This window comes from Bacillus sp. R86525 (assembly GCF_042466195.1).
GTDB classification, from domain to species: domain Bacteria; phylum Bacillota; class Bacilli; order Bacillales; family Bacillaceae_G; genus Bacillus_A; species Bacillus_A nitratireducens.
In genome coordinates, this window is the sequence record NZ_JAXHPX010000006.1 from 1 (window position 1) to 57,671 (window position 57,671).

The following is a 57,671-nucleotide window of genomic DNA, read 5'->3' on the forward strand; positions in this document are numbered from 1 at the left end:
TTAACTATACTAAAATGATAATAGGATAGGATGTTCAATATAGAACATCCTATCCTATTTTTTATACAAAACAGACGGAATAATCAGATATTCAAAATATTGTCTACTATGTATATAATGTCATTAATGAAATGTGTTTTTATTAGTTAGGGGACAAAGCCCACAGCGGGAGGCGTAGCGTGGTCGATAGACCGAGTGTAAATAGGATTTAGGAGGTAAAGGTCTATGCGTGTACAAGAGGTGATCCTAGAGAATGGAAAGAGATACATATTAGTAGATAATGAAGGCATTCCTGTGATTCCTGTGCTCAAGTACCTCAAGTATTTGGATGTTACAGGAAAAAGCAACAATACACAGAAGACGTATTGTTATGCACTAAAACAGTATTTCCTGTACTTACAAGAAACAGAGAAAGATTACAAGGGTATAAGATTAGAGGATTTGGTGGAGTTTGTGGGGTGGCTTCGGAATCCGTATGAGAGCACTAAAGTAACGTCCCTCCGACCTGTGCAGGCAAAGAAAACAGAGAGAACGGTAAATCTTACGATCACCGCTGTCACAAACTTCTATGACTATTTGTACCGAAATGAAGGGTTACCGCGTGATATGGAAGAGAAATTGATGCGTCAGGTCTTTACAGGCGGGAGGACACGGTATAAGAGTTTCCTTCATCACGTCAATAAGGACAAGCCATCTATGCAAAATGTGTTGAAGATAAAAGAACCTCGCAAGAGGGTACAAACGCTCACAAAGGAACAGGTGCATCAGGTCTTGGCGGCTACCACAAATATACGGGACACCTTCCTGGTTCAACTCCTGTTCGAGACGGGATTGCGGATCGGAGAGGCTCTTTCTTTATTCTTGGAAGATTTCCAATTCGATCACGGAAAAGGTCATCGCATTCGTCTAACAGACCGTGGGGAATTGGAGAACGGTGCAAAACTGAAAACAGGCGAACGAGAGATTTTTGTGTCGCAAGCTCTCATGGATTTGTACGATGACTACCTGTATGAAGTGATCGATGAATTGGACGTCGAAACCAACTTTGTGTTCATCAAGCTGCGCGGTGGGAGCGCGGGTAAACCCATGACATACAGCAATGTGGAAGCCTTGTTCAAGCGGTTGCGGCAGAAAACAGGGATAGAGGTTCATCCTCATCTGTTTCGTCATACACACGCGACCATGTACTACCAGGAGACAAAGGACATCAAACAGGTGCAGGAACGCTTGGGTCATTCCCAAATCCAAACGACGATGAACCTTTACCTTCATCCTTCGGACGAAGAGATCCGTAAGGATTGGGAAAAGGCGCAGGGTGCATTCCAGATACGAAAATAGTACTGAAAGGTGGGAGAGAATGAAACAGAAACAACAAGTGTATACAGAAGAATTAGGGTTTCACGAACAATTGCAGCGCGAGCTGTTGAGTTATCCTGTGAAGAACATACATGAAGACGGCGTTGTTACCATCCAGCATATGAAGGACTCCTACTTCTTGGTCAACGACATTTGGAATGTTGACTTTTTCGAGGACATTCCGCAATTTAGGGAAATGGTGGAGAATTACACAGGCACTAATCGGAATGTGTATTTTCAAATCAACAGCCCGACTGTCAACCTGGAAGTGAAATATGTGTGGTATCAGAAACTGTTCAACGACGAATGGGCGCTGAGCAGCGCTTTTGTTCCAAAGATAACACACTTGCGCAGGTTGACAACTTTCCTTAACGAAAAACACCCTGCCCTCTCCACTCTCCTTGAACTAGACATCGAGAAGGCGGAACAGGAATGGTTGTTTTGGTTACAGCAGCAAGGAATTTCCACACAGCGAACAACGCAGCACATAATGTACGGCGAACACAAGTTTAAAACGAACACAGCAACCTTTCTACGGCACATCCATTCCAATCTCTTTGCGTTGACAGATACTCGCGAAGAATGGGACAAAGATCGATGGGATATACGGATACTGCATGAACAATATGGGATTGATTATGTTAAGAGCATTACCAATTATTACCTCGATTTCACCAAAATTGAACAGGTAAAGATGCGTCAGCACATCAAAAAATATATCAAACAACGCTTATTTAGTAAGAACCAATTCTCGTGGAGTTCAGCGAAACTATATTTAGCGCATTTGCCCAAGTTTCTGTCTTTTGTGTTTTCACAGGAACCAACCTGGAATGATTTGAAAGGTTTGAAACGTCACCATATAGAACGGTACATCCAATGGCTGCATGAGTACACCAAAAGCAACTTAAAACGTAAAGACGCACATCCTGAAAATTATATCTTTAAAGCGCTAAAAATCACGGGGAAATTTTTGGAAGACATCCAGCGATATGAATATGACATTGCACCTAAAACCCCTGTGCGATTACTACTCTTTCCCGAAGATAAACCGAAACTAAGAAAGAAGTCCATTGACCAAATTGACTATATTCCTGACTGTGTGTTAGAGCAACTCTTCACGCACATCAATGATTTACACAAAGATATCATTCCTGTCGTGTGGACCGCCTTTAAAACAGGGCTGCGGATTTCAAGCGTTTTAGGATTGACCTCTGATTGCTTGGAGCGGTTAAACGGCAAATACTCCATTGTCACAGATATTGAGAAAACGTACGTCAAAGGACATCGAATCCCAATTGATGACGAACTGGCAAATATCTTGGCGGTTCTCATTCAACAATCCCAAGAGAACAGCAATCGAGATAATAACCCGGAAGGGTTCATCTTCGTTCGTTATCGCGGGTCCCGGAAAGGAAAGCCTTATGATCGAGGTTGGATTCAGCAACAACTGAATATCTTAGCGAAGAGGAAAAACATTGTAGATGAGAGCGGAAAACTCTTTTATTTTAAAACTCATCAATTCCGACACACCTATGCCATCAAAATGTTGAACGGAGGTGCGGACATTCTGACTGTACAGGAATTGTTAGCCCATGCTTCCCCAGAGATGACCTTGCGGTATGCCAAACTATTGGATGACACAAAGCGAAAGGCGTTTGAATCGGTCATCAGCCAAGGAGTGTTCAGTTTTTCTTGGAACGGCGAGGTGCAAGAAATCAAGGTAGGCGAAGACATTCCGCAGGACATTCTGCAAGCTCTCTGGCAGGATCATAAACTGAATGCGATGGAAAACAACTATGGAACGTGTCACGCTCGTTTAAACGGCAGTTGTCCTTATATGGAGGAAGCACCTTGTTTAACGTGTAACGGAGGCAGTCCCTGTAAGGATTTAGCCATCGGATTTTCCGATTTCGATATAGGGAAATATGAAGATCACATCAAAAGAACCTCCAGAAATATGGAATTGGCAACACAGTATGGACGTGAAGACATTGTGGAAAAGGGTTCTAGAAATTTGAAGCGTTATGAAGAGATTTTAAACAAGCTACAGGAAGGGAACGTTATCTTCGGCAGAATGGAACGAATGAAGCGAAAGCAAGGTGTAGAAAATGGCTAACTATGATCGTAAAGAACATTTAAAAGCAATTCATGCATCGCGGAAGGCTGCCACTTATCAAAAGGTGGATAAAGCCATCCAAAGGCTCGTGCGAGCCAATGAGAACATCAATTTTAACAGCGTAGCGAACGAGGCTGGCGTGGCAAAAGCGACGCTATACAACAACCATGAACTGCGTGATCGGATTGAATCATTACGCCAGAAACAAGCTCAAGGTCCCACTCCAAAACAGGTGAAGCGGGAGATAGATGGACACAATAAAGATGCAATTATAGCATCTTTAAAACGGAAAATTAAAAAATTGGATGAAGAAAATAAAGGACTACGTGAGCAGCTAAAATTTGCATATGCAGAGGTTTATAAAAAAATCTAATAGCACTCCGTTCCCTGCATGTTCAACAATCGGTCCATATTCTGGAATATGTGATTGTATAAATAATTAAATTTTGAGATAATTATTTTAAAGGGAAAGGGAGTTAAATGGAATAAGATCGCTCAATAAAAGAAGTGATAAAAATATGACTTACAAGGGGAAGAGTTATGAAGCATAAAACATCAGAAAGATTATTTAAAATAGATTGCGGAGATATCTATCTTCAAGAGTTTTCCATTAAAGATGCAGATAGTATATACAGAATTTCAAATCAACCCGAAATATTTAATTTCTTGCCAGACTGGAAATCAACAAAAGAACAAAGGGTAGATTGGGTTACCAATTATGAAATACCAGCAAATAAAGCATTTCTTGATGCCGCTATAAATACATCAAACATAGATGATCATTTTTTAAAACTAGGGGTATTTATTAAGGAAACGGATGAATTTATTGGTTGGTGCTGTACAGGTATTAAAGATGAGCTACCTTCACCTAATAGAGAAATTATGTATGCCATTTCAAGTGAATATCAAAAGAAAGGATACGCTACTAAAGCGTCTACAGGATTGATTAACTATTTGTTTACAAATACAAATTTAGATGTCATTAACGCAGTAGCTTTAATTAACAACGTTTCATCAAATAAAGTGATTGAAAAATGTGGATTTACTTATCTGAGTCAACAGACAATAGAAAATGAATTATATAATCACTATGTACTGAATAAAACAGAGTGGATGAAAAATCATTAATAGAAAATGTTGTTGTTCCAGAAAAGGGCGCTTTAATGGAATGAAAGGAGAGAATATATTAGTCATGTCTAATATGTGCTCTCCTTTATTTTTAGGGATTTTTATAATTTAGGTCTTGATAACAAAACGGCCAACTTATGCTTCTTTTAATTTACAGCCAACGTATGATTCCAACGATAAACTTTAAATCACTCATAAAATCGCTTGAAATTATAAAGGTATTAAAAATAAAGCTTTAATATTTTTAATTAAAACGACTTAAAAAAGAGGCGTTTTTACATTATATAACTTAATGTTACTTGCTAATTCGCTTATTTTAACTTAAAATATCCTTATGGAGGTTACTTATGAATCAAGAAGAACGATTGATACGAGTCCTTAATTATTTAGAAACACATAAAACCATGAATATAAAACAAATGTGTGAAATGTTTCATATCTCACGAGATACTGCAAGAAGAGATATAGTAAAGCTTTCAAACAATAAGGCAATAGTTAGAACTTATGGTGGAGTGGCTTTAGCAACTTTTCATAAGAAAATTGATACTTATCAAGAGCGGTCACAGACTGAATTAGAAACGAAAAAATCGATTGGAATGAAAGCTGCAAATTTGATAGCAAATAATGACATGATTTATTTAGACGTTTCAACAACAGTCAACTTTGTAGCGCAACATTTGCAATCAAAGAACGTAACTATTGTGACGAATTCGATTGATACTACTTATATGTTAGCTCAATCTGAAGATACGACTATTCACCTTTTGGGAGGAACTTTAAATAAGATTTCTCGACATACTACGGGGACCTCTACCACTGAAAAACTCAAAGATTATCACTTTGACAAGGTGTTCATTGGAACCGCAGGTATTACAGAAGACGGGATATACTATGGTTTTGAAGAAGATATATATTTCAAGCGTGAATTAATAAAACATGCTGATCAAGTTATTTTAGTGGCAGATCACACTAAATGGAATCAGCGACGAAATTATAAGGGTTTAATGCTTGAATCTATAGACACATTCATTACAAATCAAGTTATGTCTAATGATTTATATAACACTTTGAAAGAAAACGGTGTTGAAGTAGTAATTGCAAGTGAAGATTAAAAAATAGGGAGGATTTATTTTGATTACATCTCTTGTTTTTGACGTAGACGGAACAATTTTAGACACAGAAAAAGCAATACTAAAATCCTTACAAAAAGTTTTAAAAGAAGAACTAAAGGAAGATTATGCGTTACAGGATTTAAGATTTGCATTAGGGATTCCTGGAAAAGAAACCTTAAAAAAATTAAAAGTACAGAATATAGACGTTGTTCATCCAAAATGGGCCAAAACTGTACTAGATTTTTCTCATGAAGTCTCCGTATTTGAAGAATTAGAAAGCGTTATTAAAGAGTTATCCCTTAGTAAATTAAAGCTTGGTATTGTTACATCAAAAACTAAGCAAGAATTAATAGATGAGTTCGAGCCATTTGGCTTAAGCGGTCATTTTGAACATACAATTTGTGCGTGTGATACAGATAAGCACAAACCACACCCTGAACCATTATTAGCTTGTTTAAAGCAATTAGATGTTCCTAATAATGAGGCGATATACATTGGAGATTCTATATACGATATGCAATGTGCAAAAAGTGCTGGTGTAAAATTCGCACTCGCTTTATGGGGTTCAAAGACAAAGGAAGGTTTTGAAAAAGCTGACTATGTATTAAATACACCAAAAGATATTTTGGATTTAATTTAACCAGGCTCAATTCTAATAAAAAAATTAAATTACAGCCCTTCCCGAACGAGAAAGCCCACCGCCTTTAGGCATGGGATGAAAGTGAGGTTGGATACGGAGTGCTACTAAACAACCGAAAGGTTTGTGGCACTTTAGTTATCAAAAGTGTGTGTATCCTTTATTTTTGACCTTTCGTTTTGCAGTTTTATAATCAAACTGATACATTGTAAGTATGATAAATGATTATAGAAAAACCAAAACAACAGTTTCATTAATTAACTACCATTTTGTATTTTGCCCACGATACAGAAGAAAGATTTTTCTTAACGCAAAAGTAGAAGAACATTTCAAAGCATTGGTTCAAGAGCTATGTAACGAACTAGATATTGTTATTATTGCAATGGAATGTGACAAAGATCATGTTCATTTGTTCTTAAATGCACTACCAACACTTAGCCCTGCTGATATTATGGCGAAAATTAAAGGAGTGACTTCGAAGCGTTTAAGAGAAGAGTTTTCTCATCTCGCGCATTTGCCAAGTCTGTGGACACGTTCCTATTTTATTTCTACTGCTGGGAATGTATCAAGTGAAACAATACAACATTATGTTGAAAGTCAAAAAATGAGGGGGTGAAACTTGTGACACAAACCATCACGGTCAAAGTTAAATTGCTTCCGACAAAAGAACAACTTAGGCTATTGGAACAAAGTAGTTCCGATTATATTAAACTCATTAATACACTGGTATCAGAAATGGTTGAAGCGAAGAAAAGCATGAAGAAAAGCATGAAGAAAAGCACAAAGGATATTGAAGCCAATCTTCCAAGTGCGGTTATAAATCAAGCAATTAAAGATGCGAAAAGTTTATTTTCTACAAAAGTGCAAAAGAGTAAATACAAAATTGTTCCCATTCTAAAAAGACCTGTTTGTGTGTGGAATAACCAAAATTATTCATTTGATTTCTCGCACATTTCAATGCCCTTTATGGTAAATGGAAGGTCAACTCGGTTAAAGGTTCGTGCTTTATTAACCGACAAATATAATCGCAATTTTGAATTGTTGAAACACAAGTTAGGTACACTTCGTATCACAAAGAAATCTGCTAAATGGATCGCTCAAATATCTGTCACAATCCCTACAAACGAAAAAAGGGGAACAAAGATTTTAGGAGTGGACTTAGGTCTCAAAGTTCCTGCAGTAGCCATCACAAACGATGATAAGGTTCGTTTCTTCGGAAACGGTAGAAAAAACAAATATATGAAACGTAAGTTTCGTAGTATTCGCAAGAAGTTAGGCGAAGCTAAGAAATTGAATGCCCTTAGGCAACTTGATAATAAAGAACAAAGATGGATGCACGACCAAGACCACAAAGTGAGTCGTGAAATCGTTGATTTCGCAAGGAATAATAATATCTCTGTCATTCGATTGGAGCAACTAACGAACATTAGACAGACGGCACGAACAAGCCGTAAAAACGAAAAAAATCTACACACTTGGTCATTCTTTCGTCTAGCACAATTCATTGAGTACAAAGCGAATTTAGTTGGTATAAAGACCGAATATGTGAATCCTTCTTATACAAGTCAAACATGTCCGAAGTGTTCTGAAAAGAACAAAGCACAAGATAGAAAATATAAGTGTCAATGTGGATTTGAGAAGCATCGTGATATCGTTGGGGCGATGAACATTCGCTACGCAACTGTGGTTGATGGTAATAGTCAACCAGCCTAAGAACCTATATGGCCTGTCTTAGGAGGGGTGATGGCACACCCTCATCTTGAAGGCTGTTCAAAACAGAAAGGAACTGCGAACGGTTAGTCATTCAAGAATCCCATCCGTTACACCGTAAGGTGTAGGACTTGCGGCTTTAGCCGTGGGAGTGTCAAAAAAATATAGGGTATATTTTAAACTCTGAATAGCATTAACAATATATATAATTATTAACTATCAACAAGAAAAAATAGGATTCATATTGGAGACCTACGGTGAATCCACATAATTTATGGTTGAACCTAAATAATAGATATGAACTACTCACCACTTATCAAAGCTTGAAGTGGGGGCTTCTCAGTTCCACGATGAAAGTAACTTTTCGACTCCCTGAGCGTTACTTAGGGGGTGTTCCACCCCTAGATGTCCAACGCTTGGACGCTCTCTGGGTACGGTTGATATTTTACGCAGGAACCGAATAGCTTGGTTTTCGCACTCTATTTTCTTCCTGCAACCTCCTATATCAAGTTATCAAAGAACTTCATATGGCTAGTTTATAAAAAGTTCTTGGCTATGCCAAACTGAAATTCATCTCCCACCTACCGCCGGGCCATCGTTCTTCACACGCTTGAGGAAGGAGAATTCTTTCGGGAAATTCGTTGAAATTGTTTTAGCTTATGAAATATAAGAATTGCTATATAATGATTTTGATTTACATGAAGAACACACCTGTACCATTTCGATGGTACAGGTGTGTCCTTTTTATAGTAAGGAAGAGAATTAATTATAAATATATGAGTTCCTGTTTTAATTCGATATTATTATATAATAATTACATAATTAATATCCGGTGATTTTGAGTCTATCTCAACTACAACTCAAGGGTGTTTTTTTAGGGAATGATGGTTAGGGCTTGGCTGCCTAATTGAACCCATGCTTCCTCAAAATCTTTCTTATCAATTCTTTTGTTTTTTTCCATATCTAATGGATCATTAATGTATACATATTGACCGGTATATCCAGTTAATAAAACACTATGTTGACGGTATGTAACCCGCCCCTCACCCGAATTTGTTTTCCAAGTACGAAACTCATAATCAGGTAGTTTGCGGAAGCTTGCGTTTGTTAAAATCCAAACAGGGTGTCCTTTATCAATTGCTTTATATAAATTTTCGGGATTACTTCCAGTTAAATCTATAATACAATTCTCTGGTATGTATAATTTAGCTAACTCTAAAATCGGCTTAATATGCACACCTAAACCAGGCATATCTATATCATACATATCTCCAACAAATCCTTCGTCCATATTTCCCATTAATCCATTGTTTTGAAAAGGGACATATTTAATATTTTTAGCTAATTCTAATTTATCAACGGATAGACCATTAAAATTTAAAAGCATTGCTAAACTTGTAACTTCGCATCCACGTTCTAATTCTGGATTTTGTAGAATTAAAGGGACTTCTAAAGGATTATTCTCTTTAGAATATGAATTTTTTTTATCGAGTTTAACAAGTTTATCCATCCCATATGTTTTATTTTTAGCGCTATTATTTTCATCTTTATGGACTAGAGTTATTATACATAATACGATGCAGAAAATGATTAAAATATATATATTTTTGTGTCGTTGCATTTTAGTATGTCTCCTTATTTAAATTGACATTTTAATTTAGTACGCAATAGGATTGCAAACATGTCAATATTGAAGTGTTCCCTTTAATACGTTTTCAAAGGATTAAAACTCTTCTTAAACAATTATTAAGAAGAGTTTTTTTATAGATAAAAGTTATAATGAATTTGTTTTAATTAACTAAGAAATTACGCAAAAAGAGTATTTGTCTGTACATTTGTTATATGCTCGGCTAATACAGTAGCTTGTGTATGGAGGGGGGCTGGAAATCCTAATGTAATACCATTGTGTTCAGTGCATTCACCAACTGCATAAATTAATTTATCATTTGTTTGCATGTACTTATTAACAACTATGCCACGGTTAACATGTAAACCAGCCTTTTCTGCTAAATGTGTATTAGGTCGCCTACCAATAGGTATTACAATTAAATCGTATTTTATAATAGTGCCATCTTCGAATTGAATTCCCTCTGCGTATTCTGTACCTAGGATTTTAACCGTGTTTTTTTCCATGAAAAATTGAATCCCTTTTGCTTTTAGCTTGTTACGTAGTAATGAACAATCCAGGATATCTTGTTTTGCCATTAAGTGTGAAATGAAATGAACAACGTGGACGTCTATTCCTAAATTAATTAATTTTTGTGCAATTTTTAGACCGAGCATACCATTGCCAATAATAATAGCTTTTTTTGAATGCTTCTTAGTATTTAATAGAAATTGGATTTCTTCAGTTGTTTTAAGTTTATTTACCCCAAATAATTGCAGTCCTTTAACGGGAAAAATAAAAGCAGTAGAGCCTGTTGCAATGATGAGTTTATCGTAGAAAACAATACGTCGTTTATCTGTAACAATGACCTCGTCCTCACGATCAATTTCTATTACCTTTTCGTTTGTGAAAAGCTTAATATTATGTTGTTTGTACCAATTATATTTCTTTAGCATTCTATTTTTTATATTTAATTTTAATGAAATAGTGTTTATCTGATTGTAGAGAGGATAGAGTTCATCACTGAAAATAGAAATGTTATACATATTAGGGTTTTGTATTAAAATTTGTTCAATACAGCGTAAACTAGATACACTATTACCGATTATGACTAAGCGTTTTCGTTTTTTCATATCAAATTCTCCTTTTACATTGTGAAGTATTGAGCAATAATTCCCGTTCATATTATAACAATTTTTAAAAAAGAGTGCTTGATATATAGTGTATTTTAAAAAATGTCACAAATTATTTTGGGGCGGGTATAGAAACAAAGATGTTTCATTAAACTCATAGGTTAGAGACAAGCTTTTTTATTTTACTAAGATATTTCGGAAAAAAATGTTGAATATGGTCGTTGATAAAAGTTTTTCTTCAATTTTTAAAGAGTAACGTATACAAACACAGTGTAACCTATCATTATAGGTCTTTCTATGTATAAATATAATTGATTTCTCAATGAATCATAATTACTATGCAAGTCAGTAAAATTAAGGTGAAGTGCTTTTCCTAAACATTATAAATTAAGACTTGTTATACAGAATTCATTATTCTTTAATTTTATATTGAATATGTATTATTCGCGTAGTATGCCCCCTCTAGGTTTTAGCGTATATAACAGATATTACTACACATTGTTTGAATTATTTCGTAAAAAGATTGTGTTTATTTTGTGAACTATTGAACAAATTCTTGAAAGTAAATATTGAAACATGTAGTTTATTCTTAGGATAATTTATAATAAATAGGAACTAAAGGAGTGTATAATTTTATGTTAGAACAAGGGATAGCTGATGCTATAAAAATTGCACAAAAGAAGAAACAAATATTAGATATAAACCCAATACAATATTTTGTACGCGCGGTACTAGCCGGCATCTATATTGGATTTATTATCGTATTATGTTTTAAATTAGGGAATTTTTTTCATGTTGTAGATTCACCTGCAACATATTTAATTGCTTCTTTGTTTTTTGGAATTGCACTTATATTAATAATATATGGTGGCGCGGAATTATTTACTGGGAATACAATGTATTTTACAATCTCGACTTTACGAAAAAAAACAACGGTCTTAGATACTTTTCGTAACTGGGGTGCCTGTTTTTTAGGTAATCTGATAGGTGCAATATTTTTTGCGTTATTATTTTATGGTACTGGTATTTTTGATCAGATTGAATATGAACACTTGCTAAGTAATGTTGTGGAAGTGAAAATGAATACTCCGACAATACAGTTATTCTTCAAAGCTATTTTATGTAATTGGCTCGTTTGTCTAGCATGCTTCCTTCCTTCTCAAGTAAAAGGGGATACATCAAAAATAATTGTTATGATGTTATTGGTTTTTACATTCTTTTTATCTGGATATGAACATAGCATTGCAAATTTATCGCTATTTGCAATCTCTTTAGTATCGCCACATCCCAATACAATTTCTTTTAGTGGGGCTATTTATAATTTGATTCCAGTTACAATTGGAAATATTATTGGTGGATCTGTATTCGTTGGTATGGTATATCATTATATAACAAAAAATTGCCCTATTCCTGAAGAGGTGGAAGATTTAGTGGAATCTCAATTTGAGGAAAATATTCCATTACAAACACAAATAAAACTTTAAGCTACTAATATAATCATTTCTGTATAAAAATAACACTATTATTTTTATATCAATTAAATTTATAAGCGGGAAATACTGATATAATACGTTTTAAAGTGTATTTTTTCTTTTATAAAATATATTGTTTGTTTTTGTTAGACGTATAAGGGACGGAAAATATACAAAAAACATTCACAATTTAGGTGCTGTAAATTTGTTAATATAAAATGCAAGGTCACATGTTGAATCTATTACAGCAACCTATAAAAACTTTATTAGGAGGTATACTCGGAGATGAATTTCAAAAAAATTAAAAAATTTATTCAGGATAGAAAAGTGTTATTGAAAAATTATTGGTAAAATAGATAGAAAAATCCTTCATATAAAAAATTTAAGTTTGCAGTAATTAGATTTGAATGAAGATAATATAAGGATGAATGTCAATATGAGAAATGATGGTCAGTTAATGAGTCTTCAAAATGTAAGCGTTAACAAATTTATTTAACTAGATGTATTAACTTGATTTTTTTTACAGAATTTTCTTTGATGAAAGTGTAATTAAAAAATTAAAAATCTATCTTATTATTTTTTCTTTTATATTCACAGAATATCAGTGAAGCTATACATAATGTTTTTTAAAATTAAATAAGAAAAAGTTTTGAAGCAATACTTGCTGGAGATACGTATATAAAGGAATATTGGTTTAACTATTTGGTATTGAACATAAATGTATTTCGAGTTCATTATTTGTTTATCCAAAATCAATTAAATCACTTTTTATTAGAATAACAACAATGCACAAAAACATAACATAAATAGTGAGGGATCTATAAATGAATAAAAATATTAATCGTGTAGTTTTAATTGGTACAGGGGCCGTAGGATGTAGTTATGCATATTGTATGATTAATCAGGGCCTGGCAGAAGAATTCGTTCTTGTGGATGTAAATGAAGCAAGAGCAGAAGGAGAAGCAATGGATTTAAGTCATGCAATTCCTTTTTCACCATCACCAACAAAAGTATGGAAGGGTAGCTGTGAGGACTGTAAAGATGCGCAAATTGTTGTAATTACAGCCGGATTGCCACAGAGACCAGGTGAAACACGTTTAGACTTAGTTGAAAAAAATACTAAGATTTTTAAAGAAATTATTCGTAATGTCATGTCAAGCGGATTCGATGGTATTTTCTTAATTGCAACAAATCCAGTGGACATTTTAACATATGTAACTTGGAAAGAATCTGGGTTGCCGAAAGAGCGCGTAATTGGTTCAGGTACAACACTTGATTCTGCACGTTTCCGTTACATGTTAGGAGAATATTTTGAGATTGATCCTCATAATGTTCATGCTTATATAATTGGTGAACATGGTGATACGGAGCTTCCGGTTTGGAGTCATGTGTCAGTTGGCGTTCAAAAGCTACAAACCATTTTAGAAAATAAAAGTCAGTATAATCAAAGTGACTTAGACGAAATTTTTGTTCGTTCACGTGATGCGGCCTATCATATAATTGAACGTAAGGGAGCGACCTGTTATGGAATCGGAATGTCTTTATTACGTATAACTAAGGCAATTCTACATCATGAAAATAGTGTGTTAACAGTATCTGCATACCTTGAAAATGAATATGGTCATAATGATGTATATATAGGAGTTCCTGCTGTTATAAATCGTCAAGGTATTCGGGAAATTATAGAAATTGAGTTAAATGCAGAAGAAAAGTTTAACTTTAATCATTCTGTACATACATTAAAAGAAACCATGTCACCAATACTATAAGGTGAATTTATCTTATAACATTATGTCGAATATATAAATACTTAGCAACAGTTTAAATGTACATAATCTAATATACTCTGAAAGTAAATAAGATTCTGCACGACATTAGTTCATAACATATCAAGATTGAGCGTTTTTAGAATCGACATAATTATTTATAGCTAAATATGTTATGATTTTCACAAAAGGTTGATACCTTTTGTGCATAGTTTCCTTTAAGTAACTAAATACAGACATATTTGATTAAATAAAAAGCACTTTTTTATAAATTTAAGGAAGTGCCTTTTTATTTGTTATTAAACATTAGAAATCTATTAAACTATATACATTTATAGAAGAGAGCAATTCCTGTGTGCATCTGGCTATCGTTTAATTACATTCTTAATGGACGTTTATAAAACAATGAGCATACAGTAGGAAATGTGAAAATTAGGGGGATAATGGAGCATACAAAGTTGGCAATAAACCTTAGGGAAAGGAGGGAACGAGATGAGAAATTTCTTTGAAGAAAAATATACAAATTTAGAATTTAAAAGGGAACTAATAAATATTATAAGTAAAATCAGTGAATATAAAGGAGCAATATCAGCATATCAAACTCAAAAACCTGAGATCTTTGATCTTTTGGAAAAGAGTATATCCCTACAATATATTAAAACTTTTCCTAATATATATGACAAGTTTACATTCTCAAATAAACAGTTAAAAAAATTTGTTTCTAATCGTGTTAGCCCTCAAACATTGGAAGAGGACGCTTTATTTTGTTATTGCAAAACATTAGAACTTGTGCAAAAAGAAAATCACAAACTGCCTATTAAACCGCAAACAATTCAAGAACTGCACTTCCAATTACTGAATTATTCAACGTCTGAAAGTGGTAATTGGAGAAAAAACGAACTTGTTTTATCATGTATTCCAATGTTAAATGATCAATCCAAATCACGCACAGTTGTTTTATATGATATGGTTCCGCAATATTTGTATCATCTATGCGAACAATATAATGCATTAAGAGCTAAAGGGAATTTTCATCCGCTCCTACTAATTCCTCAATTTATCCTAAATTTCCTATGTATTTATCCATTTAATAAAGGGAATGGCAAGTTAGCAAAAATATTAATTCAATGGTTATTAATTGAAAGTGGATTTACATTTGTAAAATATACATGTATAGATAAATATTTTAAAGAATATGAATCAGATTATTATGATGCTTTGTATAAATCCGCGGCTAACTGGCATCAAGGCGATCATAATGTAGTTTTCTGGATGAAAATCTTTTTGGATATTGTTTTAGCTGCATATAAAGAATTAAATAGTTTGATAAAAAATTATATAAGCACTCATACTAAAAGAAAAAGAATTGAAAAATACATAGACAGGCAAAATCATCCTTTTACTAAAGAGAATATTCGAAACATGCATCCAGATATAAGTGAAAGTACTATAAATAAAACATTACACGCTTTAAATTCACAGGGATATATTAAATTGGTTTCTAAAGGCAGGAATGCAGAATGGATAAAGCGTAAATTAACTTAGGGTATAAACCAGAACACTAACAAATAATAAACAAGGAGAACCCTTCTGGGTTCTCCTTGTTTATTATTTGTTAGATTAATGTATCTTTTAGAAGGCTAAAGAAGTAAAATAGACTATTAATTGCAATCTAATCATAAAATTTTGTATCATCTCTTTAAGAAAGACGGGTCTACTTGATAGGATTTTCTATACCAAATTGTTCCTTTTTACGCATAGTGTAATAAATAGGAAGACCGAGTGCGGTTAAACCTATTCCACATAAAGCTAGTAAAGGTTGAGTAAATAAGGTATTAATAACAATGAACAATCCGCCAATAATAGCAACTAATGGTATAAAAGGATACAATGGAACTTTATAAGGTCGCACAAGCTCAGGTTCTCTTTTTCGTAAGATAAATACAGCAAGGAATGTCATTGTGTAGAATATCCATATTACAAATACCAACATATCAGTAAGAGTATTGAATCCGCCAATAGCCATCATAATAATTGAAATAAATAGCATAAATAGACCAGAATTATAAGGGACCCGACTATTTTTAGATAATGTAGCAAACCATTTACTAAATGGTAATTTGTTCTCAATAGCCATGGCATAAGGAATTCGCATTCCCGTCATAATATAACCATTAATCGTTCCAAATACGGAAATTAAAATGCCAATGGTAACTAGTTTTCCTCCCATAGCTCCAAAAAGAATTGTAGCTACTTGAGAAGCGGGTGTATCAGTACCTGCGAGCGATGTTGCAGACATGACCATTAGGAAAGCGACATTAATTAATAAATAAACAACCATTACTGTTGATAATCCTAATACGATTGCTTTAGGCAAGTCTTTTTTAGGGTTTTTCATTTCTCCAGCAATATTCCCTACATGAATCCATCCATCATAGGCGAACATTGTTGCGAGTAAACCAGATCCAAGTGCAGATATCATAGATTTGTTCGGCCCTGTCTCAATTGGAAAAAGCTGAAAAGTAACGTCACTTTTGTGTAGTAATCCAAAAATAATAATTAATGCTAATGGAACCAATTTGCATATAGTCGAGGCCATTTGGATTCCACCAGCTGCTTTAGCTCCTAAAAAGTTCATAAGAGTTACAAATGTTGCGGTGATAATTGCGATTGCGATAATTAGCATTTTGTGTTCATTAACATTTAGGCCAAATAAACTAACCGTTTGTGTCCCGAAAATAATAGCAAGTGCTGCAATATTTGCAGGGAAGTATATGACAGTTTGTGCCCATCCAAGCAAGAAAGCAGTTAAGTTTCCATAAGTTCTCTTTAGATATGCCATCATTCCCCCCGTTTCAGGAATAGCGGCAGATAGTTCAGCAGCAGTTAGCCCTGCGCAAACGGTTAAGATACCACCAATTACCCATGCAAGTAATCCTAGGCTTGCTGTTCCTGTTACTCCATATAATGCAGTGGGCTTGAAAAATACTCCGGCGCCGATAACGGTACCAATAACTGTGGTTAATGCTGCAAAGAAACCAATATCCTTTTTAAGTTGTTGTTGTGACAAAATAATCACTCCCAATTAGAAAAATATATAAATTCTCTTATGAATTCATTATCTTGTTTGTTAAATTATTTGATAGTATATCCTGTATCCATACAAATAGCCGCCCCTCATCCTTACCATATAGGGAATTTGAATAAATTTCAGATACTAAAAAAAATGAAATTAAACGTATAGGTAAAGAAAGTTTAATTTCACCTCAAATCATGTGAAAATTTTCACATGATTTAAAGTGAGTAAAGTTCCATGAATTATACATTAAAAGAAATTCTTTAATTTAACCCGAAATATGGATTTGAAAACGAGATTTCGTTTTTATGAATAATAAGAATAGATGAGGTATTTTAATATTCTGATATAGGAAAATAATAAATTAAAATTCAAAAGAGAAGATATATTCTTGTGAAGAATATCACAAAGTATTGAGAGATTCAATCATATTTTCGATATAAAATATAGAAAATCAGCTAAATAAAACGTTTTGTGAAATGTTTCACAAAATTGTTGACCTGTTATTTTTACTAATGGTATCTTGTAGGTGCAATCCAATGTTATAAATTAAATTATATTCAAAAAATATTATAAAGGTAAATATTATGAATTTTGTATTTGTCTGACAATAGTTAATTTGATTTATAACTCACTCTAAAAAAGGATGTGTTGATATGAAAATTGGTGTAGTGAAAGAGATAAAAAAAGGGGAAGCTCGTGTAGGGATGACTCCAGAAAATGTTCAAAAATTGGTTGTAGCTGGAAATGAATTATTAGTACAAAAAGATGCTGGATTAGGTTCTGGTTATACGAATGATGAATATATAAATGCAGGAGCAAGCATAGTAACTCAAGGTGAAGCATGGGATGTTGATATGGTAGTAAAGGTAAAAGAACCACTACCTGCGGAATACCATTACTTTAAAAAGGATCTAATTGTATGGGGATTTTTACATCTTGCCGCTTCTAAAGAGTGTGTGGAAGCAATGAGAAATGCTGGAACTACTGCGATTGCTGGTGAAACTATTAGTGAGGATGGAAATTTAGCATTATTAAAACCTATGAGTGCAATTGCTGGAAGACGCGCGGTATTTATGGGAGCTTATTATTTAGAAAAACAACATCAAGGTGAGGGGATTTTATTATCAGGTATTGAGGGAATCCCAGCCGGAAAAGTTGTAATTCTAGGTGGAGGGAATGCTGCAACTAATGCCTGTGATATGGCAATTGGGATTGGATGTAGTGTTACAATTCTAGAGGTTAATCAAGAAAGAATTGCATATTTAAGAAAGCAATACGCAACAGAAGAAGTAAATATAATTGAATCTAATACTGAAAATTTAGAGCGAACGATTAAAGAGGCAGATTTATTTATTTCAACAATCTTAATACCAGGATCTCGCCCTCCTAAAATTGTTAAAGAGTATATGGTTCAATCTATGAAGCCAGGAAGTGTCATTGTTGATATCGCAATAGATCAAGGTGGTACAATAGAAACGATTGACCATTATACAACTCATGATAACCCTGTATTTATTAAACATGATGTAATCCATTATGCAGTACCAAATATGCCTGGTGCCACCCCACGTACTTCAACTATGGCGTTGGCAAATGGAAATATTGAGTATTTACTAGCGATTGCTAAAGATGGATTAGAAAAAGCAATTCAAAATAAATCATCATTAGAATCTGGGGTAAATGTTTATAAAGGTATTATTACCTATGAAAATTTAGGTCTGACGCTAGGTTTGGACTTTAAACAATTGAAAGAAGTGTTAGTATGATTAGCAAAAACGTATTGTTAGATATTACTGACATTAAAAAAGCCAAAGAAATTCTTGACGTAAATGCTCGAAAAACACCTTTGGTTAAATCTTTCTATTTAACCAGTAAAACCGGTGGAGAAATTTATTTGAAGCTAGAAAATATGCAGTTAACAGGTTCATTCAAATTTCGTGGTGCATTTAATAAAATTTCCCAACTAACGAATGAAGAAAAAGAACGTGGTGTAATCGCTTGTTCAGCTGGTAATCATGCACAAGGAGTTGCATTATCTTCCCATTTACTTGGAATTAAAAGTAAAATTGTAATGCCAACCTCCGCACCGCAAGCTAAAGTGGATGCGACCAGAGGATATGGTTCTGAAGTTATTTTATACGGTGATACCTTTGATGATGCAAAAGCGAAATGTGAAGAGATTATAAAAGAAACAGGCGAAACCTACCTACATCCATATGATGATGTAGAAGTGATGGCTGGCCAAGGGACAATTGGTTTAGATATTCTGGATGATATGTGGGATGTTGATACTGTTATTGTACCTATTGGTGGGGGAGGAATTATTTCAGGAATTGCTGTAGCACTGAAATCATTTAACCCCTCTATTAATATTATTGGCGTTCAGGCAGATAATGTTCATGGAATGAAAGCTTCTTATGATGTTGGGAAAATTGTAGAACATTATGATTCGCCGACAATAGCGGATGGTTGTGCAGTTAAAATACCAGGAAATTTAACTTTTGAAATTGTAAAAGACCTAGTAGATGACATTGTAACTGTATCAGAAGAAGAATTAGAAGTGGCAATGAAAGACTTACTGCAACGCGGAAAAGCTGTCGTAGAAGGTGCGGGAGCATTAGCTACAGCCGCTCTTCTAGCAGGGAAAGTTGATAAATATGTGCAGGATAAAAAAGTAGTAGCGGTTATTTCAGGCGGCAATGTGGATTTAAAACGTATTTCAAGTGTATGTGAGCATTTCTTTGTTGCCAATGAGGTAAAATAACGATTGAAGAATCTTTTAAAATAGAATCATTTTACTAAAGGGGGGCTAGGAGAAGATATCTTAGCTCCCTTTTAAATAAATGGAGGCGTGTGTTATGGCCAACTTATTTAGGAAAAAATCCGTTAGGAAATTGTTAGAAGATAGTAAAAGTAAGACTTTGACAAAAACATTAGGCGCATTTGACCTTACCATGCTAGGGATTGGCGCAATAATTGGTACAGGAGTGCTTGTATTAACTGGATTAGTAGCAGCAAGAGATGCTGGTCCAGCAGTTATTTTTTCATTTATGATTGCGGCAATTGTTTGCGGATTTGCAGCCCTATGTTATGCAGAAATCGCCTCTACCCTTCCAGTATCTGGTAGTGTATATACCTATTCATATGCGACAATTGGTGAGTTTGTAGCTCATTTAATGGGCTGGACCTTACTGTCAGTATATATAGTTACAACTGCGGCGGTAGCAGGTGGATGGACAGGCTATTTCCACAACTTAGTAAGTGGATTTGGGATTGAAATTCCAAAATCACTGTTAACGATTCCAACGCAAGGTGGAATCGTTAACTTACCAGCAGTAATCATTACTTTGATATTAACTTTGTTATTATCAAAAGGCACGAAGGAAAGTAAGCGAGTGAATAACGCAATGGTATTAATAAAAATTGGTATTGTTATTTTATTTATTTCAGTTGGTATATTTTACGTGAAACCAGAAAACTGGATACCATTTGCACCGTACGGTATAAGCGGAGTTTTTTCTGGAGGAGCTGCAGTATTCTTTGCTTTTTTAGGATTTGATGCGTTAGCAACGTCTGCTGAAGAAGTGAAAAATCCACAACGTGATCTACCAATTGGTATTATTGCTTCGTTAGTTATTTGTACAATTATTTATGTTATAGTCTGTCTTGTTATGACAGGTATGGTTTCGTATAAGGAATTAGATGTACCAGAAGCAATGGCTTACGTATTAGAAGTTGTAGGACAAGATAAAGTGGCTGGGATAATCGCAGTTGGAGCTGTAATTGGTATTATGGCTGTAATTTTCGCTTACATTTATGCAGCAACACGTGTATTCTTCGCGATGAGCCGTGACGGTTTATTACCAAAATCTTTTGCAAAAATTAATAAGAAAACAGAAGCGCCAGTATTCTCAACTTGGTTAACAGGGATTGGTAGTGCTTTAATTGCTGGATTTATCGATTTAAAAGAATTGTCGAATTTAGCGAATATTGGAGCGTTATTAACATTCGCCATGGTTGGTGTAACTGTTATAATTCTTCGTAAAACACATCCGAATTTAAAACGTGGTTTCATGGTACCACTGGTACCAATCTTACCGATTATTTCAATAACATGTTGCTTATTCTTAATGGTAAATCTACCTTTAAAAACTTGGGTTTATTTCGGTATCTGGTTATTTATAGGGGTAATAGTATATTTTATGTATTCTAAAAGACATAGTCAATTAAACAAACTATAAATGAGAAATATCAGAGACAAAGGTTATCACGCCCTACATGTCTGAGCAAGTAGTATTCTTTTCTTTTGGGATGTATCTTTTCTTTTTATAAAAAATTCGATCAAAAGAACTTGGAAATATATGTTATACGTAAAAAAACGAATCTATTTTCAAAATAGATTCGTTTTTTTACGTATAACATATTTAAAAGATGTTTGGTTAATATCCGCTTATATTTTTTTCTTAAAGAAGATAAATCATCGTTAATTCAATTTTAAATAAAGTGACTTTATTTAAAATTGAAATTAGAAAAGGTTACGTATTTTACTTTTGGATAGTGAAAATTCTTAAGTTTATGAGCATGAAATTTATCTAAACGCCCTCAAGGAGATATTTTGAATTAACAAATATATATAAAGTACCAAGCATGTACACAATAAGAACAAATAACCCTTTTTATACAACTACAACTACACATCAGGAAGCAAAAATATATTTATCTTAAAAATAGTAACCCACGTTTTATTTCCTTGGATGGTTAGCTACTAAAAACGAATGGAGAGTATGTGTTTATGAAAATAAAACAGTCAAGTCCTAAAGGGGTATGGAAAAAAAGAATGTTAATATTTCTTTTGATTGTTTTCGGATTGATTATTGCAGGAGTTAGTTATTGGAACCTTTCACCTACTCCAAAAGCGTTGCTCATAAAAAAAGCATTTGAAGGTGGGATGTTTGTTCAGTCGGATAATTATCAAAACGCTTTAAAAGAAACACAAATTGTTAAGGACATCAATTATAATTCTAAATTTCCTGATGGTATATTAGACATTATTTATCCGAAAAACCATACTGACAAAATACCTGTTATTTTTTGGGTGCATGGGGGTGGATTTGTAGGCGGAGATAAATCCGATATCACTGGTTATGCAGTAGAATTGTCTGCCCAGGGTTATACAGTGATAAATATAAATTATGCTCTTGCACCTAAGATGAAATATCCTACACCAGTATTACAACTTGGTGAGGCTTATGAATATATAAAAGAAAATGCAAAGAAATATAATTTAAAACTTGATCAGGTTTATTTTGCAGGAGATTCTGCTGGAGCACAAATATCTGGACAATTCGTTAATATTCAAACATCTCCCAATTATGCAAGGTTAACTAAAATTAATCCCGTTGTTAAGCCTGCTACAATTAAAGGTACGTTACTATTTTGTGGTCCATATAATATGCCTGCATTAGCTAAAATGGAAACAACTAAAGAAGTACAAAATTTTATGCGTACCACTGGTTGGGCTTACTTTGGGAAAAAGGATTTTGAAACATTACCTGAAATAAAAATTGCTTCTATCATTAAACACGTTACAAAAGATTATCCACCAACATTTATTACAGATGGAAATACTGCATCATTCGAAAATCAAGCCAAAGCATTAGCTTCTGAGTTAGAAAGTAAAAGAGTACCTACAGAAAAACTCTTCTTTGATAGAAATATTTCTGGTGAGTTGGCTCATGAATTCCAATTTAAAATGAATACACCAGCAGGGCGAGAAACTTTTAATAAAGTTCTTGAATTTTTAAATGAAAATAAATAGTTTGCCTAAAATCGAATACAAAAGTTCAGCCATTATTATAAAAATTATAAGAACTAAGCTATCTTTTCTGTGGAATCATAGGAAAAGATAGTGTTTTTTATCTCCTGATAACTTACAAATTTAAACTGAAATAGAAAAAAGGAATGAAGTAATCTGATGGGAGTAATCACCTTAGTGATTTCAATGTATACATGACGAATCAGCTTGTATTTATTTCCTTGATAGGATTTTACATAATATTAAATTTTTATGAATTATTAATCAGTAAATAATTCGATTTAAAGTATTATTCACACGAAATGAATACCTTTATGTAATTTATTTGATTTATATGATAGTTAAGAATACCAAATCAAAACATAAAAGCTCATTATTGATTGATATTTTATAAAGTTGTATTAATATGTGTCATAAAATAACATCTAAATATAAATATAAATATAAATATAAACAGAATAAAGGAAGGGCTATGTAAAAAGTAATAAATACGAGTTCATGAACTGTTTTAGCACGTAAGCACATGCTAAAGAAACGAGAACTATTAAATTTATCAAGGAAATGAGAGGGAGATACTATGGGGAATAAATCAAAGCATAAAACCAAAAGAATACTTGTAGCTATTGCAACCTTAACTATATTTGCTTCTGGAATGGCTTCTTCATCAGATGTCTTTGCAGAGGAAACAAAGCAGCAAAAAAAAATATCGGCATCACTTCAAGAGGAAAAGTTAGTTAAATCAGAAAACAGAACGTATACAGTCCCAGGAAAAGGGGATGTTGAGGTACTGAAACAACAGGAAAGAAAAAATATGGCATTTAGTCCATATGAACCAACTGGTTTATATGCAAAACCAAATGAACAAATAACGATTAATGTAGAAGGAAATCAAGATATTCAAGCATACATTGGAACGTATTCGTATGATGCTTCTTGGAGAGAAGATTCTAAAATAAAATCATTTACATTAAAACCGGGTATAAACACAATCCAATCTCCAAATGGAGGGATGATTTATTTTTATAATAAACAACAAGGTGGTACCATTCGAACAACAGTCACAACAGGTGGAACGATTACTCCTTTCTTTGAACTAGGAAAGCATACAAAACAAGATTTAATAAACATGCTGGACCAATATCCAAATGCACATGCAGTGGAGTTAAAAGGAGAACGAGTATTAATTACGGCCAGCCCTGCACGTGTTAAGAAATATTTGTTGGGTTCTAATACAGATCCTGTACAACTCTTAAAAAAGATGGATGAAGCTACTCGAGTTCAAGACAAAGTAGCTGGGTTATCCGAAGAACAAGTAGATAAACATTATATTCATTACGTAGAAGAAAATCATTCACCGGATTATTACATGTATGCAACTTCTTATCGAACCGCATATGTGGGTGATGCAATCTAATACGTATTAGATATTAATAAATTTATAAAAGATGGCTGGGGTCCATGGCATGAGGCAGGACATTTGAGACAACAATCGCCCTGGAAGTTTTATAACATGACAGAAGTGCAAAATAATATATACAGCCTTTCTGTAGAAAAAGCATTTAATCAACCATCTAATTTAGAGAAAAGTGGAATTTATCCGAAAGCGTTTCAATACCTAGAACAAACGAATAAAAATTATGACGAAATTAGTGATGTTTTTGTTAAGCTTGTTATGCTTTGGCAACTACAGTTAGCATATGGAGAGGACTTCTATCCTACATTTCATCAATTGTATAGAGACATGCCTTCAAATGAAATTCCACAAACGGATGAAAATAAAAAACAATTATTTATGATTTCAGCATCAAAAGTAGCCAAACAAAATTTGATTCCTTTCTTTGAGAAGTGGGGATTACGTCCAAATAACGATACTATTCAAAAAGTGGCCGCATTAGGTTATCCAATTTTAACAGCAGAGATTTGGAAGGGTACGGATTCTAATCCAATTAAACCAGATATGCCTAATGTAAATAATATTTTAGAAGGAAACAAGTTTGCGTGGTCATTAAAAGGATATAGTGATAGAGAAATTGCAAAAGTAGATTATGATAAAACGGCAGAAGAGATGAAGGTAAAACTAGAAGCGGGTGTACCACATTCCTACTTTGCTAGTACGTATGCCAGTATTAAGGTCCAGAATTCTTCTGGCAACGTTCTGTACAATAAGGAAATCGTGGGAAATAAACAACAAAATGCTGAAACACAAAAAGTTTCAGTAAAGATCGGCGATTTTATTGAGCTTACACATTTAGAAGGCAGAGAGAGGGCAACATTAATAAATTTAGATAATAATAAACGTGAAAGCCTTGATGAAAAAGTAATGTATGAAGTTACAAAGGATGGCCTGAAAAAAGTAAATCAAATTGTTAATCCGAAACCAGATACAGAGGCTCCAACACAGCCACAAGGATTATATGCAAGCAACCTTACTTCTAACAGTGTAGAGCTAAAATGGAATCCTTCTACAGATAATGTAGGTGTAAAAGAATATCAGGTATTACGCGATGGACAATTGATTCAAACGGTACAAGGAACGACGTTTACTGATCAAAACTTAACAGTTAATAAGGAATATAAATATGCAGTGAAGGCTGTAGATGCAGCTGGAAATACATCAATTCAAAGTAACATTCTTCCGGTAAAAACAAAAGATCAAAATGCATCTTATGAGAAATGGGATCCAAAGAAGGCGTATACAAGGGGAGACAAAGTAGAACATCAAGGGAAAGTGTATGAAGCTGTTCAAAATCATCAAGGAAATGGTGACCCAAATTGGATATTTGCATTATCGTTATGGAAACCACTTACAATCAAGTAATATGTAAGAATCAGATGTGAAGATAGAACAAGATAAATTGGGGCAGAATTTTAAAGAATTACTGGATGTTGCTTGAATTTTGATAGATTCCTCTACTAAGTTATTATTCAATAATAAAAATTAGAAATAGAATATAACAAAGCAACAGAAAAAATGCAGATTAAATTAGAAGCGGGAGTACCCCATTCCTATTTTACTGATACGTATGCAAGCATTAAAGTCCAGAATTCATCCGGTAATATTTTGTACAATAAAGAAATTATAGGAAATAGACAACAAGCTGCTGAGAGCCAAACCGTTCCAGTCAAAGTAGGGAATTATATTGAGTTTACTCATATAGAGGGAGAAGCACAAAAGGAAAAGACACGTGCCACACTTACTAATCTTGAGAATAGTAAACAGAAATATATAGAAAAGAATATATCAGGTTACCTCTATGGGATTATTAATAAAGTCATAGGTTTCACTACAAAACTTAAATTATTGATTTATATATTATATAAAAATCTTAACTATTATACGCATTAAAAAATGCTCAAGAGAAAATAGATTGGCGGGTATAGTATGAACATATTCAAAGGGTTTCTAATTTCATCAATTGCAATGACAACATTTGTAGGAACAGATCTAATACTACAAAATGATAGAATTCATAATAAAGTTTACGCTGAATCTTATAATGTCACATACAAAGAAACAGATTCACAGGAAGAACAATTAATTGTAAAGTTTAAAAATGAAATTGACTTACCGTATGAAGATGGTATTGAGAAACGAATAAAAAGTGGGAATTATGATAACAATTTAAAGAAGTTATTTTCCGAAAATACGGAACTTACTTTGAATCGCCTGTTCTCATCTGTAAATCCGATAGAGATTGAAAAGTTATCATTATACTCTAAATCATTTGATAATCAATCAGCTAACAATTTATTAAATTATTATATTGTACAAGCTCCTAATAACATAGAAATAGAATTATTACTGAAAAAATTTGAAACATCACCCCTTGTAGAGGAGGCTTATATACAAGAAAAACAAATTTTAACACCCCCTGAAATACAGTTGCCTGATTTATCTGTTAATCCGTACGATGATCCTAGATTTAAAAATCAAGGGTATCTTGAAGCGGCACCAAAGGGAATTAATGCCTCGCATGCTTGGAGCATTAAAGGTGGTGACGGGAAAGGTACAACCTTTGTCGATATGGAATATGGGTGGTTATTGAACCATGAGGATCTAGTCAATAAAAATATAAAACTTATGTCTGGACAAAATATAAGTCAGCATAGAGCTCATGGTACTTCTGTATTAGGAATTGTTTCATCCGAAGATAATCAAATTGGAAATATTGGAATTGCACCAAAAGCAAATGTAAAAGTAATATCCCAAATCAGAGATAATGGAATTTATAATACAGCGGATGCTATTTTAAGTGCTGTACATAATTTACAAGCAGGGGGATATTCTTTTATTAGAGGCACAAGCTTCGTATGATGGGTATGGGGATAAATATTTACCTGTAGAAGTACATCCAGATATTTTTGATGCGATTCGTGTTGGTACAGATAAAGGGATTATTATTATAGAAGCTGGCGCAAATGGTTCAAACGACTTAGATAATTTTAAAGATCGTAATGGAAAAAAGATCTTAAATCGAAATAGTCCAGACTTTAAGGATTCAGGTGCTATTATGGTTGGGGCGGGATCATCAACTGTTCCACATAAACGTTTATGGTTTTCAAATTATGGAAGTCGATTAGATGTATATGGATGGGGAGAAAATGTTGATACAACATCAGCCAATCCAAGTCAAAATACTACAAATTTATATACATCAACATTTAGTGGAACATCAAGTGCTTCACCAATTATTGCTGGAGCAGCAACTTCAATTCAAGGTATTGCTAAAGAACATCGAGGTTCTCCTTATACACCAGCCGAATTAAGAAATATCTTAAGTAATCCAAATACAGGAACAAAATCTCAAGATCCGTGGAATGATAGAATAGGTGTCTTACCTGATCTAAAATCTATATTAGATAACTTAGGTCTTAATCCAGATATACCGAACTCTTCTAATATTTTAGAAGGAAAGCAGTTTACATGGTCACTAAAAGGAATTAGTGATTTCGAGTTTGCTAAAATCAATTTCAATAAGTCGACAGAAGAAATGCAAGTTGATTTAAAGTCAGGCATACCACATCATTATTTTAATGAAACATATGCGAGTATTAAAATACAAAATGCATCAGGGAAAGTAGTATACAATAAAGACATTTATGGAAACAAGCAACAAAATGCTGAATCGCAAAAAGTTTCAGTCAAAGTAGGAGATTATATTGAGTTAACACATCTAGAAGGTGTGCATAGAGCTACTCTCACAAATGTAGATAATAGTAAACAAGAGAGCTTTGGAAAAAAATCCATATACGAAGTTACAAAAGAAGGTCTGAAGAAACTAGAAAAAATGCCAGAAGCAACAATTCTAGATGGAAATCGATTTGCTTGGTCGCTAAAAGGAATCAGTGATTTCGAGTTTGTTAAAATCAATTTCAATAAGTTGACAGAAGAAATGCAAGTTGATTTAAAATCAGGCATACCACATCATTATTTTAATGAAACATATGCGAGTATTAAAGTACAAAATGCATCAGGAAAAATAGTATACAATAAGGACATTTATGGAAACAAACAACAAAATGCTGAATCGCAAAAGGTACCAGTCAAAGTAGGAGATTATATTGAGTTAACACATCTAGAGGGTGTGCATAGAGCTACTCTTACAAATGTAGATAATAGTAAACAAGAGAGTTTTGGAAAAAAATCCATATACGAAGTTACAAAAGAAGGTCTGAAGAAAGTAGAGAAAATGCCGGAAACAACAGTTTTAGATGGAAATCAATTTGCCTGGTCTTTAAAGGGATATAATGATCGAGAAATCGCAAAAGTAGAGTATAACAAAGCAACAGAAAAAATGCAGATTAAATTAGAATCGGGTATACCTCATTCCTATTTTACTAGTATGTATGCAAGCATTAAAGTTCAAAACTCATCGGGTAATATTTTGTACAATAAAGAAATTGTAGGAAATAGACAACAAGCTGCTGAAAGCCAAACCGTTCCAGTCAAAGTAGGGGATTATATTGAGTTTACTCATATAGAGGGAGAAGCACAAAAGGAAAAGACACGCGCCACACTTACTAATCTTGAGAATAGTAAACAGGAATTTGTGGGTAAGAAAAAAACATATCAAGTTACTCCTACGGGATTATTAATAAAATAGATTAAAAGGATGTCTAAAAAAATAGAATTTTTTTGGACATCCTTTTTATTATTAAAAAAGCGTTAATTATTAATAGTGATGTATGATGAATTCTATAGGCCCATTAAATATTATATATATCCAAAAAATCAAGTTATAGTTAATGTTCCAGGATTGACACATCTATTCTTGTTTAATCATGTTATACTTTTCACAAATGTAATGCTACAATATCAAATCCTAGTTTTATGACATCCTTCTGTTGCCACATTCTATAAAAGGTCAATTCCATTGGGGTTGACTTTTTATAGTTATAGCAGAAAATTATAAACGTCTATAATTTTTTTATAGGATAAATGTTGTAATTTCATGTACCGTATTTTGAATGCATATATAATTATAACCAATAGTAGTCTATATGTAGCTTTTACGGTATGTAACTGTTATTGATATTCTCGTGATAGTTTAAAGTGTTGTTAAAAGTATGAATAGAATTTATACGCCAAAATTGAAGAACTAAGGCATATAATTGTGAAATGTTTCACAATTATATGCCTTAGTTCTTCAAAATTATTTCAAAAGGAGGTTATAGGTAATGAAAAGAATCATAACACTGAGCACTTGTAAACTGCAAGATACTATAAAACATGGTGGATGTGGTGCATGCCAGACATCTTGCCAGTCCGCTTGTAAAACCTCATGTGGAGTTGCAAATCAAAAGTGTGAAAATACAATTAATAGATAGGAAACAAGAAGTATAGTACGCAGTTATATTTTATATGGGCTCAATCTTTATGAAAAAAGGAGTTTGGTTATCCAGTATGATCCATCAATATAAATTAAATGGATATAATATCGTGTTAGATACTTATAGCGGGTCGGTACATGTTGTTGACGACCTTGCTTATGAAATAATTATGTTATATGAGAATACTCCTATGGAAGAAATCCTGTCAATGATGCAGGAAAAGTATAAACATGATTTCCATGTTTCCGAGAAAGAAATTCGAGAAACAATTGCGGATATTGAAGAACTAAAAAGAGATGGGAAGCTTTTTACCGAAGATGATTATAAGGACCTTTCAATTGATTTGATAAATCGTCCCACTTATGTGAAGGCTCTTTGCCTTAATGTCGCGCATACATGTAATCTGTCGTGTGAATACTGCTTTGCTAGCCAAGGAAAATACAATGGAAATAGAGCCATCATGAGTTATGAGGTTGGAAAAAGAGCCATCGATTTTCTATTAGAAAACTCAGGTAATCATCGAAATCTCGATGTTGATTTTTTTGGTGGGGAGCCACTTATGGCGTGGAAGACTGTCAAACAGATTGTCGCCTATGCAAGAAATAAAGAAAAAGAGTACAAAAAAACTTTTCGTTTTACCTTTACTACAAATGGTATGCTGCTTAATGATGAAATTACTGACTTCTTGAATCAAGAAATGCACAATGTTGTATTAAGCCTTGATGGAAGAAAAAAAGTTCATGATTATCTTCGTAAAACTGTCAATGGGAAGGGTAGCTATAATCATATCGTTCCAAAGTTTCAGGAGTTTGTTGAGAAGCGTGGAAATAAAGAATACTATGTACGTGGAACCTATACCCATAATAATGTTGATTTTACCAATGATATTTATCACATCGCTGACTTAGGTTTTAACAAGATCTCAATGGAACCTGTTATCTGTAATCCGCGAGAACCATATGCGCTCTGTGAAGAAGACCTTCTGGAAATTTACAATCAATATGAAATTCTCTCGAAAGAAATGCTGAACCGTGAGGAAAAAGGCAACGGTTTTACTTTCTATCATTACATGCTTGACCTTTCAGAAGGTCCATGCGTTCAAAAGAGAATTTCTGGTTGCGGTTCTGGGACTGAATACCTGGCTATTACTCCATGGGGGGAGATATTTCCTTGTCATCAGTTTGTTGGAGAAGAAGAATATAGTATGGGGAATATCTGGGATGGCATTACAAAAGCAGAGATACAGTCTCAATTTAGGGAGAGTAATTGCTATTCAAAACCGGAATGTCAGGAATGTTGGGCACAGCTTTACTGTAGTGGCGGTTGTCCGGCTAATACAATACATGCAACGGGTTCCCTTAAGGGAACACATGAGTTCAGCTGTAAAATCTTCCGTAAGAGGATAGAATGTTCTATGATGGTTAAAGTAGCTCAATCCATTAGAGCTATGAAGAAGGAAGAACAAGCCGTAGTTCAGTAAATACAAAAGTGCACAAGGCTGTTATAGCATAAATTTATAAAGGTAGTTACAAACAAAAATTCTTTTATCTAATTTAGAATAAATGAGTTTAAAGGCAAGAAATATAAATTTTTAGTCTCAGTAAAACAAAGTATCAACGTTTGAATTGTTTAAAAGAAGATAGCCATTCGTAATGGCTATCTTCTTTTATAAAAATATATAATTTATTCAATTATTTTTTCGATAACAGGCATAACAGCGATTGGTGGAATAGAGTGAGTCCATCCTACAGAAAATATATTTAGTTTTTCACCTACACTGTAGTTATCTTTGCTAGTAATAGGAACACGTAAAATTTTATTCTGAGAGGCTAATTCCCACCAATCATTTTGATAAGAGAGTGCCTCCTCCTTTGTATTAGTGTCAGCTACAACTAAATAATTATCATCTGCTGAAATAACATATCCAGTGAAAGGTATCTGTATTCGTACTTGTTCTTCCTTAATAGGAGTAGGGTTATTTATAGAATCTGCCGAAGTAGGAGTTAATCCAAAAGCTAATCCACATCCTAGTGTCAGAGTGGTTACCACTGTTACTAATTTTTGTTTTTTTGAAAACATAATATAATCCCCCTTATATTTTATCCGTACACCATCACCTTTCTATTTTCATATATAGAAAGCCTTTTAGAATCCCTAAATTTAACAATTATGTCACAATTAATCCATTGTTTTTTCAACTGGGTATTATTTAAAGATAATATATGTTATAATTCACCAAATTAACTATTAATTGTATCTTTATCTTTTAGTGAATATCTATTTTTGAAAAAAATGATAGCGTTATCTTTTAGTGAATATCTATTTTTGAAAAAAATGATAGCGTTATCTTTTTGTGGAATTTTCCTATTTGCATGATTACCTAATTTTTATGTACAATAAAGGAAAGAGAGTTTCTTAGACAGGAAGAGGAAATCATGACCAAGTCATTAGTAAATTTACGAATTGATTTTGCTTTTAAGCAATTATTTGGGACAAGTGGTAGTGAGGATATTCTTATCACATTTTTAAATGCCATGCTAAAGAATTCATTAGAATCACCTATTATGTCACTACAATTAGAGGATCCACATTTACATCGAGAACATGAGGATGATAAATTATCAATTTTAGATGTCTCAGCCACATTAGACACGGGTACTAAAGTAAACGTAGAAATTCAGCTGAATAATAATCACGACATGATTAAACGAAGTTTGTATTACTGGGGTAAATTATATACTTCACAGTTACAAAAAGGGATGCCTTATAGCTCGCTTCGTAAAACAATTACTATTAATTTGTTAAACTTCGCACTTTTTCCCGAATATGAGGAATTTCATACAACGGGAAAGCTATGGAATGTACAACAGCAAAAGCAGTTTAGTGATGATATAGAGATTCATGTTATAGAGCTTCCTAAATTAATGGAACAATGGCGGGAAGAGAAGGTTAATCCGTGGGAAGATTCATTTGTTCGTTGGCTGTTATTACTTCCGGCAAATGAAGATGAACACTTAACTCAAACATTGGAGGACATTGCGATGAATCAAGATCCGATTTTACAAAAAGCAATGAATAAGTGGGAGCGAATGAGTCAAGATTCGACATTCCGACAAGCCTATGAAGCGAGGGAAAAAACCCTAATGGATGAAGCTGCAAAGTTTGCTCACGCAGAGGAGCAAGGAATCAAAAAAGGTATTGAAAAGGGTATTGAAGAAGGAAAAAAAGCCGAACGTATACAATTGGTATGTGGTATGTATAAAAACGGAATGTCTGTAGAGGATATTGCGAAATTTACGAAGTTACCTATAGAAGAAATAAGAGAAATTATCCAATTATAAATAAAAAAGAACACCTACAGTATTTGTAGGTGTTCTTTTTTTATGACCAATAATGCCCGGAGTGTAATTATTAGTTTGATGTATCGTCAGGAAAATAAGAGTTTACAACATTAAATATTTTTAAAGAATTATACATGGATTCTACCTTAAATACATGCTTTATATTCCATCATAATATTGTTAATAATTGTTTTGACGGGCAAAATTTCTTTGATTTCATTTACTCGTGCGCCTGCGAAAACAAGGCCGTTTTCACAATCACCATCCATAGAGGTTATCAATGAATCTAGCGTGCAGAAACGATAAGAACAGTTTTTTAAGCAATTTATACATTTTTTTATTTTTATCTTTTTATTATCAGCTATTAATTTAGTGAAGTTATTCTTAACCGCACGACCTTGGAGACCGACAGTTGTTTTGACTAATATAGTATCTTCTAATCGAGCATTTATATATTTTTCTTTAAAGGAAAGTGGTGCGTCACACTCATTACTTGCGACGAATCTTGTACCCATTTGTACACCAGATGCACCCAATTTTAAGGCATGAGCAATATCTTTTCCAGTCATAATCCCTCCAGCAGCAATGACGGGAATTTCGACCGCTGCAACTACTTCCGGTAATATATCGAATAAAGGTCGCTCGGTACCCAGATGTCCTCCTGCTTCATGCCCCTCTACTACAACAGCGGCCGCACCCAATCGTTCAGATAATTTAGCAAGTTTGGCCGAGGAAACTATTGAAATAACTGGTATGCCAGCATTTTTCCCCCAAGTATACATATCTCGTGAAATGCCAGCACCAGATATGATGAAATCGACTTTTTCCTCAATGGCTGCTTTCATTTTTTCAGCAAAATCATTCATTGCAAAAAGGACATTTACTCCAATATAACCAGTATTCCGGATCTTTTCTTTCGCCTTCCTAATATGCATTCTCATTTCATCTATGGAAATACCAGTTCCTGATATAATCCCAATTCCTCCAGCATTTGCAACTGCAGATGCAAGTTTACTTAATGAAATGCCTACGCCCATTCCTCCCTGCATAATTGGGACCTTTGGTATCATATGCCCGATTTTTAATTGTGGAAAGTTCAAGTAAATACCCCATTTCATTAATGTTATTAGAGTAGATCTGTTAAACCCCCTCAGTTTAACACAGTGTTTGGAACAAACACAGGAAATTAATACCTACTACTAGTAGTTTGTGATGTTTCTTTCTGATTTTCACAAAATGTTCGAATAGTGCGCTATAAAATTTAGAATAATATCAAATATATATTTAGGATTTTGGATAAAAAAACAACTAAATTTGGATTTTCTAATAAAAAATGTCTTTAAAGAATAGCTTTGTCAAAAATGAAGTGGGATGTAAGCATTAATTATTTTGAGTGGGGATATGAACAGAGCTTAATAGAAATTTATATCCTTTTTAATAAATGCAATTTTTATATTATAAGTGTTAAATAATCAATAGTTATAAGGGGAAAAATCTATGCTTTTAGTAATCTACACGATTGGATTAAAGACAATAGGATGCATAGCACCTTCTAGAGGTTTTAAATATCAATATTCCAAAAATCTTGATAATCAATATGTCTATCAGATTTTTGTAGTATTCTAATGATCTTAGTTGCAGATGTTAAAGTGGGAATACGATCCTTTTTATTTGCTAAATCACTTATCAGAGATTTACTTAATCCAGTTTTTTGTACTAGCCATTGTTGTTTAATTCCTCTGTGATCTAAATACACACCAAATGGAGTTCTTTTTTTTCCTAGGCCAAACATAAAGAATCCCTCCTAATTAAGAATAGCGTATAAATAGCTTGTACAATATTCCATAAATTTAAACTTTTGTCCATAAATATGGAATTATACTCTAGAACAAAGCATAGAATAATATAAGTAAAATGAAAAAATATGGAATAATTTTGAGGAATCTAGCATTCATAGTAATAGCTACAAGTTGCTGATACACTAATTTCTAATGGCAACTTGTTGCAAAGGGTATTACTAAAATAAAAAAATCTGAAACTCCTTACGTCAGAAGGATCTTCAGATTTTTTCTTTTTTAGATCTTTAATTTATAGATACGTATTTTATAGATTATGATGCACAATATGGCGAATGAGTAGAATGGACCATCCATTTATATAGTTTGTTCGACCTTGGCACTAAGCATATAGCTCTGTTTTAGAGATGATGAAAGGAAATATTAACAAAAAATATGAAATTAACGGATCAAACAAAGGACGTTTAAAAATTTAGCCACTTTTCGGTGGTTTTTATTTGTGCTTACCGTGTGGGCTAGATATACCTAAAAATGGTTATGTACTGTATAAGGGTAAGGATATTCGAAAAATTGGTTTGGATCGATACCGTAATCAAAATGTATCCGTAATTTTCCAATCTTATAATTTGATAACCTATATGACTGCTCTTCAAAATGTACTAACGGCAATGGAAATTACAGGTGTGAAGGTACAGAATAAAAAAGCAAGAGCATTAGAATTATTAGAGAAGGTAGGGCTCACAGAAGTAGAAGCGAAACGAAACGCCTTGCAACTAAGTGGCGGGCAACAACAGCGTGTAGCAATTGCTCGAGCGCTATCTTGCAATGTGGATTTACTGATTGCGGATGAGCCGACAGGAAACCTTGATGAAGAAACAGCAAATGAAATTATTGAATTGTTCCAGGAGCTCGCACATCAAGAAGATAAATGTGTAATTGTTGTTACGTATTCACAGGAAGTTGCAAAAAAGTCGGATCGAGCTGTTTATTTAAGTAAGAAAAAATTAGCAGTAAAAGATACGCCTAGCATCTAAAAATAAATTCTATGATTAGAAGAGTTTGAAGGGTATGGAAATCGTGAAAATGATAAAAAACTAGTTAATTATTTTCCGGAAAAAATATATGATTAATCTAAAAAGGAATGGAGATAAAAATCTCCATTCCTTTTTAGATAGGTAATTTAATCCTTATTTAACAGCCTCTTTTAAAGCTTTCCCAGCTTTAAATGCAGGTACTTTTCCTCCTGGGATATGCATTTCTTCGCCTGTTTGGGGATTGCGCCCAGTACGTGCAGAACGCTCACGTACTTCAAATGTACCAAATCCAATTAACTGTACAGATTCCTCTTTTTGAAGAGATTGTGTAATTTGATCTAGGACAGCTTGTACAGATGCGGTAGCATCTTTTTTAGTAAGTGATGTTTTCTCGGATACTTGGTTAATTAGTTCTGTTTTATTCATTATGAACCTCCATTAAATAATATTTGTTAATTTAATTTTATAGTATAGTATGTTTTCAAGAAAGGGGCAAATTCTATATAAATATAATATCAAAAAGTTGAAGATACTCTTACAGTTTTGTAAAGGGGGGTTAGGTATTTTTACTTTAAAATCTATACTATATAAATAGTTAAATAAAGGGAATTGTATTGTAGAGAAGATACAGGCTACCCATTTGCAAATTTATAAACTAGAAATAAAAATTAATTAATCGAAATAGTACCTTATAACCATAAATTTAAGGGGAAATAGAACCAAACGAAAAAATTCGCACCTTTTAATTAAAAGTGTGCGAATTTCTTGTTTTGTGTGCTTAAAATTTAAAAATCAATGATAAAATATCGGGAATTAAATCAAATATTAGACTTCTCAGGAATATTAAAAATATATGGCATAAAGATTAAAAAGAAACCCAATATTACCATCAAAGAATTTAATGAAAATAAAGAAGAATTGTTAACCAAAGATGATCCAAAAATAATTACAAAAGTAATACCAGTTCCACGCAAAATAGATTTTAAAGAAACAGAATTTGTCATCATTTCAAATGTTTTCACTTGCAAATTTTCGATTGATTTAGCTACTTTGGTTTTCATGTTCAATCCTTCTTTCTAAGAAATAGAGTATATATAATATTCATTGTATTCCTTGGTGTTTTTAAATTCAAATTTTTATGGAGCTCAGTTTTGTGTAACAAATTTGTAGGTATTAGGCAAAAGGGTTAATTGTTTTATATGTAGGAGTGAACCAAAAGATATATATTTTTTAAAATTTAATAATTTAGCTTTTTAGAAAAAGAAGAACGCTTTTTTAAAAACTAAATTCCCCTAATTTCGGTTTGATTGATAATAATAGAAATTTCTCATTAATATGGGGAAGAAATATTTGTTTTCTTGTATGAAAAGAACTTTGGATTGATATATAAAACTGGCTTACTCCCATTTTTTGATTTAGGGCTATCTAAGTTTTATTAGCTTGATGGCGAACGGGTGTCGCCATATTTTTATCCAACTAGCTAGAACAGGTTACCTTGCAAAGAAAAAGGGAAGAATATACATAACTAATTAAAGTATAATGATTTATTTAAAACATATGGAGATGTTGTATTAGGGGGATATTAAATGAGATTGACAAATCGAGACTACAAATGTAATCTAAATATAAGATTACATTTGTAGTCTTGTATTTATTTAATGATATGCCTATTTTAAGTTATTTATTCCAATATTAAAATAGGGGTTGCAAATTTAAGATTACAAATGTAGTATCGACTTTAGGATTACATTTGTAATCATAGGGAGGAGGAAATTGGAAACGTGAAAAAAATACCTAAGATATCTGAAGCTGAGTTAGAAGTAATGAAAGTCCTTTGGTCAAAATCTCCACAAACGGCAAATGAAGTAATTCAAGCTCTTGAAGGACAAATGGATTGGAATCCAAAAACAGTTAGAACATTAATCAATAGGTTAGTTCAAAAACAAGTTGTTTTTTCTCAGCAGAAAATAGGAAGAACGTACATGTATGGTCCTTTAATCTCACAAGATGAATATTTACAAATAGAAACTAAATCTTTTATTAAGCGTTTTTACGGTGCTGCTTTGAAACCGTTGCTTGTTAATTTTTTACAAGATGAAAAGCTATCTTCAAAAGAGATCGATGAGCTCAAACGTATTCTAGATGATAAAAGTAATCAAAAAGAGGGATCATAATTATGATAAATGTGTTAATACAGACGTATCTCTCTACTTTTTTTGAGTGGCTGTTAGAAACTACTATTATGGCCAGTATATTGGTAGGTTTTATCTTATGTATCAAAGTTCTACTAAGGAATCAATTAACGGCAAGATGGCATTACGCACTGTGGTTAATTCTGATTGTAAGATTACTTTTACCTTGGTCACCGGATAGTTCTTATAGCCTATACTCCATACTTTCACATGGATATGTAGCTTCTACTTCTCTAATTCAGAAGGAAGCGAATGTTTCTGGTTTAAAAGTGATGAATGAACCTGCGAAGTATGCTGTTAATTCAAGTGATTACAATAAATCACCAGTTGAATCGGGTTCCAAAGAAAAAGAACAGGGTGCCAAACACATATCAATGTATGAAATCTGTTTATATGTATGGATGCTAGGTGTTTTTTGTTTAGGGACTTTAACACTAATTGCAAATAGACGTTTATATTTATACATACAAAAGCAACCAATTATAACAGATGAAAGAATTTTAAATATTTTCGAAGGTTGTAAAGAAACGATGTCTATAAAAGAGGATATTCCTTTGCAATTAGCCGGCAAGATTGCTAGTCCGACACTCCTTGGATTTATAAAACCTAGAATATTATTATGTGAACAGCATATACAACGATTAAATGATAATCAGCTACGGTTTATTTTCTATCATGAATTAGCTCATTTTAAACGTAAAGATGTTGGGGTTAATTGGCTTATGCATCATTTGCTTATACTAAATTGGTTTAATCCAATCCTTTGGTATGCCTATTATTCAATGCGCGAAGATCAAGAAATTGCATGTGATGCATTGGCTCTTACCTTTATTGATTCGGAAGAAAAAATCGAATATGGGCATACAATTATTACATTACTAGAACACTATTCAAATTATTATCAAATGCCTAGTTTAGCAAATCTAAGTAAAAATAAAAAAGCATTAAAAAGGAGAATTGTTATGATTAAAAAATTCAATAAAAAATCGTATCGTTGGTCAGCTTTAGGATTGACAGCTGTATTAGGTATATCTACTTTTTCTTTAATGAATGCAAGTGCTGAGGAGCTTAAGAGTGAATCAAAGGCTACAAAAAATAAAATTGAACAAGCCGCTAAACCAGAAGAAATGAATAATCTTGAAAAAAGTAAGGCAGAAGAAGTCGCAAAACAATTAGAAATGGATAAGCTTGAAAAGAGTAAGGCAGAAGAAGCCGCAAAACAATCAGAGATGGACAAGCTTGAGCAAAGTAAAAAGAACACAGATATTTCAGAAGCAGCAGTACTTAAACTTACCGAGAAACAAAAGCAATATCTTAAATCTAAAGGTCTTCCATTGAAGCAAACTTCTAAAGAATCTGAAGTTACGGGGCTTATGTTAGTTTCTCTAGTGAAACATATTGATAATGGAGATGGAACAGGATTTCAGCCAGACCATGTTGGAGAAGTTGATATAATTCACGCAGATGAATATAAAAACAAATATGGTAAAGAAGATTATGTAGCATTTGCTGCATGGGAATAAGTCTAGTTATATTACCAACAATCTAAGATGAATTTATGCTTATAATTAATAGAAAGCGTCATTCTTTTTATAGAAATCTATAGAAAGGATGGCGTTTTTATTTAAAAATGAGTTTCATTTGTTTGCTAAAAAATTTCGGTGAGATATATTTATCCATCAAGAATTATTTGGCAAGCATATCAAAATAATAATTCTGTAGGCAAAAGTTCATAGAACACCAAAATTTGGCTTGATGGGCGTAGTAAGGCAGGTTCTACCTTCATTTGTTAGATACCTCATAGAATTTTATACTAAAAGGATGTTTTTCTGTACCCTATTATGTTTATTAATAATTGGAAGTGAAATGTTGTCATACATGCTTTTACAGTTATAATCCGTGGTGATGAGCTTAGCCTTTAATTGTGTTGTAAGCAGTTATTAAACCTTAATCAACTATTATTTTCAATTGAATACTAAGTAATGAAATATTATGGAAATTGGTTAAAGAGTGGATTTCAAATGCCTTTTCTATTGTTCCTTTTTGTTTTTTTGATGAAAAGAAGCGAGCCTGATATAATCAATAAAATTAACCGAGTGTGCTTGTAAATAAGAATAGCATGATAGCAATTGATAAAAACAGGTATATTATATAAATTGTCAGCAACATATATCATCCCTTTCTATTGATATATGTATCATACAAACATAATCTGTAGTATATATGGAGTTTATAGGTAGTTATTGTAATGATTATTATAACAGTCTTTTAGTTGTGAGAAAGAATAGGAGAATTCACCATTACTTATTGATTTTACAGCGTTATTTCTGGAAAACAGAATGTGTTTTACTGTCAGTTTTTCTATGCTATAAGGATCATTAAGATATAATAGTTACTGCTCGTTGGTCATAAGTAGTTATTTGAAATCAAGAAAGAACGCCTTTGCTATAAGTAAATTATATATACAGAAAGGTGATATGATTATGTACTGATATGAAAGTAACGGGGAACGAGATCAAGAAAGGTGACATGACTCAATTACCAAAATGGAATGAAAATTTAGTTATAGTACTTTTATTTTTTGGGCAGTCAGCGGTTTATTAGTTTTTATTTCGACTATTTTTATAAAATAAAAGCATTTTTATCTTAATATGAATTGTTTCCAAAAATAAAAAAGAATCTAGTGGCATTTCTAGATTCTTTTTTATTATATTATTTTATTATCCTAAAGATATGTAACATAAAATTTTTTCAAGTTCGCTGGATTCTTTGTTGCCTTTAATATAGCATACTTGGAGAGATTGTTCTTTTGATACATAAGGTAATTGAACTGCTTAAGCTGACTGAGAGATAAAGTAACCTTTCAAAAAATTAATTGGTGATAGCATATATTTTTACTGTAAATTGCTGATTTGCACCATTTGGATTTGCTATATAGTATTTAGAATTCGTATCTGCTGCAGTCCTAGACTCATTCGAAAGTTTGCTCCAACTAATACGATCTAGACCCAGAAAAACATCGACCATAATATTGAAAGAGATACTGGTAGAAGTCTCTCCCTCGCTAGGTTCAATAATCCATTTTAACCCCAGTGTTCCTGAGGGTAAATTATTTATACTAAAGTTTTGGCTGGATCGGTTCTTTTCTCCAGGCAACGGCTTAGAGTCAGAAGAGATTTGGGAAATTAATATTTCTTTTTCATTAACGTTTACCCCATTTAATTTAATAATACTATCTATTAAACCTGGCCCAGGAAAATCTGCTGCGATGATACCAGAATGTTTTAGCCCACCATGTTGTATGAAATCAGTCCCCATTGTATTCATTCCACCATAAAATACTTGACCATTTGTATCACGAGGGAAGTCTTTCCATTCATTTGTTGTGTTTCTTTGAATTAACTGTGGGTTACTACCGGTATCCCGATTTTCCTTTCCACTTGCTACAAACCAAGGATAATAATTATTCCATAATGCTGCAGCGCCACCCGTACCACTAAAATGGTTGAGATAGATATTACTATTGTTAGAGTCTTTATTTGCATTTAGAAGGTGATTTTTTACTGCATTCCATTTTTCATACATTCCATCCGGTCCAGCGCTAACTTCAAAATTATCTTGGATATTTAATGATTCGTAATTAATACCGTATTCTTGAGATGCTGCGAAGTTTTGTAGTATTACAATTTTTCCGCGGATATCTCCTAACTTAGGGTTATTTCTTTCTGAAAATGGCACAGAATTAGGGTCCCAAAAATAGGGCACATTACGCTCTTTATAACTTTTAAATATCTCCTCGAATGTTTGTGAGCCGTTCTCTGGATCAGTTTCCTCTTTTAAGCGCATTAAAATTGTTTCTTGAGGGTTGTCTCTTAAAAATTGGATTGTTTCTTTTAATACATCTTCAAACATTGCTTTTTGATTTACAATACCATGCTGCATGGCAAAAGAATTTTTCACACGTTTCACACGCATGTCTACATAACGTATCCCTGCATTGAACTGCTGAGACAGGGGCATTGTTTGATTTCTTGTCAAATCCTCATCAATAAAACTTGCTCCATGTAAAGCCATTGAACCATGAGTACCTGGAATAGATAATTCGCTTATTCTTTTTGTATCTTCTAATTTTGACATCCAGGCTGGATTTCGATAACCTAAATCGGACTCATAGGAATAACCTGGGTGTCTATCAGCAAATACTATTGAAGTTGAACATAAACTCGCTAGTGTAAAACAAATAAGAATCCCGAATTTTAAGTGTTTTTTCATCGTTATTTTCTTCATTATATCTCTCCTGATTTTAAACAGATTGGTCTTATACTAAAACTTGAGATCTTTTACCATATATATAAAGTCTAGTATAGGAATAATAGACTTTATCAATTAAAAAATGTTATTTGTATAAATAGAACCAAATTTTCAATAGGTACTAAAAGGTTTGTAAAGTTAAAAAGAAAGTAAGTCAAATAAGTAATATGTTAGCTATCATCAGTTACTATTGTCATTTCCCTTAAAATATTGTGTTGGCTTTAAGATTTCGAGAGGGATATTCTCATTTGGATTTACTGAAAAGTCATCGTGCACTGGAAACATAAATTTAGAAATGCAATCATACAGGGGGAAGGTCAAAATAATCATGTGCAGGTTTAGTAAAATGAAATGATTCACATGTGAAATAATGACAAAGTATTTTATCATTTTTCATGTACTTTATAAGACATACAATTTAAATCTACTATATACAAAGAAAACAGAAGTCTTAAACTAGACTTCTGTTTTTCGAAGTGCAATGAATTATTGAAATTGGTAAGATTTGCATAATTATTAATTTTAATCAATGCAGATTTTTATTTGTTAAGAAATTATATGGCAAAATTATATGAATCCCATATCTGAGATTAAAAAACTTTTGGGGAGATTCTCACTCGTATTAATGCATTAAAGTTAGAGATACATTTGTTATATAGTATATAGTCTTAGGCGAATGTATAAATGATACTTCTCTGTAAGGTTAAATAAAGCCTATAAGTTTATTTCTCATTAAAGCTTAAACTAACTGCAGTGGCAATAGATTGTCCTGCATGTTCCCAACTTCCATCAATAACTCTTCCAAGTTGTTGACCAAGTGAATTTAAATCATTTGGATTAACAGGAATTCCGTTATATGCGGCAAGAAGTGATAAAAGTGGAGCTACAATTGGTGTCCAGCCTCCTCTATCAATATGGAATTCGAATCCCGTTACCTTACCATCTTTTTTTGTGAATTTATAGTAAAGTTGATCATCTGGACGGAGGCTTAAATGATGAGAGATTTGTCCATATACATCTTTACCAGCTGCACCTCGATCCACAACTTCTATTTCTTTTACATTAAATTCATGCTCAAATACTTTTATTTTTTTGACTTCGGGACCATTTAATGCAGCTTGAACAGCCGTTTCTAGATTGTTTTGTGCAAACGGTTGAATACTTACTTGTGATTCCTGTTGTTGGATAGGAGCAACTGTCTCAGCAGCAAATACTGATGTTGTAGGTAATGCACCTGTAGCTAATGTTGCAGCCAGAGCAGTTGCTGTAATGATTTTCTTTTTCATAATTTTACTTCCTCCTTTTTAATGTATGATAATAAACTATAAATTACTGACAGATAAATTATTTCTATACATATATAGAAAAACATTATTGTGCGTAATGGAAGTTAGACTGACAGATAATTTATATCATAATAGTATCAACACACACCTAATTTCTCAATTTTCAGTTAATATATTCAATATTAACCAATTTTAAGTAAGTTTTAGAAGGGAAATCTCTAATAGCAATCTACAAACATGGCAATATTAGAGTGAAAATGAAATAATAATCATAAAATATTCTATTAATATCAAAAAAATATAAAAAAATTTCACATATATTTTTATTTTTAGGTTATTCAATTTTATTGTTATGTATAGAATTATAAATGTATATGTGAATAATAAATACAGAATATTAAAGTGGCTGGCAAAATCCAATTTTGAAGATCATAGCCATTATAGTTTTATCATTTTAGCCAAGAAGACTACTTCCTCAAGGAACGCGAAGTGAGTAGGTGGGAGATGAATTGGCTTCGGACAAGAGATGGCAGGAAGCCATCTTTAATTGTTCGACATACATAAACTATTACTTCACTAACTATCGAATGTACGTTTGTTGTATAATAGACACATGCCGAAATGGAGGTGAAATGAATGATGATTAATAAAGCATATAAATTTCGTATCTATCCAAATAAAACACAAGAAACCCTAATTAATAAAACAATTGGCTGTTCTTGTTTTGTATTCAATCATTTCCTATCTCTATGGGATAACGCATACAAAGAGACGGGGAAAGGTTTGACATATGGTACATGCTCTGCCAAACTTCCTGCTATGAAGAAAGAGTTTGTTTGGCTCAAAGAAGTGGATAGTATTGCGATTCAGTCGTCTGTTCGCAACCTTGCGGATGCTTATACACGCTTTTTCAAAAAATAAACTAGTGCCCCGTGTTTCAAATCTAAGAAAAACAACGTACAATCTTACACCACAAAACAAACAAATGAAAACATAGCCATTGTAGGAAAAAAGATAAAACTGCCGAAACTAGGTCTTGTTCGATTTGCCAAGAGTCGCGAAGTAAAAGGACGTATTGTAAATGCTACAGTTAGACGGAATCCTTCTGGCAGATACTTTGTGTCCTTGTTAGTTGAAACAGAAGTACAAGAACTTCCGAAAACAAATTCTTACATTGGAATGGATGTGGGAATAAAAAATTTCGCCATTTTGTCAGATGGAACAATCTATAAAAATCCGAAGTTTTTTCGGTCATTAGAAGAGAAGTTGGCAAAAGCACAGCGTGTTCTTTCTAAAAGAACAAAAGGATCTTCTCGCTGGAATAAACAACGAGTAAAGGTAGCTAGAATGCATGAATACATGGTAAATGCTAGAAAAGATTACTTGGACAAAATCTCAACTGAAATCATCAAAAACCACGATGTTATCGGTATAGAAGATTTGCAAGTATCGAATATGTTAAAGAATTATAAGTTAGCAAAAGCAATTAGTGAGGTATCATGGTCACAGTTTCGATCTATGTTGGAATACAAAGCAAAATGGTATGGCAAACAAGTCATTGTCGTATCAAAAACATTTGCTTCAAGCCAATTATGTTCTTGTTGTGGATATCAAAACAAAGACGTTAAAAATCTCAACTTACGTAAATGGGACTGTCCTTCTTGTCTTACACACCATGATAGGGATATTAACGCAAGTATCAATCTAAAGAATGAAGCGATAAGGCTTCTAACCGCAAGGATTGTGGAGCTAGCCTAATCAATTAGAGTTCGTTAGAACTCTTTACTTAGGAATCCCCCACTTCTAAACGAAGTGGGGGTAGTTCAAGTTTAGGAACATTAAAGTAGTTATTCCAAGGTTAGATTTTAAAAATTAACGAAATGTTCAAGGTTTTACTCTCAAAAAATTAATATTAGTAATATAATTATTTTAAAGGGATAATTAATTCCCTTCCTCTGATGTTGTTGTTGTTTACAAGTTTATAGTTCCAATGTATTGAAGTTACGATAAAAAGAACTTGTAATTATATATTACAAGTTCTTTTTGTTCCCATCTTTTTTGTGAAAGATATCCTAACTAGTTATGTTTTTCATATTTTATCAAGGGGACGGTAGAATTCTATCGGCAAGTATATGTACATTATTGTAAAATGAATAGTACTTTGTATATAAACTAAGTGATTCTTAATCTTATTCTAATAACAACAGAAAAAACCAACTAAAATAGAATTGGTTTTTTCCTTTAAGTTGATGTAAAAACAAATATAATAAAAGATAGGTGAGAATTAATTATAACACATTTCCTAAAGAGTAGTTGTGTCAGTTGATTGAACATTCATCCTTCCTTTTTTACCAAATAAATATCTAAAATACATCCCTTAATTGACAAGGGATGTATTTTAATCGAGAAGTAAATCAATACTATAGATTTAGAAAGTAAATATTTTTTTATTATTAACTCTACTAACTTTTTATAAGAAAACATAAAAAAGAGGTAAGAAGGTTTATCTCGAAAAAAATTAGCTTTAGTTTTATTTCATCTGTGATATTCGGACTTGTTCATAGTTTATTTACTATACCAGTAATAAGCAATATATATATAATATCATCACACCTATTTGAATTAGTAGTAGTGCATGCTGCATAATTTATTTTGGTTCTTATTTATTAACTGTCAATTCTTATTTTAAAACTGTGTGTAAATAAAGATTAATAGATTTTTGATGCTATTTCATTAAATTAGAAAAAGGAATATATAATTATCCGCTAATTGAACCACTCTCACTTAGCACTCTAACGAAATGTTTGAAGTGGCAGATTCCTGCTAATACCGATGTGTCCACCAGCTATCTTAGCGGGTTCTGTCTATAGTTCCTACGCTGAGAACTGAAGTATCTTGTGCGTTGACGTAACTTTGACAAGTATGAGACGATAAAACATATTTTTTAAAATGCCCCTGAAAATAATTATAAATCTTTTTTTGCATATAACTTCAGTGATATTATCATTGATATAATGCTAATAACTATTGAAATGAGGAAAGGCATCCATACCATGATAATTGATGGGAATGGAAGAGGGAGTGTAAAATTCAGATGGCTCAACTGAATTTCTTTTATAAGAGTAGGAGCTACAAAAGGTATCAAAAAGACAACAATAAAAGAAATCATTCTCGTTTTATCAAAACCAAATTCAAATTGGAAAGGGAGTAGTATTCCAAACAAAATACTAACAACTAGGAATGTTATTCCGAGAGCGTTTATACTAAGATTCTCGATACCAGATGGCATAATAATTGAAGTTATCATTTGAATAATTGAGGCACAAAGAAAAACTACCAATAGAAAGAGATATTTTGCTTTTACAAAGGCACTTCTAGTATATGGTGTTGCACAAAGTAGAGCTGCTCCTTTGTATTGGTCTTCGAACTTGGATATTGTACTAAACAAAATATGCTCCATAAAAACTACTGTTAAAAGAAAACCAATAAGCCCACCATCGTTGAGTTGTAATTGAGTAGAAAGGTAGATTGGTGCAATGGCTGCAAAAACGAGTAAAATAGAAAAATATTTTTTTACTAACAGTATGTCTTTTACAACAAGATTAATAAGCATAGTGGTTTCCTCCAATATAAGAAAGCATTATATCTTCTATAGTTGGTCTTTGCATCAAAACGCCAGGCATAAGCCGACACACATCATCAATTTTATGAGTAATCCCTTCAAATCCATATTTAGTTTGACTCAAATTTAAAAAGAGTTTTTTTGTTTGATTATTAATCAATTGATTATCACCTTTTACTAATGCATGTGTTTCCACTAGTACATCTTTTTCTTCATCAATTAAAATTTGACCATTATCTATTAAAATAATCATGTCTGCTATTTTATCTAGATCTGAGGTAATATGAGTAGAAAAAAAGACACTCTTTCCTGGTTCTTTCATAAAATCTAGAAGTATGTCTATCAGTTCACTTCGAACCAATGGATCAAGCCCACTTGTGGGTTCATCCATTATTAATAGATCTGCGTGGTGGGATAAAGCCAGAGCAACTGCAAATTTCATTCGCATTCCTTTGGAGAGGGTAGAAATTTTTTGTCCTAGATTTAAATTAAATAGTTTAATATACTTTAAAAAAACTTGCTCATCCCATTCGGTATAGGAAGGGGCGATTACATTTTTCATTTCTTTTAATGTTAATTCATCGTAAAAATACCCTTCGTCTAACACGACACCAATTTTATTTTTAGATTTTCGTTCATGTTTATCTATATCCTTTTCCAAAAAATTAATTTTACCTGAATCTTTCAGTACGAGCCCGAGGATAGCTTTAATAGTAGTAGTTTTCCCGGAACCATTAGTACCAATAAAACCAGTTATACAGTCCTGGTTAAGTGAAAATGTCACGTCTTTTAATGAAAAATTCTCATAAGCTTTGTTTAGATTTTTCACTTCTAATACTGTATTCATTCTTCATTTTCCTCCTTTAAGATTAAATCTAACATCGAATAGAGTTCTTCATTATGGATTCCAATACTTCGAGCCATTTTACACACCTCTGTCAATTTTACTTCAACCATATGACGCTTAGATTCCATTAATAATTCTAAGTTTGTAGATGCTACATATGTACCTTTCCCAACCCTAGTAATGATAAAACCTTCGGATTCTAGTTCTGCATAAACTCTTTTTGTAGTTAACATACTTACATGTAAATCATTAGCCAATACACGGATTGATGGTAATTGTTCACCTTCCGTCAATTCATTATTAAATATAGAATCTTTAATTTGTTCCTTTATTTGTTGATATAAAGGTTGATTTGATGCATTATTTAAAATAATTTTCATTAAAATACCTCTCCATCGACAAGTGTGACTGTGTATGATACACACCATACACACCATATACAGTTGAAATTATAAGTTATTGAAAATGGTTTAACAAGTTATTTTGTTACAAAGTTCACAAAAGTTTCATTTTAGAAAAGTTTATAACGAAACCCTCATATAAATTTCTTACTTTTTATATTAAAAAATGCTAAAATCCTAAGTTTTAGATACTGGGGGAGAGAATCTTAAATGGTGGGGTTATATTAATGACTTGTGAGACATATGAAAAGGAGTAGTAAATATGTAAAAATAAAAATAGGGGTTAAGGATAGATGAAAACAAGCTATTGCTTCATTGCTGAAGTTGCTAGCTTGTTTATCAAGTTCATCTATAAAACTTTGTTTTTTTATTGTTTTTTAAAATAATTCTAGTGAATCTTTCAAGAATGAAAGGAATTGACAAATAGAGATAAGATAATTGATGTGTAAAATAAAAGAGAAGAAATAAGATAACTATTGCTAGTAGGCTAATCACTTTAAAAATAAATAGAATTTTTTTTGCTTGCATAAATATCCTCCTCTAAAACCTTAAATTCATTTTCAAAAAAAATAGCATTTTTTAACTGTGCTTCTATTGTTATTAATCGTGCCAATTATTCATTAAATATTTCTCTCATCAAGAAAATATAGTTTGCTGTTTAGCAAGTTAAGCTTTCATTTTAATTAAGTTATGTCTAATACTATTAAGATTTATTTATATATCCTCTGAATGAACTTTTTATATGTTTATTTGGATATAAATCATTAATCATTGCGTATGGGCTTCCATTCCAGTATCTTACTACAGGTGTCCATAGTCTATGACTTTTAAGCCACTGCATTGTGTATTGCTGTAATAATTGATTATCTGTCAGCTTCTCTTTTTCCTCAATTGTCCACCGTAATGCATCTAGCGCTTTTTCTCTCGTCCAAAAACCATTAGGAGTCATCTTAAATTCCCATTCTTTAAATTGATTGGGATATAAATCATTAATCATTGCATATGGACTATCATTCCAATATAATTGACAGGCTCCTTTCAATCCTGATTGAGCTAACCATTTATTTTCGTATATATTCTTCAATTGATCCAGATTTAATTTTTCTTTTTCTTCAATTGTCCATTTCAGTGCTTGTAATGTTTTTTCTTTCGTCCAAAATTTATTAGGAGCCTTAGTAAATTCCCATTCTTTAAATCGATTTGGATACAAATCATTAATCATCGCATAAGGGCTTCCAGCCCAAATCACCCTTAAAGGTGCACTTAGTCGATGTTCATTTAACCATTTTTGCCCATAAATTTGTAAGAGTTTTTGTGGTGCTAATTTCTCCTCTTCTTCAATAAACCATTTTAATAATTGTAAGGCCTTTTCTTTCGTCCAAAAATTTAACGGTGTCATTCTAAATTCCCATTCTTTAAATTGATTGGGATATAAATCATTAATCATCGCATATGGACTATTATTGTATTTATGCTTCAATACGCCACGTAATCGATACTTTGCAATCAATTTGTTATTCCAATTCTGTTTTATCTCTTCTTCGTTCCAATTCAAAATTTTTATTATTAAATACTTTGTTACTCTTCTTGCCATCTCATTATTTTTATCTAATTTCCAAGTGTTGGGTGGAAATCTATTCCTTTTTCCATCTAAAATCTCCTGATAGATGTCCTCAATAGTATTTGTGTTCGTCTGCATCTTAAAACCTCCTCTTAATTGTATATACAGTTAAAAAGATTTTATATTAGGACTTGTATTCATACTGTTGAAAAATATAAACCCTGTCTTAACTTGAAAAAGCTGATTTTTAATCAAATTATAGTAATGTAAAATAAGAATTACCTATAGAAAATATGTAGTTTCAGGTAAATGAAAGAATAGATTTGTATATTATTATTTTCAATTCATAAAAGACATCAATCTGAAAAGAAAGATGTCCTTTATTTAATAGTATTACGGTTTATTTAATTACTTTCCATAAAGCTAATGAGAAAATCCAATTTGGATCACCATATCCTTGATAATTTTGAACTGCTTCATATATTTTACCTTGATGTTCTACTCTGTCTCCTTTTTTATATGCAGCATACGAATCCCATGCCTTATACTCAGAAGATGGGGTATCTTTTGTTGTGATTTTGATTTCATTACTCGCAACTGAAACTTTTCCTTGAGTATCTATAGCTTTTACCATATATCTATATTCTGTACTAGCCAGTAAATTTTCATCTGTATAGTAAGTTGAAGGACTTGTAGCTATTTTCGTACCGTTACGATAAACCTCATACTCTTTTATACCAACATTACTTATGGATTTTTCCCATATTAAATGAACACTGTTTGTAGTAGTTTCTGATGCTTGTAATCCTGTTGGAGCTGTTGGAGCTACTTGTTCTGGATTCTCTTCCTTTGTTGTAACTGAAACTTCATTGCTATTTTTTGACTTATTTCCTGCTGCATCTGCAGCTTTAATTGTAAAATTATATTTTGTATTGGCTTGTAACCCCGTATCTTCATAACGTGTTGTTTTTGTTGTTCCTACTTTTTTTCCATCACGATAAACTTCATATTCTTTCACACCAACGTTATCTGTGGAAGCTTCCCACTGTAACTCAACAGTTGTTGTTGTTTGACTAATAGAGCGTAGGTTAGAAGGAGCTGTTGGAGCTATTACGTCAATTTCAGTACTACTATTAAAAGCAGAAAATAGTTTAGAAAAGGCACCATCGTCTACATCGGGTAATCCGGAAGCATCTCCAGTTGCCTGACCGATTTGCCAACTTTCAGTAGCTTTTTTATCACGATACACTGACCACATACTAATTTCCCCAATACCTTTTTCTTTGGCAAATTGGAACAATTCTTTTGCATTATTTAATGTGAAAGTTTCATTTTGAGTATCGTTCTTTCCTATCATAGGTGTAACAGCAATCATTTTCCAAATATCAGAATCTTTAATAGTATTTTTATATAAATTGGTTAATTGCCCATGCAAGCTATTAATAGCATCTATCGCAGCTTGTCCCATTTGTTGATTTTGTTGTCCGTAATCCATAGTCATAATATTAATAGAATTTAAATCTACATCATGTTTTATAGCGCTTTGGATCACATTTATTCCATCATTAGTTAGACCATAAGGCATTACTGGTAAGGTATATCCAATCTTTACATCTTTACCCTCGGCTTTTAATTCCTTTTGTAATAACGCAATTGCTTTTGATCTTCTTTCGATAGATTCTGGGTGAGCGACTAAGACTCCTTCAATATCAAAATCCATGTGTGTTAAATGTAATGTGTTAATTACACTTTTATAAGCATCTTTTAATTTATTCACATCTGTAATAGCTGCGGCAAGATCCGCACCTAATCCAGGGATATTACCAGCATTTGCTCCACCAAAAGATACTTTAACATCTCCACCTATTTTTCTAATTTGTTTAATTTGATCATCTAAGTTACCATCTCCAATAGGGGTATGACTTCCTCCCCATACTGGATTTCCATTTTTATCAGCCACTATAAACGAAAGCGTAAAGAAACTAGTATTTGTTTCTTGGGCATATTTTAATAGATTTTGAGGATTCATTCCGTTATCTACATATGGTGCAAAAACATGGGTTGGCCAAGTTATTCCTTCACCAAATAAATCATTTGGATCGCTATTGTCGGGTATATATTCTGAACCAGTATATAATTCCCATCCACTAAATTGTTGGGTAGGTAATGTACCTGCATTTACCCAATATAAAGAATGATAAATCTTACCTTCATATGTAACGTAAGATCCACCTGGATAATCTTTATTTTTATTCCAAAATGGCGCTACTTGTTGTTGAGATTTTGCTATATTTTCTTGAGCGTACGCAAACGGGTGGCTAATGGCTTGGGATGTAGGAACTATCATAGTTAATGCTGCAGCTGTTTTTGCAAGAGTACGAAATGGACGTTTTTTTATAATCATAATAATATCTCCTCACTTCTAATTTATAATTTCAAAAAAACAAATTATATTTGGCATTATATAAATTCTTTTAATATATATTTTGAAGAATTATTGCCGTAACTCCGGATACTGATATAAAAGTATGAATGTCTTTGATATTTTTAGTTAATGCTAATTTTTGTACGTGATGATTACCCTCATTTAGTAGGATAACAACTTACAAAAAATGAAACAAATTAGAGATAAATATAATAATATTTATTCAAAAACAATATATTTTTTCTCATAAACTACAGAAAATCGAATTAAAATATATATATATATACCATTTTTGTAAAGTGGGAATTGATAGTAAGCTAGAAGTAATATAAATGTACACAAAAGTGTCGATTCTAATAATCTAGTTTGGCTAAAAAAATTTATCATTTTAGCCAAGAAGACTCTTTCCTCAAGGAACGCGAAGTGAGTAGGTGGGAGATGAATTGGCTTCGGACAAGGGATGGCAGTAAGCCATCTTAATTGTTCGACATACATAAATTGTTACTTCACTAACTATCGAATGTATGTTTGTTATATAATAGACGCATACCGAAATGGAGGTGAAATGAATGATGATTAATAAAGCATATAAATTTCGTATCTATCCAAATAAAACACAAGCGATCCTAATCAATAAAACGATTGGTTGTTCTCGTTTTGTATTCAATCACTTTCTATCTCTATGGGATAATGCATACAGAGAAACAGGAAAAGGTTTGACATATGGTACATGCTCTGCCAAGCTTCCTGCCATGAAGAAAGAGTTTGTTTGGCTAAAAGAAGTGGATAGTATTGCGATTCAGTCGTCTGTTCGAAACCTTGCGGATGCTTATACACACTTTTTCAAAAAACAAAACAGTGCCCCGCGTTTCAAATCTAAGAAAAACAACGTACAATCTTACACCACAAAACAAACAAATGAAAACATTGCCGTTATAGGAAACAAAATGAAATTGCCAAAACTAGGTCTTGTTCGATTTGCTAAAAGTCGTGAAGTAAAGGGGCGTATTTTAAATGCTACAGTTAAACGGAACCCTTCTGGTAGATATTTTGTGTCACTATTAGTTGAAACAGAAGTACAAGAACTTCCAAAAACCCAATCTTACATTGGAATAGATGTAAGACTAAAAAATTTTGCCATTTTGTCAGATGGAACATCCTATAAAAATCCAAAGTTTTTCCGATCAATAGAAGAGAAGTTGGCGAAAGCACAGCGTGTTCTCTCTAGAAGAAGGAAAGAATCTTCTCGCTGGAATAAACAACGAGTAAGGGTAGCTAGAATGCATGAATACATGGTAAATGCTAGAAAAGATTACTTGGACAAAATCTCAACTGAAATCATCAAAAACCACGATGTTATCGGTATAGAAGATTTGCAAGTATCGAATATGTTAAAGAATCATAAGTTAGCAAAAGCAATTAGTGAGGTATCATGGTCACAGTTTCGAACTATGTTGGAATACAAAGCAAAATGGTATGGCAAACAAGTCATTGTCGTATCAAAAACATTTGCTTCAAGCCAATTATGTTCTTGTTGTGGATATCAAAACAAAGACGTTAAAAATCTCAACTTACGTAAATGGAACTGTCCTTCTTGTCTTACACACCGTGATAGGGATATTAACGCAAGTATCAATCTAAAGAATGAAGCGATAAGGCTTCTAACCGCAAGGACTGTGGAGCTAGCCTAATAAATTAGAGTTCGATAGAACTCTTTACTTAGGAATCCCCCACTTCTAAACGAAGTGAAAGTGGGGGTAGTTCAATAATTATATCTTTTTAGTATTCTCATAAAAACTATAGGATGTTTGAAAAATTGACACATAGATTTTTTGTTTTTATATGTTAAGATGGTGTTGCTAACCTATTGTTTATAATAAAAACAGCTTATTTTATTATCAAAAGTATAGGACTAGAAAAAACCTCATAAAGAGGTTTTTTCTTATTTCTATATTTATCTTTGGTGTAAAAATTCAGTTGCAAAATTAATTTTGACATAATGCTATGTTTTATTTAAATTTTTCGTGCTTTTATATGTTGGATGAAGTCTTCAAATTATCTCATGATATATATATAATTTTAATGTTTATATAGTCTTTAATATAGAGTATTGTTATTTTGCTAATTTATTAAAATTACACATACAAAATTTAATGATGTGTAATATACATCTAATTAAATTTGTGCAAGATAATTATTTTAATTTTTTTAATTTATACTCAGTAGCATAAGCATCAGCAGCAATAATTGCATCAAAAACCATTTCTGGTGAAATTTCAAATGGCATATTATGTATAGTTTCACCATCTTGACAGGAAGCTTCTGCCACTTTCATTAATTCTTCTTTACTTGCACCACCTAAGTTCAGATCTTCAAGTGTAGTAGGTAAGCCAAGTTTGATACAGAAATCAATGTAGTTATATAGTTCTTCAGTTGTCCAAGATTCCAATGCCATTTGTACTAATGTACCAAATGCAACCTTTTCTCCATGCATTAAATCATGAGTTTTATCATGTAAAACAGTAAAACCATTATGGATGGCATGAGCTGCAGCTAATCCGACACTTTCAAATCCAAGGCCACTAAGCAAGGTGTTTGCCTCTATTACAGCTTCAACTGCTGGAGTAACTGTGTTTTGTTTAACTGCTAAAAGAGCAGCTTCTCCGTATTGGAATAAGGTATCCCAGCAGAGTTCTGCAATCTTAGCAGCTGCTAAGGTAGATAGTCCTCCAGCCATAGCGGGTTTTCGTGATTCTAAATTTGCTCTAGCCTCAATCCATGTAGCCATGCCGTCGCCAATCCCAGCAGCTAAAAATCTGGATGGAGCTTGTGCAATGACTTGGGAATCTACTAAAATAATATCCGGATTTTTTAAATAAAATTTGTATTTCTCAAATACTCCATCATCAGAGTAAATAACAGAAAGAGAACTGGTTGGTGCATCTGTTGAGGCAATTGTGGGAACGCTTACAACTTTAGCCGAAAGAATTTCTCCTACTGCTTTTGCTGTGTCTACTGATTTACCACCACCAATACCAATGATTACATCAGCACCAAATTCTCTTCCAATTTTCTCAATTCTTGCAATTTCATTTTCAGAACTTTCACCATTAAAACCGACTTTTTCAAAGCTTAGATTTTGTTTATGAAAGCTTTCCATAACTTTTTCACCAACAAGATGCCAAACACATTCATCTGCAATAACTAATAAATTGGTTCCTAGAGGTTTTACATACTCTCCAATTTTTTCAATTACATTTCTTCCCTGAATATATTTTTGCGGGCTAATTAGAATACGTTCCATGATAATCACTCCTTGATTTTTTAGTAAGTAAGCTGAAAATCTAGCCTTGAATCTAATATTATCAAAATTCAGAGTACAGAATTATGAATATTTTATGTATATTTTTCGTCTGTTATATGACGGGTTAGAAGATAGTGTTATGATTATCAAAAATAAAATACTATTTCTTAGGAAAGATAAAATGGTAAAAATAGTATTAAAAACCTATATTATCAGGTTTTGTATAAATAATCTTTTTATATAAAAGTTGGGATTTTAATAATGAAAATAAAAACACATAAAATTCACTGGTTGAATTTTATGTATTTTTATGCGTGTATTATTATGAAATGGGGTCTTATGATGCAAAGGATTGAAATTAATATTCATACTACAAATGGCCTACATGTTCGAGCGGCAGCTACACTTATTGCAAAGTTAAATACTACCATAAAGGATACGCGTATTTTAAAGAAAATTTTTATTTTATATAAAGGAAAAAAATCTCCTATTACGAGCCTCTTATCCGTTGCTTCTTTTAAGATAAAAAAAGGTGATAAAGTTATTATTCAATTTGAGGAAGAAGTAAGTATGTCCATTATAGAAGAGATAAAAAATTATTTGGAAGAAGAAAAGGTTAACTATATTGAACAAAATCAAACAGATCACCTTCTTTTGGAAAATTTTATAGCAATTGAGGAGATTTTTTCTAGGCTCTCACATGGACTTGTTGTCGTGAATAAAGAGAACCTCATTACCTATGTTAATAATGAGGGAGGAAAATTACTTGGAATGTCAGTTGAAAAATTATTAAATCAACGAGCTGATTTAGTAATACCTCATTCTAGGCTTCATCATGTACTACAAACTGGAAAGGAAGAAATTGCACAAAAGCAAGTAGTAGGTAAGCAAGTTATTATAACAAACAGAACTCCTATTATTTTAAATCAGAATATTGTTGGGGCTGTCGCTTTATTTCAAGATATATCTACAGTAGAAGAGTTGATTGAAGAGCTGAAAAGAGTAAAAGAGTTAAAAAAACAATTGGAACTCATTCTGCACTCCGTAAAGGATTTAATAGCACTAACCGATTCAAAGGGACGTTTTATATATTGCAACCCTGAAATGAAAGGATTTCTCAACAGTTTAGATAATCCAAATAAAGTTCAATTCATTTCCGGGATTAAAAAGTGGGAATTGTGCATCAAATCTCAAAAATGTATTCCACAATTACTAGATTTTAAACGAGGAAATTCCTATATTGCAAAATTAAGTCCCATATTGGTAGAAGAAGAATTATGTGGAACAATTTTAACAATGAGTCCATTTCATGAAACACAATCATTATTTGATCAATTGATTCGTGAAAAGAATAAGGTATTTAGAGAGTGAATTGTCGAAATATAAAAAACTAAACGACTCTTTCCCGGAAATTATTGGATGCAGTGATGCTTTAATGGAAACGCTCTTTATTGCGAATAAAGTTGCGAAATCAGATTCTACGATTCTTATTACTGGAGAGAGTGGAACAGGAAAGGAACTTATAGCTAAAGGTATTCATAAAGTTAGTTCGAGAAAGGATAAGCCGTTTATTCGAGTAAATTGTGCGGCAATCCCTCCTAATCTTATTGAAAGTGAATTATTTGGTCATGAGAAAGGAGCATTCACTGGAGCACTTCATATGCGAAGAGGTAAGTTTGAACAAGCAAATAACGGGACGATCTTTCTAGATGAGATTGGGGACTTAAAGTTAGATCTACAAGTAAAATTACTACGTATTTTACAAGAAAAAGAAATAGTTAGGGTTGGAG

Annotated in this window: 40 protein-coding genes and 5 pseudogenes (1 of these 45 running past the window's edge); 29 read left to right on the forward strand and 16 right to left on the reverse strand. The window is 32.6% G+C overall.

Annotation, left to right across the window (positions count from 1 at the left end):
- Positions 1-225 precede the first annotated feature (225 nt).
- From SJY24_RS01180 to SJY24_RS01215, 8 genes are all read left to right on the forward strand, one after another.
- Positions 226-1,338, forward strand: coding sequence for a tyrosine-type recombinase/integrase (locus tag SJY24_RS01180; RefSeq protein WP_377863447.1), 1,113 nt, complete (start codon positions 226-228; stop codon positions 1,336-1,338).
- Positions 1,339-1,357: 19 nt separating this feature from the next.
- Positions 1,358-3,472 (forward strand): tyrosine-type recombinase/integrase, encoded by a 2,115-nt coding sequence (locus SJY24_RS01185; RefSeq protein WP_098888415.1) that lies wholly within the window; start codon positions 1,358-1,360, stop codon positions 3,470-3,472.
- On the forward strand, positions 3,465-3,845 hold the full coding sequence (locus SJY24_RS01190; RefSeq protein ID WP_098888416.1) for a DUF6262 family protein: 381 nt from the start codon (positions 3,465-3,467) through the stop codon (positions 3,843-3,845). Before SJY24_RS01185 ends, SJY24_RS01190 begins: the two co-directional genes overlap by 8 nt.
- 167 nt (positions 3,846-4,012) lie before the next feature.
- The gene (locus SJY24_RS01195; protein ID WP_098888417.1) at positions 4,013-4,600 is read left to right on the forward strand and encodes a GNAT family N-acetyltransferase; all 588 of its coding nucleotides are present in this window, start codon (positions 4,013-4,015) and stop codon (positions 4,598-4,600) included.
- A 347-nt stretch (positions 4,601-4,947) separates the two neighbouring features.
- Complete coding sequence (locus tag SJY24_RS01200; RefSeq protein WP_088040599.1) at positions 4,948-5,712, forward strand: DeoR/GlpR family DNA-binding transcription regulator; 765 nt, start codon at positions 4,948-4,950, stop codon at positions 5,710-5,712.
- A gap of 19 nt (positions 5,713-5,731) precedes the next feature.
- A complete protein-coding gene (locus SJY24_RS01205) occupies positions 5,732-6,352 on the forward strand; it encodes an HAD family hydrolase (RefSeq protein WP_377863448.1) in 621 nt (206 codons plus the stop codon).
- Between the two features lie 211 nt (positions 6,353-6,563).
- The gene (tnpA, locus tag SJY24_RS01210; protein WP_377863449.1) at positions 6,564-6,965 is read left to right on the forward strand and encodes an IS200/IS605 family transposase; all 402 of its coding nucleotides are present in this window, start codon (positions 6,564-6,566) and stop codon (positions 6,963-6,965) included.
- A gap of 5 nt (positions 6,966-6,970) precedes the next feature.
- On the forward strand, positions 6,971-8,062 hold the full coding sequence (locus tag SJY24_RS01215) for an RNA-guided endonuclease InsQ/TnpB family protein (RefSeq protein ID WP_377863450.1): 1,092 nt from the start codon (positions 6,971-6,973) through the stop codon (positions 8,060-8,062).
- A gap of 871 nt (positions 8,063-8,933) precedes the next feature.
- Here SJY24_RS01215 and SJY24_RS01220 read toward each other — a convergent pair.
- Both SJY24_RS01220 and SJY24_RS01225 read right to left on the reverse strand, forming a co-directional pair.
- Entirely contained in the window at positions 8,934-9,680 is a 747-nt protein-coding gene (locus tag SJY24_RS01220; protein ID WP_377863451.1) for a C39 family peptidase, read from the reverse strand.
- A 185-nt stretch (positions 9,681-9,865) separates the two neighbouring features.
- Positions 9,866-10,798, reverse strand: coding sequence for an FAD-dependent oxidoreductase (locus SJY24_RS01225; RefSeq protein WP_078204048.1), 933 nt, complete (start codon positions 10,796-10,798; stop codon positions 9,866-9,868).
- Positions 10,799-11,433: 635 nt separating this feature from the next.
- Here SJY24_RS01225 and SJY24_RS01230 point away from each other — a divergent pair.
- The 3 genes from SJY24_RS01230 to SJY24_RS01240 all read left to right on the forward strand — a co-directional run bounded on the left by SJY24_RS01230 (position 11,434) and on the right by SJY24_RS01240 (position 15,581).
- Positions 11,434-12,282: a formate/nitrite transporter family protein gene (locus SJY24_RS01230; protein ID WP_377863453.1), complete on the forward strand. Its 849-nt coding sequence runs from the start codon at positions 11,434-11,436 to the stop codon at positions 12,280-12,282.
- Positions 12,283-13,094: 812 nt separating this feature from the next.
- Positions 13,095-14,039, forward strand: coding sequence for an L-lactate dehydrogenase (locus SJY24_RS01235; protein WP_078204050.1), 945 nt, complete (start codon positions 13,095-13,097; stop codon positions 14,037-14,039).
- 489 nt (positions 14,040-14,528) lie between these two features.
- The gene (locus tag SJY24_RS01240; RefSeq protein ID WP_377863454.1) at positions 14,529-15,581 is read left to right on the forward strand and encodes a Fic family protein; all 1,053 of its coding nucleotides are present in this window, start codon (positions 14,529-14,531) and stop codon (positions 15,579-15,581) included.
- 169 nt (positions 15,582-15,750) lie between these two features.
- Here the strand turns inward: SJY24_RS01240 and SJY24_RS01245 are convergent, their stop codons facing one another.
- Positions 15,751-17,106, reverse strand: coding sequence for an APC family permease (locus SJY24_RS01245; RefSeq protein ID WP_377863456.1), 1,356 nt, complete (start codon positions 17,104-17,106; stop codon positions 15,751-15,753).
- 662 nt (positions 17,107-17,768) lie between these two features.
- Between SJY24_RS01245 and ald the strand changes: the two genes are divergently transcribed.
- From ald to scfB, 10 genes and pseudogenes are all read left to right on the forward strand, one after another.
- On the forward strand, positions 17,769-18,881 hold the full coding sequence (gene ald / locus SJY24_RS01250) for an alanine dehydrogenase (RefSeq protein ID WP_377863457.1): 1,113 nt from the start codon (positions 17,769-17,771) through the stop codon (positions 18,879-18,881).
- The gene (tdcB, locus tag SJY24_RS01255) at positions 18,878-19,879 is read left to right on the forward strand and encodes a bifunctional threonine ammonia-lyase/L-serine ammonia-lyase TdcB (RefSeq protein ID WP_377863458.1); all 1,002 of its coding nucleotides are present in this window, start codon (positions 18,878-18,880) and stop codon (positions 19,877-19,879) included. Before ald ends, tdcB begins: the two co-directional genes overlap by 4 nt.
- A gap of 94 nt (positions 19,880-19,973) precedes the next feature.
- The gene (locus SJY24_RS01260) at positions 19,974-21,356 is read left to right on the forward strand and encodes an amino acid permease (protein WP_377863459.1); all 1,383 of its coding nucleotides are present in this window, start codon (positions 19,974-19,976) and stop codon (positions 21,354-21,356) included.
- A gap of 551 nt (positions 21,357-21,907) precedes the next feature.
- A complete protein-coding gene (locus tag SJY24_RS01265) occupies positions 21,908-22,933 on the forward strand; it encodes an alpha/beta hydrolase (protein ID WP_377863460.1) in 1,026 nt (341 codons plus the stop codon).
- A 574-nt stretch (positions 22,934-23,507) separates the two neighbouring features.
- Positions 23,508-25,295: pseudogene (locus SJY24_RS01270) on the forward strand (M60 family metallopeptidase); the annotation flags it as partial.
- Entirely contained in the window at positions 25,293-25,748 is a 456-nt protein-coding gene (locus SJY24_RS32070; protein WP_483861722.1) for a carbohydrate-binding protein, read from the forward strand. The pseudogene SJY24_RS01270 and the gene SJY24_RS32070, both read left to right, overlap by 3 nt.
- Positions 25,749-25,871: 123 nt before the next feature.
- Positions 25,872-26,208, forward strand: a pseudogene (locus SJY24_RS01285) (putative mucin/carbohydrate-binding domain-containing protein); the annotation flags it as partial.
- 104 nt (positions 26,209-26,312) lie between these two features.
- Positions 26,313-29,034: pseudogene (locus tag SJY24_RS01290) on the forward strand (putative mucin/carbohydrate-binding domain-containing protein).
- A gap of 574 nt (positions 29,035-29,608) precedes the next feature.
- The gene (gene scfA / locus SJY24_RS01295; protein WP_000821352.1) at positions 29,609-29,758 is read left to right on the forward strand and encodes a six-cysteine ranthipeptide SCIFF; all 150 of its coding nucleotides are present in this window, start codon (positions 29,609-29,611) and stop codon (positions 29,756-29,758) included.
- 76 nt (positions 29,759-29,834) lie between these two features.
- On the forward strand, positions 29,835-31,241 hold the full coding sequence (gene scfB, locus SJY24_RS01300) for a thioether cross-link-forming SCIFF peptide maturase (protein WP_377863627.1): 1,407 nt from the start codon (positions 29,835-29,837) through the stop codon (positions 31,239-31,241).
- Positions 31,242-31,444: 203 nt separating this feature from the next.
- Here scfB and SJY24_RS01305 read toward each other — a convergent pair whose 3' ends face one another.
- Entirely contained in the window at positions 31,445-31,840 is a 396-nt protein-coding gene (locus SJY24_RS01305; protein ID WP_193654099.1) for a DUF3221 domain-containing protein, read from the reverse strand.
- A 356-nt stretch (positions 31,841-32,196) separates the two neighbouring features.
- On the opposite strand from SJY24_RS01305, the gene SJY24_RS01310 reads away from it, so the two are divergent.
- Positions 32,197-33,102: an Rpn family recombination-promoting nuclease/putative transposase gene (locus SJY24_RS01310; RefSeq protein WP_377863461.1), complete on the forward strand. Its 906-nt coding sequence runs from the start codon at positions 32,197-32,199 to the stop codon at positions 33,100-33,102.
- 146 nt (positions 33,103-33,248) lie between these two features.
- Here the strand turns inward: SJY24_RS01310 and SJY24_RS01315 are convergent, their stop codons facing one another.
- Both SJY24_RS01315 and SJY24_RS01320 read right to left on the reverse strand, forming a co-directional pair.
- A complete protein-coding gene (locus SJY24_RS01315; RefSeq protein ID WP_377863462.1) occupies positions 33,249-34,220 on the reverse strand; it encodes an NAD(P)H-dependent flavin oxidoreductase in 972 nt (323 codons plus the stop codon).
- A 443-nt stretch (positions 34,221-34,663) separates the two neighbouring features.
- The gene (locus tag SJY24_RS01320; protein WP_088040802.1) at positions 34,664-34,894 is read right to left on the reverse strand and encodes a helix-turn-helix domain-containing protein; all 231 of its coding nucleotides are present in this window, start codon (positions 34,892-34,894) and stop codon (positions 34,664-34,666) included.
- Positions 34,895-35,395: 501 nt separating this feature from the next.
- Between SJY24_RS01320 and SJY24_RS01325 the strand changes: the two are divergent.
- Positions 35,396-35,932: pseudogene (locus SJY24_RS01325) on the forward strand (ATP-binding cassette domain-containing protein); the annotation flags it as partial.
- Between the two features lie 153 nt (positions 35,933-36,085).
- Here SJY24_RS01325 and SJY24_RS01330 read toward each other — a convergent pair.
- Both SJY24_RS01330 and SJY24_RS01335 read right to left on the reverse strand, forming a co-directional pair.
- Complete coding sequence (locus tag SJY24_RS01330; protein ID WP_377863463.1) at positions 36,086-36,358, reverse strand: HU family DNA-binding protein; 273 nt, start codon at positions 36,356-36,358, stop codon at positions 36,086-36,088.
- Positions 36,359-36,750: 392 nt separating this feature from the next.
- The gene (locus SJY24_RS01335) at positions 36,751-36,993 is read right to left on the reverse strand and encodes a hypothetical protein (RefSeq protein WP_377863464.1); all 243 of its coding nucleotides are present in this window, start codon (positions 36,991-36,993) and stop codon (positions 36,751-36,753) included.
- A 762-nt stretch (positions 36,994-37,755) separates the two neighbouring features.
- On the opposite strand from SJY24_RS01335, the gene SJY24_RS01340 reads away from it, so the two are divergent.
- Complete coding sequence (locus SJY24_RS01340) at positions 37,756-38,106, forward strand: BlaI/MecI/CopY family transcriptional regulator (protein WP_377863628.1); 351 nt, start codon at positions 37,756-37,758, stop codon at positions 38,104-38,106.
- A 2-nt stretch (positions 38,107-38,108) separates the two neighbouring features.
- Entirely contained in the window at positions 38,109-39,647 is a 1,539-nt protein-coding gene (locus tag SJY24_RS01345; RefSeq protein WP_377863465.1) for a M56 family metallopeptidase, read from the forward strand.
- Between the two features lie 1,348 nt (positions 39,648-40,995).
- Here SJY24_RS01345 and SJY24_RS01350 read toward each other — a convergent pair.
- Entirely contained in the window at positions 40,996-42,411 is a 1,416-nt protein-coding gene (locus tag SJY24_RS01350; protein ID WP_377863466.1) for a phosphatidylinositol-specific phospholipase C, read from the reverse strand.
- Between the two features lie 746 nt (positions 42,412-43,157).
- Positions 43,158-43,721 carry a methyltransferase gene (locus tag SJY24_RS01355; RefSeq protein WP_377863467.1) on the reverse strand — a complete coding sequence of 188 codons (564 nt, stop codon included), beginning with the start codon at positions 43,719-43,721 and terminating at the stop codon, positions 43,158-43,160.
- Positions 43,722-44,357: 636 nt separating this feature from the next.
- Here SJY24_RS01355 and tnpB (SJY24_RS01360) point away from each other — a divergent pair.
- Positions 44,358-45,479, forward strand: a pseudogene (gene tnpB, locus SJY24_RS01360) (IS200/IS605 family element RNA-guided endonuclease TnpB).
- A 1,207-nt stretch (positions 45,480-46,686) separates the two neighbouring features.
- Here the strand turns inward: tnpB (SJY24_RS01360) and SJY24_RS01365 are convergent.
- The 5 genes from SJY24_RS01365 to SJY24_RS01385 all read right to left on the reverse strand — a co-directional run bounded on the left by SJY24_RS01365 (position 46,687) and on the right by SJY24_RS01385 (position 52,556).
- Entirely contained in the window at positions 46,687-47,334 is a 648-nt protein-coding gene (locus tag SJY24_RS01365) for an ABC-2 transporter permease (protein WP_377863468.1), read from the reverse strand.
- The gene (locus tag SJY24_RS01370) at positions 47,324-48,190 is read right to left on the reverse strand and encodes an ABC transporter ATP-binding protein (RefSeq protein WP_377863469.1); all 867 of its coding nucleotides are present in this window, start codon (positions 48,188-48,190) and stop codon (positions 47,324-47,326) included. The genes SJY24_RS01365 and SJY24_RS01370 overlap by 11 nt, the downstream gene beginning before the upstream one ends.
- Complete coding sequence (locus tag SJY24_RS01375) at positions 48,187-48,570, reverse strand: GntR family transcriptional regulator (protein WP_377863470.1); 384 nt, start codon at positions 48,568-48,570, stop codon at positions 48,187-48,189. The genes SJY24_RS01370 and SJY24_RS01375 overlap by 4 nt, the downstream gene beginning before the upstream one ends.
- Before the next feature lie 724 nt (positions 48,571-49,294).
- A complete protein-coding gene (locus tag SJY24_RS01380) occupies positions 49,295-50,290 on the reverse strand; it encodes a DUF4046 domain-containing protein (protein ID WP_377863471.1) in 996 nt (331 codons plus the stop codon).
- 262 nt (positions 50,291-50,552) lie between these two features.
- Positions 50,553-52,556, reverse strand: a complete 2,004-nt coding sequence (locus tag SJY24_RS01385) for a fibronectin type III domain-containing protein (protein ID WP_377863472.1) — start codon at positions 52,554-52,556, stop codon at positions 50,553-50,555.
- 590 nt (positions 52,557-53,146) lie between these two features.
- Between SJY24_RS01385 and tnpB (SJY24_RS01390) the strand changes: the two genes are divergently transcribed.
- The gene (gene tnpB, locus SJY24_RS01390) at positions 53,147-54,268 is read left to right on the forward strand and encodes an IS200/IS605 family element RNA-guided endonuclease TnpB (RefSeq protein ID WP_377863473.1); all 1,122 of its coding nucleotides are present in this window, start codon (positions 53,147-53,149) and stop codon (positions 54,266-54,268) included.
- Between the two features lie 503 nt (positions 54,269-54,771).
- Here tnpB (SJY24_RS01390) and SJY24_RS01395 read toward each other — a convergent pair.
- The gene (locus SJY24_RS01395; protein ID WP_377863474.1) at positions 54,772-55,881 is read right to left on the reverse strand and encodes a glycerol dehydrogenase; all 1,110 of its coding nucleotides are present in this window, start codon (positions 55,879-55,881) and stop codon (positions 54,772-54,774) included.
- 261 nt (positions 55,882-56,142) lie between these two features.
- On the opposite strand from SJY24_RS01395, the gene SJY24_RS01400 reads away from it, so the two are divergent.
- Both SJY24_RS01400 and SJY24_RS01405 read left to right on the forward strand, forming a co-directional pair.
- Positions 56,143-57,252, forward strand: a complete 1,110-nt coding sequence (locus SJY24_RS01400) for a PAS domain-containing protein (RefSeq protein WP_377863475.1) — start codon at positions 56,143-56,145, stop codon at positions 57,250-57,252.
- A gap of 1 nt (position 57,253) precedes the next feature.
- On the forward strand, positions 57,254-57,671 hold the 5' end (the start) of the coding sequence (locus SJY24_RS01405; RefSeq protein ID WP_377863476.1) for a sigma-54 interaction domain-containing protein. The gene runs 473 nt beyond the window's last position; 418 of the gene's 891 nt are visible here — the first part of the coding sequence; the start codon lies at positions 57,254-57,256; its stop codon lies beyond the right edge, outside the window.

Excerpts from the sequence above, each read along its gene's own strand:
- SJY24_RS01185 (WP_098888415.1), top strand. The coding sequence starts at position 1,358 with ATGAAACAGAAACAACAAGTGTATACAGAAGAATTAGGGTTTCACGAA.
- scfA (WP_000821352.1), top strand. The coding sequence starts at position 29,609 with ATGAAAAGAATCATAACACTGAGCACTTGTAAACTGCAAGATACTATA.
- tdcB (WP_377863458.1), top strand. The coding sequence starts at position 18,878 with ATGATTAGCAAAAACGTATTGTTAGATATTACTGACATTAAAAAAGCC.
- SJY24_RS01310 (WP_377863461.1), top strand. The coding sequence starts at position 32,197 with ATGACCAAGTCATTAGTAAATTTACGAATTGATTTTGCTTTTAAGCAA.
- SJY24_RS01265 (WP_377863460.1), top strand. The coding sequence starts at position 21,908 with ATGAAAATAAAACAGTCAAGTCCTAAAGGGGTATGGAAAAAAAGAATG.
- SJY24_RS01190 (WP_098888416.1), top strand. The coding sequence starts at position 3,465 with ATGGCTAACTATGATCGTAAAGAACATTTAAAAGCAATTCATGCATCG.
- SJY24_RS01380 (WP_377863471.1), bottom strand. The coding sequence starts at position 50,290 with ATGCAGACGAACACAAATACTATTGAGGACATCTATCAGGAGATTTTA.
- scfB (WP_377863627.1), top strand. The coding sequence starts at position 29,835 with ATGATCCATCAATATAAATTAAATGGATATAATATCGTGTTAGATACT.
- SJY24_RS01225 (WP_078204048.1), bottom strand. The coding sequence starts at position 10,798 with ATGAAAAAACGAAAACGCTTAGTCATAATCGGTAATAGTGTATCTAGT.
- tnpA (WP_377863449.1), top strand. The coding sequence starts at position 6,564 with ATGATAAATGATTATAGAAAAACCAAAACAACAGTTTCATTAATTAAC.
- SJY24_RS01220 (WP_377863451.1), bottom strand. The coding sequence starts at position 9,680 with ATGCAACGACACAAAAATATATATATTTTAATCATTTTCTGCATCGTA.
- SJY24_RS01345 (WP_377863465.1), top strand. The coding sequence starts at position 38,109 with ATGATAAATGTGTTAATACAGACGTATCTCTCTACTTTTTTTGAGTGG.
- SJY24_RS01180 (WP_377863447.1), top strand. The coding sequence starts at position 226 with ATGCGTGTACAAGAGGTGATCCTAGAGAATGGAAAGAGATACATATTA.
- SJY24_RS01395 (WP_377863474.1), bottom strand. The coding sequence starts at position 55,881 with ATGGAACGTATTCTAATTAGCCCGCAAAAATATATTCAGGGAAGAAAT.
- SJY24_RS01350 (WP_377863466.1), bottom strand. The coding sequence starts at position 42,411 with ATGAAGAAAATAACGATGAAAAAACACTTAAAATTCGGGATTCTTATT.
- SJY24_RS01260 (WP_377863459.1), top strand. The coding sequence starts at position 19,974 with ATGGCCAACTTATTTAGGAAAAAATCCGTTAGGAAATTGTTAGAAGAT.
- SJY24_RS01305 (WP_193654099.1), bottom strand. The coding sequence starts at position 31,840 with ATGTTTTCAAAAAAACAAAAATTAGTAACAGTGGTAACCACTCTGACA.
- SJY24_RS01335 (WP_377863464.1), bottom strand. The coding sequence starts at position 36,993 with ATGAAAACCAAAGTAGCTAAATCAATCGAAAATTTGCAAGTGAAAACA.
- SJY24_RS01365 (WP_377863468.1), bottom strand. The coding sequence starts at position 47,334 with ATGCTTATTAATCTTGTTGTAAAAGACATACTGTTAGTAAAAAAATAT.
- SJY24_RS01230 (WP_377863453.1), top strand. The coding sequence starts at position 11,434 with ATGTTAGAACAAGGGATAGCTGATGCTATAAAAATTGCACAAAAGAAG.
- SJY24_RS01330 (WP_377863463.1), bottom strand. The coding sequence starts at position 36,358 with ATGAATAAAACAGAACTAATTAACCAAGTATCCGAGAAAACATCACTT.
- tnpB (WP_377863473.1), top strand. The coding sequence starts at position 53,147 with ATGATGATTAATAAAGCATATAAATTTCGTATCTATCCAAATAAAACA.
- SJY24_RS01200 (WP_088040599.1), top strand. The coding sequence starts at position 4,948 with ATGAATCAAGAAGAACGATTGATACGAGTCCTTAATTATTTAGAAACA.
- SJY24_RS01400 (WP_377863475.1), top strand. The coding sequence starts at position 56,143 with ATGAAAATAAAAACACATAAAATTCACTGGTTGAATTTTATGTATTTT.
- SJY24_RS01355 (WP_377863467.1), bottom strand. The coding sequence starts at position 43,721 with ATGAAAAAGAAAATCATTACAGCAACTGCTCTGGCTGCAACATTAGCT.
- ald (WP_377863457.1), top strand. The coding sequence starts at position 17,769 with ATGAAAATTGGTGTAGTGAAAGAGATAAAAAAAGGGGAAGCTCGTGTA.
- SJY24_RS01315 (WP_377863462.1), bottom strand. The coding sequence starts at position 34,220 with ATGAAATGGGGTATTTACTTGAACTTTCCACAATTAAAAATCGGGCAT.
- SJY24_RS01340 (WP_377863628.1), top strand. The coding sequence starts at position 37,756 with ATGAAAGTCCTTTGGTCAAAATCTCCACAAACGGCAAATGAAGTAATT.
- SJY24_RS01385 (WP_377863472.1), bottom strand. The coding sequence starts at position 52,556 with ATGATTATAAAAAAACGTCCATTTCGTACTCTTGCAAAAACAGCTGCA.
- SJY24_RS01235 (WP_078204050.1), top strand. The coding sequence starts at position 13,095 with ATGAATAAAAATATTAATCGTGTAGTTTTAATTGGTACAGGGGCCGTA.
- SJY24_RS01370 (WP_377863469.1), bottom strand. The coding sequence starts at position 48,190 with ATGAATACAGTATTAGAAGTGAAAAATCTAAACAAAGCTTATGAGAAT.
- SJY24_RS01375 (WP_377863470.1), bottom strand. The coding sequence starts at position 48,570 with ATGAAAATTATTTTAAATAATGCATCAAATCAACCTTTATATCAACAA.
- SJY24_RS01195 (WP_098888417.1), top strand. The coding sequence starts at position 4,013 with ATGAAGCATAAAACATCAGAAAGATTATTTAAAATAGATTGCGGAGAT.
- SJY24_RS01240 (WP_377863454.1), top strand. The coding sequence starts at position 14,529 with ATGAGAAATTTCTTTGAAGAAAAATATACAAATTTAGAATTTAAAAGG.
- SJY24_RS01320 (WP_088040802.1), bottom strand. The coding sequence starts at position 34,894 with ATGTTTGGCCTAGGAAAAAAAAGAACTCCATTTGGTGTGTATTTAGAT.